This window comes from Acidovorax sp. Root275, assembly GCF_001428965.1.
GTDB classification, from domain to species: Bacteria; Pseudomonadota; Gammaproteobacteria; order Burkholderiales; family Burkholderiaceae_C; genus Acidovorax; species Acidovorax radicis.
The window spans coordinates 542,139-599,809 of record NZ_LMJH01000008.1 but is presented as its reverse complement, the minus strand read 5'-3'; the positions used below and the strand labels follow the sequence as shown (position 1 = coordinate 599,809).

49 protein-coding genes, 1 tRNA gene and 1 pseudogene (2 of these 51 cut by a window edge) are annotated in these 57,671 nt (G+C 65.6%); 22 read left to right on the top strand and 29 right to left on the bottom strand.

Annotated features, from left to right (window positions below; genetic code table 11):
• From ASE52_RS12840 to ASE52_RS12830, 3 genes are all read right to left on the bottom strand, one after another.
• Nucleotides 1–2,502: the 5' portion of an EAL domain-containing protein gene (locus tag ASE52_RS12840; RefSeq protein ID WP_057226576.1), read on the bottom strand. 198 nt of this gene lie to the left of the window's left edge; the window shows 2,502 of its 2,700 coding nt (coding positions 1–2,502); its start codon is at nt 2,500–2,502; its stop codon lies beyond the left edge, outside the window.
• Nucleotides 2,499–3,488 carry a TRAP transporter substrate-binding protein gene (locus ASE52_RS12835; RefSeq protein WP_140426245.1) on the bottom strand — a complete coding sequence of 330 codons (990 nt, stop codon included), beginning with the start codon at nt 3,486–3,488 and terminating at the stop codon, nt 2,499–2,501. Before ASE52_RS12835 ends, ASE52_RS12840 begins: the two co-directional genes overlap by 4 nt.
• A 394-nt stretch (nt 3,489–3,882) precedes the next feature.
• Nucleotides 3,883–4,713, bottom strand: a complete 831-nt coding sequence (locus ASE52_RS12830) for an SDR family oxidoreductase (RefSeq protein ID WP_057226573.1) — start codon at nt 4,711–4,713, stop codon at nt 3,883–3,885.
• Nucleotides 4,714–4,780: 67 nt separating this feature from the next.
• On the opposite strand from ASE52_RS12830, the gene ASE52_RS12825 reads away from it, so the two are divergent.
• Together ASE52_RS12825 and ASE52_RS12820 are read left to right on the top strand one after the other, a co-directional pair.
• Nucleotides 4,781–5,395: an SH3 domain-containing protein gene (locus ASE52_RS12825; RefSeq protein WP_010463423.1), complete on the top strand. Its 615-nt coding sequence runs from the start codon at nt 4,781–4,783 to the stop codon at nt 5,393–5,395.
• A gap of 10 nt (nt 5,396–5,405) precedes the next feature.
• Nucleotides 5,406–6,392, top strand: a complete 987-nt coding sequence (locus tag ASE52_RS12820; protein WP_225584773.1) for a M48 family metallopeptidase — start codon at nt 5,406–5,408, stop codon at nt 6,390–6,392.
• Between the two features lie 43 nt (nt 6,393–6,435).
• On the opposite strand, the gene ASE52_RS12815 is transcribed toward ASE52_RS12820, so the two are convergent.
• The 9 genes from ASE52_RS12815 to ASE52_RS12775 all read right to left on the bottom strand — a co-directional run bounded on the left by ASE52_RS12815 (nt 6,436) and on the right by ASE52_RS12775 (nt 17,078).
• Entirely contained in the window at nt 6,436–7,368 is a 933-nt protein-coding gene (locus tag ASE52_RS12815; protein ID WP_057226570.1) for a DMT family transporter, read from the bottom strand.
• A 172-nt stretch (nt 7,369–7,540) separates the two neighbouring features.
• Nucleotides 7,541–9,163 carry a gamma-glutamyltransferase family protein gene (locus tag ASE52_RS12810; RefSeq protein WP_010463417.1) on the bottom strand — a complete coding sequence of 541 codons (1,623 nt, stop codon included), beginning with the start codon at nt 9,161–9,163 and terminating at the stop codon, nt 7,541–7,543.
• A gap of 160 nt (nt 9,164–9,323) precedes the next feature.
• Nucleotides 9,324–10,622, bottom strand: coding sequence for a DUF3422 domain-containing protein (locus ASE52_RS12805; RefSeq protein WP_057226568.1), 1,299 nt, complete (start codon nt 10,620–10,622; stop codon nt 9,324–9,326).
• 120 nt (nt 10,623–10,742) lie between these two features.
• Nucleotides 10,743–12,254 (bottom strand): tripartite tricarboxylate transporter permease, encoded by a 1,512-nt coding sequence (locus ASE52_RS12800; protein WP_010463412.1) that lies wholly within the window; start codon nt 12,252–12,254, stop codon nt 10,743–10,745.
• 15 nt (nt 12,255–12,269) lie between these two features.
• A complete protein-coding gene (locus ASE52_RS12795) occupies nt 12,270–12,758 on the bottom strand; it encodes a tripartite tricarboxylate transporter TctB family protein (protein WP_010463410.1) in 489 nt (162 codons plus the stop codon).
• Nucleotides 12,759–12,896: 138 nt separating this feature from the next.
• Nucleotides 12,897–14,690, bottom strand: a complete 1,794-nt coding sequence (locus ASE52_RS12790) for a GspE/PulE family protein (RefSeq protein WP_010463408.1) — start codon at nt 14,688–14,690, stop codon at nt 12,897–12,899.
• Nucleotides 14,691–14,736: 46 nt separating this feature from the next.
• Nucleotides 14,737–15,501 carry a hypothetical protein gene (locus tag ASE52_RS12785; protein WP_057226566.1) on the bottom strand — a complete coding sequence of 255 codons (765 nt, stop codon included), beginning with the start codon at nt 15,499–15,501 and terminating at the stop codon, nt 14,737–14,739.
• Between the two features lie 9 nt (nt 15,502–15,510).
• Complete coding sequence (locus ASE52_RS12780) at nt 15,511–16,092, bottom strand: DNA-deoxyinosine glycosylase (protein WP_010463404.1); 582 nt, start codon at nt 16,090–16,092, stop codon at nt 15,511–15,513.
• Nucleotides 16,093–16,250: 158 nt separating this feature from the next.
• Nucleotides 16,251–17,078: a TatD family hydrolase gene (locus ASE52_RS12775; RefSeq protein WP_057226564.1), complete on the bottom strand. Its 828-nt coding sequence runs from the start codon at nt 17,076–17,078 to the stop codon at nt 16,251–16,253.
• A 122-nt stretch (nt 17,079–17,200) separates the two neighbouring features.
• Between ASE52_RS12775 and ASE52_RS12770 the strand changes: the two genes are divergently transcribed.
• The 5 genes from ASE52_RS12770 to ASE52_RS12750 all read left to right on the top strand — a co-directional run bounded on the left by ASE52_RS12770 (nt 17,201) and on the right by ASE52_RS12750 (nt 21,725).
• Nucleotides 17,201–18,142 carry a trypsin-like peptidase domain-containing protein gene (locus ASE52_RS12770; protein ID WP_057226563.1) on the top strand — a complete coding sequence of 314 codons (942 nt, stop codon included), beginning with the start codon at nt 17,201–17,203 and terminating at the stop codon, nt 18,140–18,142.
• Between the two features lie 184 nt (nt 18,143–18,326).
• Nucleotides 18,327–19,322: a MoxR family ATPase gene (locus ASE52_RS12765; RefSeq protein WP_057226561.1), complete on the top strand. Its 996-nt coding sequence runs from the start codon at nt 18,327–18,329 to the stop codon at nt 19,320–19,322.
• A gap of 9 nt (nt 19,323–19,331) precedes the next feature.
• Entirely contained in the window at nt 19,332–20,354 is a 1,023-nt protein-coding gene (locus ASE52_RS12760; RefSeq protein WP_082606857.1) for a DUF58 domain-containing protein, read from the top strand.
• A 32-nt stretch (nt 20,355–20,386) separates the two neighbouring features.
• The gene (locus ASE52_RS12755; protein ID WP_057226559.1) at nt 20,387–21,430 is read left to right on the top strand and encodes a VWA domain-containing protein; all 1,044 of its coding nucleotides are present in this window, start codon (nt 20,387–20,389) and stop codon (nt 21,428–21,430) included.
• Between the two features lie 46 nt (nt 21,431–21,476).
• Nucleotides 21,477–21,725, top strand: a complete 249-nt coding sequence (locus tag ASE52_RS12750; protein ID WP_010463393.1) for a hypothetical protein — start codon at nt 21,477–21,479, stop codon at nt 21,723–21,725.
• Nucleotides 21,726–21,774: 49 nt separating this feature from the next.
• On the opposite strand, the gene lolD is transcribed toward ASE52_RS12750, so the two are convergent.
• Both lolD and ASE52_RS12740 read right to left on the bottom strand, forming a co-directional pair.
• On the bottom strand, nt 21,775–22,464 hold the full coding sequence (lolD, locus tag ASE52_RS12745; protein ID WP_057226556.1) for a lipoprotein-releasing ABC transporter ATP-binding protein LolD: 690 nt from the start codon (nt 22,462–22,464) through the stop codon (nt 21,775–21,777).
• Nucleotides 22,457–23,710 (bottom strand): lipoprotein-releasing ABC transporter permease subunit, encoded by a 1,254-nt coding sequence (locus tag ASE52_RS12740; protein ID WP_057226554.1) that lies wholly within the window; start codon nt 23,708–23,710, stop codon nt 22,457–22,459. The genes lolD and ASE52_RS12740 overlap by 8 nt, the downstream gene beginning before the upstream one ends.
• A gap of 80 nt (nt 23,711–23,790) precedes the next feature.
• Here ASE52_RS12740 and ASE52_RS12735 point away from each other — a divergent pair, with 80 nt between their 5' ends.
• Complete coding sequence (locus ASE52_RS12735; RefSeq protein ID WP_057226552.1) at nt 23,791–24,747, top strand: hypothetical protein; 957 nt, start codon at nt 23,791–23,793, stop codon at nt 24,745–24,747.
• A complete protein-coding gene (recJ, locus tag ASE52_RS12730) occupies nt 24,744–26,468 on the top strand; it encodes a single-stranded-DNA-specific exonuclease RecJ (protein WP_057226550.1) in 1,725 nt (574 codons plus the stop codon). Before ASE52_RS12735 ends, recJ begins: the two co-directional genes overlap by 4 nt.
• A gap of 182 nt (nt 26,469–26,650) precedes the next feature.
• On the opposite strand, the gene ASE52_RS12725 is transcribed toward recJ, so the two are convergent.
• Together ASE52_RS12725 and ASE52_RS12720 are read right to left on the bottom strand one after the other, a co-directional pair.
• Entirely contained in the window at nt 26,651–26,875 is a 225-nt protein-coding gene (locus tag ASE52_RS12725; RefSeq protein ID WP_057226547.1) for a 4-oxalocrotonate tautomerase family protein, read from the bottom strand.
• Nucleotides 26,876–27,039: 164 nt separating this feature from the next.
• Nucleotides 27,040–28,869 carry a methyl-accepting chemotaxis protein gene (locus ASE52_RS12720; protein ID WP_057226545.1) on the bottom strand — a complete coding sequence of 610 codons (1,830 nt, stop codon included), beginning with the start codon at nt 28,867–28,869 and terminating at the stop codon, nt 27,040–27,042.
• Between the two features lie 286 nt (nt 28,870–29,155).
• Here ASE52_RS12720 and ASE52_RS12715 point away from each other — a divergent pair, with 286 nt between their 5' ends.
• Together ASE52_RS12715 and ASE52_RS12710 are read left to right on the top strand one after the other, a co-directional pair.
• Entirely contained in the window at nt 29,156–30,025 is an 870-nt protein-coding gene (locus ASE52_RS12715) for a 3',5'-nucleoside bisphosphate phosphatase (protein ID WP_010463379.1), read from the top strand.
• A gap of 13 nt (nt 30,026–30,038) precedes the next feature.
• On the top strand, nt 30,039–30,674 hold the full coding sequence (locus tag ASE52_RS12710; RefSeq protein WP_010463376.1) for an L-threonylcarbamoyladenylate synthase: 636 nt from the start codon (nt 30,039–30,041) through the stop codon (nt 30,672–30,674).
• Between the two features lie 182 nt (nt 30,675–30,856).
• Here ASE52_RS12710 and ASE52_RS12705 read toward each other — a convergent pair whose 3' ends face one another.
• A complete protein-coding gene (locus ASE52_RS12705; RefSeq protein ID WP_010463374.1) occupies nt 30,857–32,059 on the bottom strand; it encodes a methyl-accepting chemotaxis protein in 1,203 nt (400 codons plus the stop codon).
• Between the two features lie 517 nt (nt 32,060–32,576).
• On the opposite strand from ASE52_RS12705, the gene ASE52_RS12700 reads away from it, so the two are divergent.
• From ASE52_RS12700 to ASE52_RS12670, 7 genes are all read left to right on the top strand, one after another.
• Nucleotides 32,577–33,245, top strand: a complete 669-nt coding sequence (locus ASE52_RS12700) for a site-2 protease family protein (protein ID WP_010463370.1) — start codon at nt 32,577–32,579, stop codon at nt 33,243–33,245.
• A gap of 46 nt (nt 33,246–33,291) precedes the next feature.
• Complete coding sequence (locus ASE52_RS12695) at nt 33,292–34,599, top strand: tryptophan--tRNA ligase (RefSeq protein WP_057226543.1); 1,308 nt, start codon at nt 33,292–33,294, stop codon at nt 34,597–34,599.
• A gap of 242 nt (nt 34,600–34,841) precedes the next feature.
• A complete protein-coding gene (locus ASE52_RS12690; protein ID WP_010463366.1) occupies nt 34,842–35,108 on the top strand; it encodes a hypothetical protein in 267 nt (88 codons plus the stop codon).
• Between the two features lie 47 nt (nt 35,109–35,155).
• Entirely contained in the window at nt 35,156–36,181 is a 1,026-nt protein-coding gene (locus ASE52_RS12685; RefSeq protein WP_057226541.1) for a formylglycine-generating enzyme family protein, read from the top strand.
• A 95-nt stretch (nt 36,182–36,276) separates the two neighbouring features.
• Nucleotides 36,277–36,975 carry a response regulator transcription factor gene (locus tag ASE52_RS12680; RefSeq protein WP_010463363.1) on the top strand — a complete coding sequence of 233 codons (699 nt, stop codon included), beginning with the start codon at nt 36,277–36,279 and terminating at the stop codon, nt 36,973–36,975.
• Nucleotides 36,976–37,055: 80 nt separating this feature from the next.
• Complete coding sequence (locus ASE52_RS12675; RefSeq protein ID WP_057226540.1) at nt 37,056–38,858, top strand: FecR domain-containing protein; 1,803 nt, start codon at nt 37,056–37,058, stop codon at nt 38,856–38,858.
• A 42-nt stretch (nt 38,859–38,900) separates the two neighbouring features.
• On the top strand, nt 38,901–41,252 hold the full coding sequence (locus tag ASE52_RS12670; RefSeq protein ID WP_057226538.1) for a CHASE2 domain-containing protein: 2,352 nt from the start codon (nt 38,901–38,903) through the stop codon (nt 41,250–41,252).
• 186 nt (nt 41,253–41,438) lie between these two features.
• On the opposite strand, the gene ASE52_RS12665 is transcribed toward ASE52_RS12670, so the two are convergent.
• The 3 genes from ASE52_RS12665 to ASE52_RS12655 all read right to left on the bottom strand — a co-directional run bounded on the left by ASE52_RS12665 (nt 41,439) and on the right by ASE52_RS12655 (nt 43,172).
• Nucleotides 41,439–41,762 (bottom strand): hypothetical protein, encoded by a 324-nt coding sequence (locus tag ASE52_RS12665; RefSeq protein WP_010463358.1) that lies wholly within the window; start codon nt 41,760–41,762, stop codon nt 41,439–41,441.
• Nucleotides 41,763–41,851: 89 nt separating this feature from the next.
• On the bottom strand, nt 41,852–42,499 hold the full coding sequence (locus ASE52_RS12660) for a GH25 family lysozyme (RefSeq protein WP_010463356.1): 648 nt from the start codon (nt 42,497–42,499) through the stop codon (nt 41,852–41,854).
• A gap of 4 nt (nt 42,500–42,503) precedes the next feature.
• Nucleotides 42,504–43,172, bottom strand: coding sequence for a hypothetical protein (locus ASE52_RS12655; protein WP_057227220.1), 669 nt, complete (start codon nt 43,170–43,172; stop codon nt 42,504–42,506).
• Nucleotides 43,173–43,720: 548 nt separating this feature from the next.
• Between ASE52_RS12655 and ASE52_RS12650 the strand changes: the two genes are divergently transcribed.
• Together ASE52_RS12650 and ASE52_RS12645 are read left to right on the top strand one after the other, a co-directional pair.
• Nucleotides 43,721–44,716, top strand: a complete 996-nt coding sequence (locus ASE52_RS12650; RefSeq protein ID WP_057226536.1) for an FHA domain-containing protein — start codon at nt 43,721–43,723, stop codon at nt 44,714–44,716.
• Between the two features lie 17 nt (nt 44,717–44,733).
• On the top strand, nt 44,734–46,245 hold the full coding sequence (locus tag ASE52_RS12645) for a protein kinase (protein ID WP_057226534.1): 1,512 nt from the start codon (nt 44,734–44,736) through the stop codon (nt 46,243–46,245).
• Nucleotides 46,246–46,266: 21 nt separating this feature from the next.
• On the opposite strand, the gene ASE52_RS12640 is transcribed toward ASE52_RS12645, so the two are convergent.
• The 8 genes and pseudogenes from ASE52_RS12640 to ASE52_RS12610 all read right to left on the bottom strand — a co-directional run bounded on the left by ASE52_RS12640 (nt 46,267) and on the right by ASE52_RS12610 (nt 55,880).
• Nucleotides 46,267–48,564: a glycosyltransferase family A protein gene (locus tag ASE52_RS12640; RefSeq protein WP_057226532.1), complete on the bottom strand. Its 2,298-nt coding sequence runs from the start codon at nt 48,562–48,564 to the stop codon at nt 46,267–46,269.
• Nucleotides 48,565–48,798: a hypothetical protein gene (locus ASE52_RS26310; RefSeq protein ID WP_241777017.1), complete on the bottom strand. Its 234-nt coding sequence runs from the start codon at nt 48,796–48,798 to the stop codon at nt 48,565–48,567. It abuts the gene before it with no gap.
• Between the two features lie 80 nt (nt 48,799–48,878).
• A pseudogene (locus ASE52_RS26305) lies at nt 48,879–49,424 on the bottom strand (FkbM family methyltransferase); the annotation flags it as partial.
• The gene (locus tag ASE52_RS12630) at nt 49,411–50,826 is read right to left on the bottom strand and encodes a hypothetical protein (protein WP_057226529.1); all 1,416 of its coding nucleotides are present in this window, start codon (nt 50,824–50,826) and stop codon (nt 49,411–49,413) included. The gene ASE52_RS12630 and the pseudogene ASE52_RS26305, both read right to left, overlap by 14 nt.
• 41 nt (nt 50,827–50,867) lie before the next feature.
• Nucleotides 50,868–51,509, bottom strand: coding sequence for a tail fiber protein (locus ASE52_RS12625; protein WP_057226527.1), 642 nt, complete (start codon nt 51,507–51,509; stop codon nt 50,868–50,870).
• Nucleotides 51,506–54,445, bottom strand: a complete 2,940-nt coding sequence (locus ASE52_RS12620) for a hypothetical protein (protein WP_241777012.1) — start codon at nt 54,443–54,445, stop codon at nt 51,506–51,508. The genes ASE52_RS12625 and ASE52_RS12620 overlap by 4 nt, the downstream gene beginning before the upstream one ends.
• A gap of 86 nt (nt 54,446–54,531) precedes the next feature.
• The gene (locus ASE52_RS12615; RefSeq protein ID WP_010463337.1) at nt 54,532–55,149 is read right to left on the bottom strand and encodes a hypothetical protein; all 618 of its coding nucleotides are present in this window, start codon (nt 55,147–55,149) and stop codon (nt 54,532–54,534) included.
• A 110-nt stretch (nt 55,150–55,259) separates the two neighbouring features.
• Nucleotides 55,260–55,880: a hypothetical protein gene (locus ASE52_RS12610; protein ID WP_010463336.1), complete on the bottom strand. Its 621-nt coding sequence runs from the start codon at nt 55,878–55,880 to the stop codon at nt 55,260–55,262.
• A 235-nt stretch (nt 55,881–56,115) separates the two neighbouring features.
• Between ASE52_RS12610 and ASE52_RS12605 the strand changes: the two genes are divergently transcribed.
• Nucleotides 56,116–56,205 (top strand) — tRNA-Ser (locus ASE52_RS12605).
• 104 nt (nt 56,206–56,309) lie between these two features.
• Here the strand turns inward: ASE52_RS12605 and ASE52_RS12600 are convergent.
• Nucleotides 56,310–57,515 (bottom strand): alpha-hydroxy acid oxidase, encoded by a 1,206-nt coding sequence (locus ASE52_RS12600; RefSeq protein WP_057227218.1) that lies wholly within the window; start codon nt 57,513–57,515, stop codon nt 56,310–56,312.
• Nucleotides 57,516–57,627: 112 nt separating this feature from the next.
• On the opposite strand from ASE52_RS12600, the gene ASE52_RS12595 reads away from it, so the two are divergent.
• Nucleotides 57,628–57,671: the start of a LysR family transcriptional regulator gene (locus ASE52_RS12595; protein WP_057226523.1), read on the top strand. 859 nt of this gene lie beyond the right edge of the window; the window shows 44 of its 903 coding nt (coding positions 1–44); the start codon lies at nt 57,628–57,630; its stop codon lies beyond the right edge, outside the window.

Here is a 57,671-nt window from a genome sequence, read left to right as displayed (position 1 = left end):
GTTGCGGGCCATGCCGATGATGGTCTGCACGATCACGTCATCGGTGTGCCGCACGCCCAGGTTGCGCACGAAGGACTGGTCGATCTTGAGCTGATCGAGCGGCAACCGCGTGAGGTAGGCCAGCGACGAATAGCCCGTGCCGAAGTCGTCGACTGAAAAGCGCACGCCCTTGGTCTTGAGGAGGCCCATCTTGGCAATGGTGTCGTCCACGTTGTCCAGCACCAGCGACTCGGTCAGCTCCAGCTTGAGCAGGTGGGGCCGCGCCCCGGTTTCGCGCAGCACCTCGACGATGCGGGCCACGAAGTCGCGCTGGCGGAACTGCCGGGCGCTCACATTGACCGACAGCTGCACATGCCGGTAGCGGGCATCGTTTTCCCACGCAGCCAGCTGCTCGCACGCGGTGCGCAGCACCCAGTGGCCCATGGGCACGATGAGCTCGCTCTCCTCCGCCACGCCGATGAAGGCGCCCGGCGCGACGAGGCCGCGCTCGGGGTGGATCCAGCGGATCAACGCCTCGGCGCCCACGATGCGCCCGTCCTGGTGGAACTGGGGCTGGTAGTGCAGCACAAACTGCCGCGCGGTCAGGGCGGCCTGCAGATCCCCCTCCAGCTGTGCACGCACGCTGATGGCGATCTGCATCTGCGGGTCGAAAAAACACAGTGCATTGCGCCCCTGCGACTTGACCTGGTACATCGCGATGTCGGCCTGCTTGAGCAGATCAACCGAGGGCTGCAGCGCCCCTCCCATCAGCGTGGCGCCAATGCTGGGCGTGCTGTGGTGGATGTGTGCACCCAGTGTGTACGGCATGTTCAGCGTGCGCAGGATCTTCTCGCCCACGCGGCGCGCGTTGGCGGCCGCTTCTTCACTGTGCAGCGACAGCTCGTGCAGCATGACCACGAACTCATCGCCCCCCAGGCGCGCCACGGTGTCTTCGCGGCGCACACAGGTCTTCAGGCGCTCGGCCACCTGGCGCAGCAGCATGTCGCCCACTTCGTGGCCCAGGGTGTCGTTCAATGTCTTGAAATGGTCGAGATCCAGAAACAGCAAGGCCCCGTACTGCCCGCTGCGCACGCTGGCGGCAATGACCTGCTGCATGCGGTCCATCAGCAGCCGGCGGTTGGGCAGGTTGGTCAGCGGGTCGTAGAAGGCCAGGCTTTCGATCTCGGCACTGGCCCGGCGCAGCGCCGTGACGTCGTGGTAGGTGATGACCAGCCCGCCCTCGGGCGTGGGCCGTTCGGTGATCTGGATCGTGCGGCCGTTGGGCAGCACCTGTTCGTGGGGCTCCAGGTGCTGGCTTTGCTTGAGCAGCCGCATCTCCACCCAGCGCATGCGTTCTTCCTCGCTGGCGCGCGGGAGGTGGTGCCGGGAGGTCTCCTCCATCACACGCCGAAACGGCACCATCGGCGCCATCACGGTGCGCAACCAAGGGAAAATTTCCTCGAACCGGCTGTTCCACTGCACCACGCATTGCTCGCCGTCGAGCAGCACAAAACCGCTCACCATGGATTCCAGCGCCTGGTCCAGCGTGGCCTTGGATTGCGCAATGGCCAGGCGCGCCTGGGACATGCGGTGCAGGTAGCGCAGCGCCAGGTTGCCCGCCGCCACGATCATGGCCACAAACAACAGCCCCGTGAGGGCGATGGCGTCGCGCTGATCGCGCCAGCCCGCCAGCGCATCGCGCAACGGAATGCTCCCAGAAATTCGCAGGTCCTGGTACAGGATGGGCCGGTAGACCACCAGCGCGGGTTCGCCGCTCAAGCGGGCCGGGGCCTTCCACTCCTGCCCCATGGCAGCCACTTCATGCAGTGGCGGGGACAACATCGGCGTGATGGCCTCTTCGCGGTTGGGCGCGCTCAGCAGCAGCAGTCCTCCCGCGCGTTCCAGCGTCACCTGCAGGCCTGTGATGTCCACCCCCTGGACGAGCACCGAGCTGAGGGCTCCCACCGGCAGTTCGGCAATGGCGACCACACGGGCGCTGTCGGCCATGCGCAGGTGGCGGGCGAAGTACAGCACGCGCTCTGCGGTGGCAAAGCTCACCACCGGCGGGCTGATCATCAGCGTGGACACAGGCTGCTCCAACACCGCCGACAAAAACCCCGGGGGCAGCTGCAGCGACAGCGCGCTGCCAGCGGCATCCGAGGAGGCAATGGTCTTGCCCTTCGCATCCAGCAGCGCCACGTAGCGCACCATCAGGTTCTGCCGGGCCGAGCTGCGCAACCGCTGGCTGGCCACGTCGGGGTCGATCCAGTCGCTCATGGAGCCTGACAGGCCGAGCAGTTCATCCATGCTGGCCAGCAGCACGTCCACGGACAGCAGGGATCGGTTGAGCGCCGCCTCGGCGCCCGCCACAAAACGGGTGGCCTGGGCTTCGTAGTCGTCCAGCGCCACCTTGCGGGCGTTCCACACCAGCGCGGCGGACACCATCACCACCGCTGCCATGAACACCGCAGCTCCGGCCCAGACAAAGGCCCTGATGCGCCGCGGGGTCGTGGTCTCCCTCATTTCGCCGGGGCCGCCACCAGGCCGCGAACGGGGCCGATCGTCTGGTTCCACACCTGGGCACAACGGGCCCCGCAGCGTTGCACCCAGCGTGGCAGCACGGTGGAGGCCAGGATCTCCTGGCGGCTGCGCTCGTCCTGGGCCGACACCGGTACCACCACCATGCTGCCCTTGCGGCCACCCACACAGGCCGGGACGCCACGGTTGCAAGCCATGCCATCGGAGGTCTCGCGCTCGGACTCCTCCCAGATGGCGGCCTCCAGCCGGGGCAACTCGCGCCGCAGCAGCGCCCGCAGATCGGGCGGCAGCGCTTCCCAAGCGGCCTGGTTGGCGCCAAACACCGCCAGCCCCCATGTCACGGGAAGTGCATGCACATGCGAAGTCATCGTCGGCAGGCCCAGCGTGTTGCCCGACATGGTGCCGGTGATGGCGCATTCGGTATTGCCCGCCGTGAGGCTGGGCACGATCTGTGCGAAGCCCGTCAGCACCGGGATGCCGCCAAGCGCCCCGACAAAATCGGCCTGGGTGGAAGACGACACCCGGGTGCGGCGCCCGGCCAGGTCAGCCAGCCCGCGCAAGGGCTTCTTGCAAAACACCACCTGCGCCGGATACACATACACGGCCAGGGCCTCCACACCGTGCTGGTCGCGCAGGCTCTTCTCCAGATAAGGACGAAACGCCGCCAGCGTGGACTTGAGCGTGGCGATGTCGGGGTTGAGCCCTGCCAGATCGGGCGCCGTGTACTCGGGGTATTGGGCCGTGAATGAACTCATGAGCGTCGTGCCAAAAGGCACCACGCCCAGCTGCAGCAGGCGCAGCATTTCAGTGCCAGGCACACCGGCGCGGTCAAAGGGGACAATTTCAGCGTCGAACCGGCCGCCGCTCATGCGCGACAGCTCCTTGCTCCAGAACGGCTCTTCCTGGCGGATGTACTGGTTGATGCTGGCCAGGCCACCCACGATGCGCAGCTTGTAAGGCACCGGGGCCACCGCAGGAGTTGCTGCTGTTTGGCCCACCGCCTGTGGCAGGCAGCCCAGGAAGGCCAACGCAGCGCAAAGCGGCGCAACACGGTGGCGAAGGCGGGAAATCACAGCGGGTGTCTGCGGCATGGCAAATTCTGGCGCTCCAACCCGGGAACCGCAGATGGCCCCCACAGCGCACTATCGGCACCCGGAATATGGCCAGACACCCAGCGGCACTCGTGGAGTTCACAAAGATCTGGAAGGCCGCCCGGGGGATGGATGCACAGTGTCATGTTCCGGTACTTTCGGGTTGGAGTGCTGGGGCACCATTCTTTACCAAGTTTTCCCCCTCGGCGGCGAAAGCTGTCGGCAAAACGCCACGCGGCGTGGCAACGCGCGTGGCTGGCAAGCCCAGCCCGAGTCAGAAGGTGCCAGGATACGCGCCGCCGTCCGCCAACACGTTCTGCCCGGTCATGTAGCCCGCTTGCTGGCTGCACAAAAAGGCGCAGATGGCACCGAACTCCTGTGCCGTGCCATACCGCCCGGCCGGGATCTGCGCCTGCTGGGCGGTGCGCACATCGTCCACGCTCTTGCCCGCCTTGCCTGCGGCGGCAGTCACGGTGGCGGCCAGCCGGTCGGTGTCGAACTTGCCGGGCAGCAGGTTGTTGATGGTGACGCCCCGCGCGGCGATCTTGCTGCGCGATACCCCCGCCACAAAGCCCGTGAGCCCGCTGCGCGCGCCATTGGACAGGCCCAGGATATCGATGGGTGCCTTCACTGCGCTGGAGGTAATGTTGACGATGCGGCCAAAGCCCCGAGCAGCCATGCCGTCCACCGTGGCCTTGATCAGTTCAATGGGGGTGAGCATGTTGGCATCCACGGCCTTGATCCATGCGTCGCGGTCCCAGTCGCGGAAGTCGCCCGTGGGCGGGCCGCCGGCATTCGTCACCACAATGTCGAAGTCGCGGCCCGGACCACCGGCCACGGTGAACACGGCAGCGCGCCCCTCGGCCGTGGTGATGTCGGCGGCAACCGCCAGCACCTTTGGTTTTGAGCCATTCAGGCCACCAGCGCTTGATGGTATTGAATTTTCAGCTATTAATTTAATAGCTGCCTGATCGAGCGCCTCTGCATTGCGGGCGTTGATCACCACGTTGACGCCCTCGCGCACCAAGGCCAGCGCACAGCCGTAGCCCAATCCCTTGCTCGCGCCGCACACGAGCGCCCATTTGCCTGCGATACCCAAATCCATAACAATCTCCGGTTCTGGTGCTGCGACCCGCAGCATTCACAAATCATCATAAGTGGAGAGCTGCAACATGAACTGGCTGCACCGCGGAGCCCTGGCCACCTGGCTGGCATTGGCCGCATTAGCACCCCTGGCGGGTGGCGCACACGCGCAGGAGGCTGCCGTGGTCAAGCGCGCCACCCAGTTGCGCGACGCTCCCGCCGACAGCGGCGCCAGCGTGGCCCCACTGGAGGCCAATACAGTGGTCACACGCAGCAACGAGCGCAAGGGCCCCTGGACCAAGGTGAGCACACAGCAAGGCGCCACCGGCTGGGTCCACATGTTTGACCTGGGCCCACAATCGGGCTCGGCCACGCCCACCAACAATGCCACCACCAGCGGCCTGCGGGGCCTGGGCGGACTGTTTGGCGGCAACAGCGGCACCACCACCACCGCCACCTCCACGGTGGGTATTCGTGGCCTGGGTGCCGAAGACATCGCCAACGCACAGCCCAACCCCGCCGCCGTCGGCCGGGCAGAGGGCCTGCGGGTCAATGCTGACCAGGCACGCCAGTTCGCCAGCTCGGCGTCGCTGAACGCCCGCGATGTACCCGCACTGGCCCAGCCGTCCCTGCCGACCTCCAGCGGCAGCAAGTCGGGCAGCGGCTCCGGCAATCCGTCCGACCCCAACTACAGCCCCAATTGAGGAGATGCACATGACCCGAACTCCCCCATGGAAGCGCTGTGCCCGAACAGCCGCCCTGTGCGCGGCACTGGCAGCAGCCCCGCTGGCCGCCTACAGCCAGAACGTGATGAACCTGCTGAACTCGCTGGGCGGCGGCATCGGCTCTGCCGTCACAGGCGGCAAACCCGCTTCGGCAGGACAGGGTGACGATCTGATCAGCCTGCTGACCCAGTCGATGGAGAACATCGACGAAACCAAGGAAATCGAGATCGGCCGCCAGTTGGCCGCCCTGCTGCTGGGGGCCAAGCCCGCCCACCCGGACATGGCGCTGCAGCGCTACGTGAACCGCCTGGGCCGCTGGGTCAGCCTGCAGTCATCGCGCCCCGGCCTGCCCTGGACCTTCGTGGTGCTCGATGACAGCGGCTACAACGCCTTCGCAGCGCCGGGCGGCTATGTGTTCGTGACCAAGGGGCTCATCGACCGCTGCGCCGACGAGTCCGAGCTGGCGGGCATTCTGGCGCACGAGATCACGCACGTGACCTCCAAACACCACCTGCAGGCCATCCGGCAAAGCGCCATGGCGGGGGTCGGCACGCAGCTGCTGGCCTCGCAGATCCGCACCAGCAACGTGGCCGGCCAGCTCGTCAAGGACCAGCTTCTGTCGCTGTTCCGCACGGTCTACACCAAGGGGCTGAGCCAGTCCGACGAATTCGAGGCGGACCGCACCGGTGTGTCGCTGGCGGCCAAGGCGGGTTTTGACCCCTACGGCCTGGTCTCGGTGCTGCAGCAACTGCGCACCGTGACACCGGACAACCCGATGTTCACGCTGACGATGTCCACACACCCCGCCGCACAGGCCCGCCTGGACTACCTGGAGCAATCCATGGGCCGCCAGCTCGACGGGCTGGGCGGATCGCGCGCATCGATTGCGCAGCGCCTGGGTGGTGGCAACGCACCTGCCAATGCTCCTGCACCGGCCCCCTCTGCCCGGCCTGCGGCGGCAAAGAAGGCGGGATAAGGCACCCCAAGGGAGAGCGGCGCACCCGCTCTGCGCAGCAAGGTCAAGGCGCTTGGCGGCGGGCCAGCTGGGTGAACACAAAGATCCCCGTGATCACCAGGGCCGTGCCCGCAGCCACCCACACCGTGAACGGCTCGCCCAGAATCCAGACCCCCATGAGGATGGTGGACAGCGGCCCCACCATGCCGGTCTGCGCGGTCATGCCAGCGCCCACGCGCTCGATCGCCATCATCACCATGAGCACGGGCGCGGCCGTGCACAGCGTGGCGTTGAGGATGGACAGCCAGATCACCTCAGGCGCCACCAGGGCAGCACTGAAGGGCCGCAGCACCACAAACTGCAGCAGGCAAAGCAGGCACGCCACGGTGGTGGCCAAACCCACCAGCCGCAGCGAACCCAGGCGCCGCACCAGTTCACCGCTGTAGACCAGGTAGATGGCGTAGCTCACCGCACTCAGGAACACCAGCAGGGTGCCCCATGCAGCATCGGCGCCTTGCAGGTTGGCCTCATGGCCGAACACCAGGACCACGCCGCAGTAGCTGATCAGCATGCCCACCGCTTGCCCCCAGTGAATGCCGCGCCGGTACAGCACCCAGCCGAGCATCACCACCAGCGTGGGGTTGAGGTACAGGATCAGGCGCTCCAGGCTGGCGCTGATGTAGGCCAGCCCTGCAAAATCCAGAAAACTCGCCAGGTAGTAGCCCGTAAGCCCCAGGCCCAGCACGCCCAGCCAGTCCTTGCGGGTCAGGGGGGGCTTGCCCCGGCTGGCCCACCAAGCCATCACGGCAAAGATGGGCAGCGCAAACAGCATGCGGTACATGATGAGCGTGACCGCATCAACACCATGGCGGTACGCCAGCTTGACGATGATGGCCTTGCCGCTGAAGGCGATCGAGCCCAACAGGGCCAGGGCAAGACCGGTTGCTACATTTTTTTTAGTAGCTTCTTGCGCTTTTACTGATTGGGCTAGAGGCACTTTTAATGTATTTTCCCGTTGTTCATTGCGGCGCGCACTACCCACATTGATGGCAACTGGCGCAGCCCAAGCCAATGCCACCGTGGAGCTGGCTTCGCCAGGCCACAGGTGGCGTCCCCCTCCCGCGCAGCGGGAGAAGGGGAAGGCGCGAAGCGGCTCAGGGGGTGTTCCATCAATACCCCGCCACCTGGCCGTCGCGGCGCGGATCGCTGGCGGCCACATAGCCCTGCACCTTGGGGTCGCCCATGCGCCAGATGAACTGGCCGGCGCCGAAGTCCTGGTAGGAGTCCTGGATCACCTCCATGCGGTGCCCCAGGCCCAGCAGACCCTGCACCGTGGCCGCAGGCATGGCAGCTTCGACATTGATCGACAGCCCTTCATTGAAGCGCCAGCGCGGTGCGTCGCACGCCGCCTGCGGGTTCTGGCCGTAGTCCAGCATGCGCACCAGGGTCTGCATGTGGCCCTGCGGCTGCATGTTGGCGCCCATCACGCCGTAGCTCATCACGGGCTGGCCGTTCTGCGTGAGGAAAGCCGGGATGATGGTGTGAAACGGCCGCTTGCCGGGTGCCACCAGGTTCGCGGGGTTGGCGCCTTTGGGGTCGGTGCTGAATGCCTGGCCCCGGTTCTGCAGGCTGATGCCAAAGGTGGGCTCCACACACCCCGAGCCGAAGCCCATGTAGTTGCTCTGGATAAAGCTCACCATCATGCCGTTTTCGTCGGCCGCCGTCAGATAGATCGTGCCGCCCTTGACCGGATTGCCTGCCCCAAAATCCTGCGCCTGGTTCATGTCGATGAGTTTGGCACGGGACGCCAGGTACGCGTCATCGAGCATTTGCGCGGGTGTCACCTCCATGGACGATGGCTCGGCCACATAGCGGTACACATCGGCAAACGCGAGTTTCATGGCCTCGATCTGCAGATGCTGGGACGCTGCGCCATCCACCGCCAGCGCGGCCAGATCGAACTGGTCCAGGATGCCCAGCGCAATCAACGCCGCGATGCCCTGGCCGTTGGGCGGGATCTCGTGCAGGGTATAGCCCCGGTAGTTGCGGGCAATGGGGGTGACCCACTCAGGGCGGTGCGCTGCCAGATCCGCCAGCGTCAGGCTGCCGCCCTGGGCCTTGGAGAAGGCCACCAGTGCCTGGGCAATTTCGCCCGTGTAGAACGCCTGCCCTTGCGTAGCCCCGATGGCGCGCAGTGCACGGGCTGCGGCTGCGAACTGGAACAGCTCGCCCACCTGCGGCGCACGCCCACGCGGCATGAAGCTCTGCGCAAACCCCGGCTGCGACTGCAGTTCCGGCACTGCAGCCGCCCATTTCTGCTGCACCACCACCGGCACCAGATAGCCACGCTCGGCAATCTCGGCGGCGGGCTCCATCAGATCGGCAAAAGGCAGCTTTCCAAAGCGCTCGGACAGGGCGACCCAGGCACTGACAGCCCCCGGCACCGTGACGGCATCCATGCCGCGTTTGGGGGGTGTGACCTGGCCCTCACCGTAACGGCTGTGAAAGTATTCCGGCGTCCACGCAGCTGGCGCACGGCCGGAAGCATTGAGCCCCTGCAAGGCCTGCCCGTCCCACAGGATGCAGAACGCATCGCTGCCCAGCCCGTTGCTCACGGGCTCGCAGATCGTCATGGCCGCAGCGGCGGCTACGGCGGCATCGACGGCATTGCCGCCCTGCTGCAGCATGCGCAAGCCCGCCTGGGCCGCCAGCGGATGGGAGGTGGAAACGACATTGCGCGCAAACACCGGCAGGCGGGTGCTGGCATAGGAGGGGGTGTAGCTGAAGTGCATCGGGCCATTATGGGCCGCGCCCCATGTGCGTGCAGGAGACACACGGCATGGGCATGCACGCCCGTCGGGCTTGGACCCAGCCCCTGCCAACCCGCCCTGGCGCGATGCCCTGCGAGGTGGTGGAAAGGGTCTTTAGCGGCCCTTTTTGTGGCCTTCTCTTCTAGCCGTGCTTCCGGAAGACCCGGTGGTGCAATCGCCTCAGCGACCACCACACGGCCACCGCCACCACCGGAATCGCGATGGCCGCAGTGGTCTCGGGCGATAGGGGCCAACCGAGCTTCTGTGCGCCTTTTGCCAGGTAGCTCACCAGGCCCACGATGTAGTACGTGATGGCCGCGACCGACAGCCCTTCCACCGTGGACTGCATCTGCAGCTGCAAATCCTGCCGGTGGTTCATGGTGGTCAGCAGTGCCTGACTGCTTTGCTGCTGCTCAATCTCGACCCGGGTGCGCAGCAGGTTGCTCATGCGCGAGACACGTTGCGAGAGCGCATCCTGGCGCCGCGCCGCCCATTCGCAGGTGCTGCGTGCGGGCGTGAGGCGCCGATCCATGAACTCCCGGATTGTCTGCATGCCGGCCAGGCGCGACTCGGCAATGTCCTGGATGCGGCGGTCCAGCAGCTCGAAGTAGGCACTGCTGGCCGAGAAGCGCGAATGGGTGGCCGCATACTGGCTCTCCACCTGCCCGGCCAGGCGGGTCAGGCGGTCCAGCAGTGCAGGCTCGGCATCGCGGTTGGCGGTGCGGATGGCGTCAGCCAGCTCTGCCAGTTCGCGTTCGGCAAAGGCCAGCACACTGGCCGCCTCGCGCGCGGCGGGCAAACCCAGCAACGCTGCCATGCGGTAGGTCTCGATTTCGAGCAGACGCTGCACCAGGCGACCCAGGCGGCGCTGCGTCATGCCGCCCGCCAGCAGCACCATGCGCGAGAACCCATCGGCGTGGATCGCAAAGTCGGTGTAGACCTCGCCATGCCCATCGGCCACCGTGGAGGCCACCAGTGTGTCCTCATGCAGCACATGCTTGACCAGCGAACCCGAGCCAAAGGTGTGCGTGGGCAGCACCCAAAGGTTCAGGCTGCACAGGCAATGTCCGGGCAACGCCGCCAGCCACTCGCGGGGCACGGCGTCCGCGGCGCTTGCAGGCTCCCGCTCGCCAAAGGCATCCGCCGCCATGGGCACCATGAAGGTCCAGGACACAAACTCGGTATGCAGCTCCCACCGCATGCGGTAGGCCCCGAGGTCCATGCGCAGGTGGGTGGTGCTCGCATCGGGCAACGCCAAGTGGTGATCACGCAAAAGGGCCGCCACATGGGCCCGGCTCGCTTCGCGCCCTGCGGCATCGGCCAGCATCACGATGTGTGCAATGGCCAGGGGAGCCGTCATGGCCTCGGGCGGACGGGCGTGGATTTCGTTGTGCAACATCGCCCGGTGGGGATGCTGCGGCAAATGGAATGGAGTGGACATGCGGGCCTCTTGCCCGCCATTGTGTACTGGCACCCAAGGTGTTCCGCCGATCAGGATCTCCAAAAAACAACGGCACCCGAAGGTGCCGCTGTTCTGGAGTCGGATGGAAAAGAGGCGCCGTCAGTCTTCGACGAACGCTTCCTCGCGCTTGCTCTTCACCGAAGGCAGCAGCACGATGACGAGCAGCAGTGCAGCGGCCGCCAGCAGGCCCGCCGACAGCGGACGCGTCACAAACACGCTCCAGTCACCACGCGACAGCAGCAGCGCGCGGCGCAGGTTCTCTTCCATCATCGGGCCCAGGATGAAACCGAGCAGCAAAGGTGCAGGTTCCGTACCCAGCTTGTAGAAGATGTAGCCGATCAGGCCGAACGCACCCACCATCCAGATGTCGAACGTATTGTTGTTGGTGGAATACACTCCCACCGCACAAAAGAGCACGATGGAAGGGTACAGCCAGCGGTAAGGCACGGTGAGCAGCTTGATCCAGATGCCGATCAACGGCAGGTTCAGGATGATCAGCATGGCGTTGCCGATCCACATCGAGGCGATCAGGCCCCAGAACAGCTCGGGGTTGCTCGTCATCACCTGGGGGCCAGGCTGGATGTTGTGGATGGTCATCGCACCCACCATCAGCGCCATCACGGCGTTGGGGGGAATGCCCAGCGTCAGCAGCGGGATGAAGGACGTCTGCGAACCTGCATTGTTGGCCGACTCGGGAGCCGCCACACCACGGATGTTGCCTTGGCCGAAGGGCACTTCACCGGGCTTGAGCTTGGTCTTCTTCTCGACCGTGTAGGCCGCAAACGCTGCCAGCAGCGCGCCGCCACCAGGCAAGATGCCCAGCGCCGCACCCAGTGCCGTGCCACGCAGCACCGCCGGGATCATGCGCTTGAAGTCTTCCTTGGTCGGGAACAGGCCCTCCACCTTGGCAGTGAACACTTCGCGCTCATCATCGGGACGCGAGAGGTTGGCAATGATTTCGCCGTAACCGAACACGCCCATGGCGATGGTCACAAAGCCGATACCGTCGGTCAGTTCAGGGATGTCGAAGCTGAAGCGGGCCACACCCGAATTCACGTCGGTCCCCACCAGGCCCATCAGCAGCCCCAGCACGATCATGGCCACGGCCTTGAGCAGCGAACCCGAGGCCAGCACCACGGCACCGATCAGGCCCAGCACCATCAGCGAGAAGTATTCGGCAGGGCCGAACTTGAAGGCCACTTCGGTCAGCGGAGGTGCGAAGGCCGCCAGGATCAGCGTACCCACACAACCGGCGAAGAACGAACCGAGGCCCGCCGCCGCCAGCGCCGGCCCCGCTCGGCCTTTTCGCGCCATCTGGTAGCCGTCGATCACGGTCACCACCGAGGACGATTCGCCCGGCAGGTTGACCAGAATGGCGGTGGTGGAGCCGCCGTATTGCGCGCCGTAATAGATGCCGGCCAGCATGATCAGCGCAGCCACGGGAGGCAGCGCGTAGGTGGCAGGCAGCAGCATGGCGATGGTCGCCACGGGGCCAATGCCAGGAAGCACGCCAATCAGCGTCCCCAGCAGGCAGCCGACAAAACAGTAAATCAGGTTCTGGAAGGTGAACGCGACACCAAAACCCAGCGATAGGTTGTTAATAAGATCCATGGTCGGTGCTCCTGCTTAACCCGTGATGAAACTCGGCCACACAGGGAACTGCAGCTTGAGCGCCCAGACGAATGCCACGTAGCTGCCAATGGCAAGCACCGTGGCCAGCACGAATACGGCCTTTGCATTGAACTCGTTTCCAGCCAGGCTGGAAATGAAGGTCAGTGCATAGATGCCTACGATGAGGCCCATCGCCGGAATGCCCAGGCTGGGCAGGCCGCCGAGCAGGATGCCGAACGCGAAGTTGGCGGCCAGGATGAAGAACAGCGGCTTCCAGGCCCACTTTCCAATCTTGTCGCCATCCTGGGTCTCGACCGTGGTGGCCTTGAAGGTGATCGCGCTGCCGATGATGGCCAGCAAGATACCCAGCAAGAGGGGAAAGTAGCCCGGGCCCATGCGGGCACCGTTGCCGACGTTGTACGTGGTGGCACCCCACGCAAACGCTACACCAACCCCCATGAACATGAGGCCGGCAAAGAAGTCTTTTTGACTTTTGATTTTCACGAATTGTCTCCTTGGCGGAATCTCGACTGCGCGATTGTGCGGGCAACCAGGGGCCGTGCGGATGTGGATTCCACCTACATCCGGTAACGCTTGCCCCGGTTCCCGGCTGGAGCAGATCCAAGGAGACGACCGCCGTCCCTATTCCAGGGGGGGTGTGGCGGAAATCACCTCATCCAGGGTGGTCAGCCCCTCTGCCACCCGCAGCGCGCCCGCCAGGCGCAGGGGCCGCATGCCATCCTGCACGGCCTGCCGGCGCAGCTGGTCGATCGAGGGCGCCTGGTTGATTTTCTCCTTGAGTGCCTCGGTGACGGTCAGCAGCTCATACAGGCCCATGCGCCCACGGTAGCCCCCCATGCGGCAATCCACGCAACCTACGGGCTTGTACGGGTGGTAGCCGCCACTGAGTTTCCAGGGCTTGACCACGGCCATCAGCGTCTCGCGCTCCGCCGTGTCGTCCTTTTGTTTGCATTGCTTGCACAGCGTACGCACCAGCCGCTGGGCCAGCACCCCAAGCAGCGTGGCATTGAGCAGATAAGGCGGGACTCCCAGCTCCATCATGCGGGTGATGGCGGACGGTGCGTCGTTGGTGTGAAGCGTGGAGAACACCAGATGCCCGGTCAGTGCAGCCTGGATGGCCATCTCGGCCGTCTCCAGATCGCGGATTTCGCCCACCATGATGATGTCGGGGTCCTGGCGCATGAGGGCACGCAGGCCTTCAGCGAAATTGAAATCGAGCTGGGGCTGCACCTGGGTCTGGTTGAAGCTGGGCTCGATCATTTCGATCGGGTCTTCCACCGTGCTCACGTTGACCTCTTCGGTCGCCACCCGCTTCAAGGTGGAATACAGCGTGGTGGTCTTGCCCGAGCCGGTGGGCCCCGTCACCAAAATGATGCCGTGCGGGCGCTTGACCAAACCTTCCCAGCGCTCTGCATCGTGCTGGGCAAAGCCCAGGGCGTCGAGATCCTTGACGGCGTTGTCCGGGTCGAAGATCCGCATGACCATCTTCTCGCCAAACGCCGTGGGCAAGGTGGAGAGGCGCATTTCCACTTCGTCCCCGCGCTGGTTGCGCGTCTTGATGCGGCCATCCTGCGGACGGCGCTTTTCCACCACGTCGATGCGACCCAGGAGCTTGATGCGCGAGACCATGGCGTTGTGCACACCCATGGGCATCTGGTAGACCGGGTGCAACACCCCGTCAATGCGAAAGCGGATCACGCCCTGGTCGCGCCGTGGCTCCAGGTGGATGTCGCTGGCACGCTGGTCGAAGGCGTACTGCCAGAGCCAGTCCACCACCTTGACCACGCCCTGGTCGTTGGCGTCGAGCTGCTTGTTGCTCTTGCCCAGTTCCACCAGTTGCTCGAAGCTGCTGCCCCCGGAATTGCCACCCGCCTTCTGTGCGGCGCGCACCGACTTGGCCAGGGCAAAAAACTCGGCGGTAAACCGGTGAATGTCCAGGGGGCTTGCCACCACCCGGCGGACCGTGCGACGGGACTGTCGCTCCACCTCGGCCACCCAATCGTCGATGAACGGCTCGGCCGTCGCCACCACCACCTCCTTCGTGGTCACCTGCACGGGCAGCACCTTGTGGCGCTCTGCATAGGTGGCGCTCATGGTTTCGGCTACGCGCCCCACGTCCACCTTGAGTGGATCAATGCGCAAATAAGGCAGGCCCGCCCGCTTGGCCAGGTATTCAGACAATGCCTCGATGTCCAGCGGCTTGCCATCGCTGGCACGCTCCATCGCCACGTTGGCCAGGCGCACCAGCGCGTGCTGGGAGCTCTCGGCCTGTGAACAGCGGGCGATGGTGCGTTGCGCCTCTTCGGGGGCGATGACCTCGTCATCGCTGAGCCACTGCACCATGCGCCGCCAGTCCACCGGGCCGACGTAGGGCCGGGTTGTCTTGTTGTCCGGGGAAACCAAGGATGTTTTCATCAAGAACCTTTCCAGATTGGGGCCATGCAGTGCGGCGGATGGCCTCTCAGGCCACCACGGGCTTGAACGCCCGCAGCCACTTGGTCGTGGGCAGATCCCAGCGCGCCTGGATGGCTTCGGCGCGTTCTGCCAATTCCGCGCGCTTGGGGCGCGTGGGTGTTTTCTGGGCAAGCACCACCGTGTTGCCCTCCCGGGTGGGTTTGAAGGCCCAGAGTGCCTTGTCCCCAAAGGCCGCCGCCATGCTCTGCAGGCTGCGGTCAAAACTCGATGCTCGGCCGAACAGGTTGACCGTCATGCAGCCCGTTTCGGTCAGCAGGCCCCGGCAGTCGGCGTAAAAATCCGGGCTGTCCAGCACGGGGGCTGCTGCCTCGTGGTCGTACAGATCCACGGCCAGCGCGTCCACGGTGCCCTGCCACATGGGGTTCTGGATCTCTTTCGCCGCATCGGCCAGCACCACGCGCAGCTTGGGGCCGTCGGGCGGCAGTTTGAACCACTGCCGACACACTGCCAGCACCTGGGGGTTGAGTTCGATGGCTGTCGTGCAGATGCGCAGCTTCTTGTGGCAGAACTTGGTGATGGCCCCTGCCCCCAGCCCCAGCTGCATGGCGTGGCCCTTGGACACCAGCGCCGGGTCGGCAAACAGAAGCCACGCCATCATGCGCTGTACATACTCCAGCTCCAGCACAAAAGGCTCGGCTATGCGCATGGAGCCCTGGATCCAGGGTGTACCCAGGTGCAGATGGCGGACTTCGCTGTCGTCCGAGACGCTGACTTCAGGCAGTTCTTGCAGTTTTTCTTTTTTGCGGGTCATTCACAACAGTCAAAGCAGGCGGTGGGCCGACATCAGCGCCGCCCAGGCGGCCAATTTGCGTTCAAAACTCCAGGAGGCGTTGGCCGGACTGGTCGAGGGCAGGCGGTGCGAAGCGATGGAGCGGGGGTGGAGAAAGCTGTTCAGCACCGCCGGGGCGTGCTTGAAGCTCTCGCCACCATTGTGGGCGACGGCGGCAAGCTGCGGACACGCCACCTGCAATCGCGCAAAGTCGTTGACCCGCGCATTGCGGATGCTGGTGTCCAGGCTGCCTTCCCGCTCGCAGCTTTCATACACATCCCACAGGCCGAGCCCCCGTGCCAGCAGCCAGTCGCAGCGTGCGGCATACCCGCCATCTCCCGCAGGCGGCAAGGGGTGCTGGGGCCACAGCGCTTGCAAGATCTTCCAGAAATGGTTCTGTGGGTGCGCGTAATACTGGCGCAGCCGCAAGGAGGCCGCCCCCGGAAAACTTCCGAGGACCAGCACCACCGTGCCCGCGGACACCACCGGCGGCAGCCCCTCCAGGCGCACCGGTGGGGCTGGCGCCGGGGCATCAGGGATAGGTGGGGGCTGCGTCAGCGCGGCGTCGGGCATCCGCCGATTCTGAACCGAAACCCATCAGCAACCCCGTGAGAGCCTCAAAAAAAACGATAGCTGTAAACCCTTTACCACAAAGCGCTGGCCTCCTAAAAACCTACCAATTGATGGATCAGAACCTGTTCACGATATCGCGGGAGATCGTGAACAGGTTCTCAAAACGAGACCAGCGCTTGCAACCGGGGCAGTGCCCCCAGCGCATTGGCGCAGGTGATGCCCGCCAAAACCTCCCGCGGCTGGCCACGCACCTCTGCCAATGCGCTGGCAATGCGCGGGAGCTCGCCGGGTGCATTGCGCCCTTGGGCCAGGCCTTCAGCGCGCTGGGCGGCGGTGGCATACAACCAATGGGGAGGAATGTCAGGAGCATCGGTCTCCACCACCAGGGCCTCTGCGGGCAGTTCCGCCGCCAGGCGGCGCAGCTGCAGCGCCCGGTCGTAGGTCATCGCACCGCCAAACCCCAGCTTGAAACCCAGGGCGATGAACGCCTGCGCCTGTTGCAGGCTGCCATTGAAGGCATGGGCGATGCCGCCTTGGACCGGCAGCTCTCGCAGGCCCTTGAGCAGCCGGTCGGATGAGCGGCGCACATGCAGGATCACCGGCAGATCGAACCGCCGTGCGAGCTGCAGTTGCACGCGGTAGAACCGCTCTTGCCGGGCAGCGTCCAGGCCGGGCACAAAAAAATCCAGGCCAATCTCTCCGATAGCCACCAGGCGCGGGTCTGCCCGGTGCTGCTCCAGCTCCTGCGCCAGCAGCTCCAGATCCGCGTCGTGCGCGCGCCCTGTGTAGAGGGGGTGAATGCCCAGCGCATAGCTGTCGCCGTGCCGGTGGGCCAACGCCCGCACCGTGGCCCAGTTGCTGCGCTCCACCGCCGGAATCACACAGTGGGCCACGCCCTGGGCCTGCGCCTCGGCGCGCACGGCATCGCGGTCAGGGTCAAACTCCGGCGCATCCAGGTGGCAATGTGTATCGATCCAGACAGTCATAGGGCGATGATGCCCCATCAGGCCCTCAGTCCTGAAACCTTGCCAGTGCACTCTGCGGCGATCCGTGCTAACGTGAAAACCGTGCGCCGTCTCGCGGCGTCTTCCGTAGAAAAGGTGACAGGATGCCCCGGCCCGCCCTCTACAGCAGCTCCCGCCACACCCACCGCTCCCCGCCGGAGCCGGTTGAACAGGCGCCTGCGCCCACCGCACAACCAGCGGCCGGCATGGACGCCACCCTGCCCAACCCGCCCACCACCCAAGCGGCCAGTGCAAACCTTTCGCGGCGCCATCTGCACGCCCTGTGGGCACTGATCGCTCTGCTGGCCACGCTGCTGCTCTACAGCCTGTGGCTGCACCAGCGCCCCGCTGCCCACCGGATCACCCAGGAAGACATTGACGCCGCCGTGCTGCGCACGCTGGAGACCACCACCCCGCCCTCCGCCGCCGCCCGTGCGGTGGAAGCGATTTCGCCCTCCATCGTGCGCGTGGTGGGCTACAGCCGCAGCAAGAACGGCAAGGAAGAGGTGGAACGTGGCATCGGCACGGGCGTGGTGATTGTGGATAAAGGCGTCATCCTGACCAACCTGCACGTGGTGGCGGGCGCGGACCGCATTGCCATCACCTTCCACGACGGCCTGGAAACCACCGCCAGCATCACGGGTGCCCAGCCCGAGAACGACCTGGCCGTGCTGCAGGCCCACAAGGTGCCCGACGATCTGTTCGCAGCCCCGCTGCGCTCCACCCAGGACCTGCGCCCCGGCGACCACGTGGTGGCCGTGGGCTTCCCGTTTGGCATCGGACCGTCGGCCTCAGCGGGCGTGATCTCGGGCCTCAAGCGCGAATTCACCTCGCCCGAAGGCAAGCGCCAGCTCAGCAATCTCATCCAGTTCGATGCTGCAGCCAACCCAGGCAACTCTGGTGGGCCGCTGGTCACGCTCGATGGCGAGGTGGTAGGCATCGTCACCGCCATCCTGAACCCCACTTCAGCCCGCACCTTCATCGGTATCGGCTTTGCGGTGCCCATCGAGAACGCGGCGTCGGCCGTGGGCATGCCGCCGTTTTAGTATGAAACACCCTCTGAGTCGCTTCGCGCCTTCCCCCTCAAGAGGGACGAAACCCTCACACGGAGCGGAGGCGACATCTGCACATCGCGGCGGCCCTTGCTCGGTGTCCCCCGCCTTGGCCGCGCCCGCCGCGTGAGCTTGGAACAGTTTGCACGTCGTTGATCACTGACAAGGAAGGAAACCCATGGAATCCACAACGAACACCGCGACACTGATGGAACAGGTGCTCTACGAAGTCAAACGCGTGGTGGTGGGCCAGGACCGTTTTCTGGAACGCGTCATGGTCGCCATGCTCGCCCAGGGCCACCTGCTGGTCGAAGGCGTGCCCGGCCTGGCCAAGACGCTCACGGTGAAGACGTTGGCCTGCACCATTCAGGGCAGCTTCAAGCGCATCCAGTTCACGCCCGACCTGGTGCCCGCCGATCTGGTGGGCACGCGCATGTACAACCAGAAGACCGGCGAGTTCAGCACCACGCTGGGCCCCGTCTTCACCCACCTGCTGCTGGCCGACGAAATCAACCGCGCGCCCGCCAAGGTGCAAAGCGCCCTGCTGGAGGTGATGCAGGAACGCCAGGTGACGATTGCGGGCGAGACCCACAAGGTGCCCGAGCCCTTCCTGGTGATGGCCACGCAAAACCCCATCGAGACCGAAGGCACCTACGCACTGCCCGAAGCCCAGGTGGACCGCTTCATGATGAAGGTGCTGCTGGGCTACCCATCCGAGGAAGAAGAATTCGTGATCGCCCAGCGTGCACTCGACCTGCCCGTGCAGGTGCTGCCCGTGGCCACCACGGCGCAGCTGGCGGCGCTGCAGGCCGAGTGCCGCACCGTGTATGTGGACCCGTCGATGCTGCAATATGCCGTGAAACTGGTGGCCGCCACCCGCGAGCCCACGCGGCATGGCCTCAAGGACCTGGCGGGCTACATCAGCTGCGGCGCCAGCCCGCGCGCCACCATTGCCCTGGCCGAGGGCGCCCAGGCCCTGGCCATGCTGCGCGGGCGCAACTATGTGCTGCCCGAGGACATGACCGACCTGGCGGCCGACGTGCTGCGCCACCGCATCGCCCTGTCGTACGAGGCGCTGTCCGAAGGGCTGGATGCCGATGCCCTCGTCAAGCGCATCATGGCCAAGATACCGGCGCCCGCGCGCCCTTTGCACCACGAGCAAAAAGCCGCTTGAGCCCCCGCCATGAACAGCAAGCCGCCTGAAACCTCCGCCACGGTCCACACCCTGCCCACACTGCCCGGGCAGGCGGACCGGCTGCTGCGCGAGCTGGAGTGGAAGGTGATCCGCCGCCTGGACGGCCTGCTGCAGGGCGACTACCGCACGCTGATGCGCGGCAGCGGCCTGGACCTGGCCGACCTGCGCGAATACCAGCCGCATGACGACGTGCGCCACATCGACTGGAACGTGACCGCGCGCCTGAACACGCCCCATGTGCGCGTGTTCACCGAAGACCGCGAGATGACCGCGTGGTTTCTGCTCGACCTGAGCCCGTCCATCAATTTCGGCCCGCAGGGCAACGCCAAGCGCGACATCCTGACCGGCTTTGTCGCCGTGTTGTCGCGGCTGCTGACACGCCACGGCAACCGCGTGGGCGCCATGCTCTACGGCGCAGGCAATGCACCCGCCCGCGCCGTGGATGCGGTGTTACCACCTCGCAACAGCCGCGCCCATGTGCTGCATCTGGTGCACCGGCTGTTGACGCCGCCCGCCCCTACCACCGGCACATCAAAACCCGGCGGAGGCGCCACAGAACTGCATCGTTTGTTGCAAACAGGCTTGGCCAACCTGCGCCGCCGCTCCACCGTCTTCGTGGTGTCCGACTTCATCAGTGCACCCGGTTGGGAAAAGCCCCTGGCCCAACTCGCGCAGCGGCACGACGTGGTCGCAGTGCGCCTGCTCGACCCGCTGGAGCTGGAACTGCCCGATGTGGGCCTCATCACGCTGCGCGATGCCGAAAGCGGCGAACAACTGCAGGTGGACACCCACGACGCGGGCTTTCGCCGCCGCTTTGCCCACCTGGCGGCCGAGCGCGAGGCGGCGCTGCGCGAAGGGCTGACCCGCGCGGGCGCCGACACGCTGGAGCTGTGCACCGACGACGACCTGGTCGACGCCCTGCTGCGTTTCATGGACCTGCGCCAGCGCCGGGTGCGCACGTCCCGAGCCTCTACCTCCCGTGCGGCAGACCCGGCACAGCACGCCGCCTGAACGAACCGCACCCCCGCCCGAAGGAACACACCATGGTTTTTCTCTGGCCCACCCTGCTCTGGCTGTTGCTGGTCGTGCCGCTGCTGGTGCTGCTGTACTGGTGGCTGCTGCACCGGCGCAAGAAAACAGCGCTGAGCTATTCGAGCCTGTCGCTGGTGCGCGAGGCCATGGGCCCAGGCCAGAACCTGCGCCGCCACCTCCCTCCCGCGCTGTTCCTGCTGGCCCTGGTGGCGCTGCTGCTGGCCGCCGCGCGCCCGCTCGCCGTCATCACGCTGCCCTCGCAGGACCAGACCATCATGCTGGCCATGGATGTCTCGGGCAGCATGCGCGCCGCCGACGTGGAGCCCGACCGCATCACCGCTGCGCAAAACGCCGCCAAAGCCTTTATCGCCGAGCTGCCGCGCCATGTGCGCGTGGGCATCGTGGCCTTTGCCGGCAGCGCCCAGCTGGCCCAGTTGCCCACCCAGAGTCGCGAAGACCTGGTGAAAGCCATCGACAGCTTCCAGTTGCAGCGCGGCACGGCCACGGGCAACGGCATCATGCTGTCGCTGGCCACGCTGTTCCCCGACGCGGGCATCGACATCTCGGCCCTGGGCGGGCGCCAGGCCATGCGCCCCAAGCCCATTGACGAAATCGGCAAGCAGGACCCGGCCAAGGCGTTCACGCCCGTGGCACCCGGCTCCTACACCTCGGCCGCCATCATCATGCTGACCGACGGCCAGCGCACCACCGGCGTGGACCCGCTGGAGGCCGCCAAGTGGGCAGCCGACCGGGGGGTGCGGGTGTACACCGTGGGCGTGGGTACGGTCGCGGGGGAGACCATCGGCTTTGAAGGCTGGTCCATGCGGGTGCGGCTGGACGAAGAAACCCTGAAGGCCGTGGCCACGCGCACCAACGCCGAATACTTCCACGCGGCCACCGCAGCGGATTTGAAGAAGGTGTACGAAACGCTCAGCTCACGGCTGACGGTGGAAAAGAAGGAGACCGAGATCTCCGCCCTGCTCGCCTTGGCGGGCGCAGCGCTGGCCCTGCTGGCTGCGGCGCTGTCGGTGTGGTGGTATGGGAGGGTGATGTAACCAGCAAGCATGTTCGTCAACACGACGTTCCAACCAGGAGACATCCATGCGTTCTTTGATCCGGGCTTGCGCCCTTGTGCTCGTCGCCACGGCCGCCGGCACCGCCATGGCCCATAACTGCCCCAATGAAATGAAAGCCATCGACGCCAAGCTGGCCACCAACCCGAGCCTGACGGCAGACAACGCCGCCAAGGTCAAACAGCTGCGCGCCGACGGCGAAGCGCACCACAAGGCGGGCAAACACGACGATTCGATGAAATCCCTGGCCGAAGCCAAGAAGATTCTCGGTATCTAAGCCGCGCCCCGGCCCGCAACGCTGGGCTCAGCCGTGGGGCCGAGCTTGCCTAACTTAACCGCCCCAGCACCAGCCGCACCACGCGGTCGCAGCGCGCGGCCAGCGACTCATCGTGCGTGACCATCACAAACGCCGTGCCCTGGTCACGCGCCAGTTGCAGCATCAGGTCAAACACCCCATCCGCCGTGCTGCGGTCGAGGTTGCCCGTGGGCTCGTCGGCCAGCACACAGGCGGGCCGCGTGACCAGCGCCCGCGCAATCGCCACGCGCTGGCGCTCGCCGCCCGACAGCTCGGCCGGCCGGTGCATCAGGCGCTCTTTCAAACCGACGGAGGTAAGCACCCGCTCCGCCTCGGCATGGCATTGCGCCAGCGGCAGGCGGCGAATGCGCAGCGGCATCGCCACGTTGTCGAGTGCGCTGAACTCGGGCAGCAGGTGGTGGAACTGGTAGATAAAACCCAGGTGCTGGTTGCGCAGCTGGCCCTGGCGCTCTGCCGACAGCGAGGACATCTCTTCGCCCTTGAGGCGCACGGTGCCTGCCGTGGGCGCATCCAGCCCACCGAGCAGGTGCAGCAGCGTGCTCTTGCCCGAGCCCGACGCGCCGACGATGGCCAGCGTTTGCCCGGCATGGATCTGAAGGTCCACGCCTTTGAGCACCGTCACGTCGAGGCGGCCTTCGGTGAATCGCTTGGTGAGGCCCTTGGCCTCCAGTACCACCACTCCAACTTTCTGATCACTCATAACGCAGCGCCTCGGCAGGGTTCACACGGCTGGCGCGCCAGCTGGGGTACAGGGTGGCGACAAAGGCCAGCACGAGCGAGATGATGCCAATGGGCAGGATGTCGCTGCTTTGCGGCTCGCTGGGCATCTTGCTGATGAGGTAGATGTCCTTGGGCAGGAAGCTCGCGTTCAGCGCTTTCTCGATGGCGGGCACGATCACGTCGATGTTGAGCGCAATGCCAAGGCCCAGCAACAGGCCCACGGCTGTGCCGATCACGCCCACCATGGCGCCCTGCACCACAAAGATGCCCATGATGCTTTTGGGGCTGGCGCCCAGCGTGCGCAGGATGGCGATGTCGGCGCGCTTGTCGGTCACCGTCATCACCAGCGTGGACACCAGGTTGAACGCAGCCACCGCCACGATGAGCGTGAGGATGATGAACATCATGCGTTTTTCCAACTGCACCGCAGCGAACCAGGTGCGGTTTTGTTGGGTCCAGTCGCGGATCAGCAGTTGGCCGCTCAAGGACTGCGCCAATTGCTGGGCCACCTCGCGCGCCTGGTGCAGGTCCTTGAGCTTCAGGCGCACGCCGGTGGGGCCTTCGAGGCGGAAGATGCGCTGCGCGTCCTCGTGGTGCAGCAGCACCAGGGCCGAGTCGTATTCGTAGTGGCCCGAGTCGAAGGTGCCTGCCACCGTCATCTGCTTGAGCCGAGGCACCACCCCGGCGGGAGTGACCTGGCCTGCGGGCGCGATCAGGGTGACCACATCGCCAGCGCGCACGCCTAAAGCGCGGGCCAGCTCACCGCCCAGCACCACGCGAAACTCGCCGGGCACCAGCAGGTTGAGCGTTTTTTCGTTGGTGGCGGCCAGGTCCGTCACGGCGCCTTCCAGCGCCGGGTCGATGCCGCGCACCAGCGCGCCCTTCATGTCCTCGCCGCGCGCCAGCAGCGCCTGCGCCGCCACGAACGGCGCCGCGCCCACCACGTTGGGGTTCTGCTTGGCCTCGGCCAGCGTGCGCGCTGGGTCGGGCAGCGCCGCGCCCTGGGGCGCAAAAATCTCGATGTGCGAGACCACGCTGAGCATGCGGTCGCGCACTTCCTTCTGAAAGCCGTTCATCACCGACAACACGATGATGAGCGCCGCCACCCCGAGTGCGATGCCCAGCATGGACACGCCCGAGATGAACGAGATGAAGCCGTTGCGCCGCGTGGCGCGGCCCGCGCGCGTGTAGCGCCAGCCCAGGGCCAGTTCGTAAGGGATTTGCATGAATAAGGAAAGAAGGCACTGCAGGGTGCGGAATGCACGCCACAGGCCGGCCAGATTGTGGCATCCCGGACAATAGGCCCATGTCGGACACCACCCATTTGCTCATTCCCTACGCCGCCAGCGCCTCCCCGGGATGCCAGCAAGCCCTGCAGGAACTCGCCCTGCCCCACCTGGACCGGCTTTTGGCCCGGCTCCGCCCCTACCCCGGCCACAGTGACAGTGGCGAGGAAACCAGCTTTTCCGCCCCCCACGAACGTGCCCTGGCGCGCGCTCTGGGCCTGCCAGCACAAGACGGCCGCATCCCCTGGGCCGCGTGGCACCGCCACCAGCAAGGCCTCTCCACCAACGGAGACGCCTGGGCTTTTGTCACCCCCTGCCAGTGGCAGGTCAGCACCGACCATGTCACGCTGCGCAACCCCGAGCACCTCTCGCTGGACGAGGCCGCATCGCGCGCGCTGCTGGCTATCGTGTCGCCCTGGTTTGCCGAAGACGGCATCACCCTGCACTACGACCAGCCCACGCGCTGGCTGGCCAGCGGCCCGCTGTTTGCCCAGCTTGCCACCGCCTCGCTGGAGCGCGTGCTGCAGCGCGACGTGCGCGCCTGGATGCCGGATGTGAAACAAGCCCGCACACTGCACCGCCTGCACAGCGAGATGCAGATGCTGCTGTACACCCACGCCTTCAATGACGAACGCTCGGCGCGCGGGCTGCCGGTGATCAATTCGTTCTGGGTGCATGGCACGGGTCTATTGCCTTCGCCTGCGCCCTCCGCCACCACTGCGCCGACGGTGCCGGCGACGTTGCGCGACGCGGCGTTGAACGAGGACTGGCGCACCTGGGCCGCCGCCTGGACTGCGCTGGACGCCGGCCCGGTGGCCGACCTGCTGCGCCAAGCCGAAGGCGGCGCGCCCGTGCTGCTGACACTGTGCGGCGAGCGCAATGCGCTGGCCTTCCACAGCGCGCCCCGCACGCTGGCCCAGCGTTTTCAAAGCCTTTTCAGGCCCCAGCGCTTTACAGAAATGTGCGATAAGCTATGAAAATAGTAGCAAGAGATATTCCCCCCCGCGCCGCCTGGGCGCTGGAACAGGCCGGTGTGCACCCGCTGCTGGCCCGCCTGTACGCCGCACGCGGCGTGCGCGCCAAGGACGAGCTGGATGACGGCCTGGCGCGCCTGCTGCCGCCCAGCGGTGAAAAAGGCCTCAAAGGCATCGACAGCGCCGCCCGCCTGCTGGCCGACGCGATGGCGCAAAACAAACGCCTCGTCATCGTGGCCGACTACGACTGCGACGGCGCCACCGCCTGCGCCGTGGGCGTGCGCGGACTGCGGTTGCTGGGCGCGCAGCACGTGGACTACCTCGTGCCCGACCGCGTGACCGACGGCTACGGCCTCACCGCACCCATCGCCCGCCGCGTGGCCGAGCGCGGCGCCGATGTGCTCATCACCGTGGACAACGGCATTGCCAGCGTGGACGGCGTGGCCGAGGCCAAGGCGCTGGGCCTGACCGTGGTGGTCACCGACCACCACCTGCCCGGCCCCGAGCTGCCTGTGGCCGACGCCATCGTCAACCCCAACCAGCCCGGCTGCACGTTCGAGAGCAAGTCCATGGCTGGCGTGGGCGTGATGTTTTATGTGCTGCTGGCGCTGCGGGCCGAGCTGCGGGCGCGCGGTGTTTTTGACGCGACCACCCAACCCAAGCTCGACCCGCTGCTCACGCTCGTGGCGCTCGGCACCGTGGCCGACGTGGTCAAGCTCGATGCCAACAACCGCCGCCTGGTCGCCCAGGGCCTGAAACGCATCCGAGCGGGCCAGATGCCCGCCGGGGTGGCTGCGCTGTTCACCGCCGCCGGCCGCAAGGCACCGGTAGCCACCACGTTCGACTTTGGCTTCGCTTTAGGCCCCCGCATCAACGCCGCAGGCCGCCTGGCCGACATGACGCTGGGCATCGAATGCCTGCTGACCGACGACGCGGGCCGCGCCGCCGAGCTGGCGGGCCTGCTCGACGGCATCAACCGCGAGCGCCGCGAGATCGAAGGCGGCATGCGCGACCAGGCCATGCTGATGGCGGAGAGCCTGTTCCAGGAAGACGAGGAGCCGCCCCCGGCCATCAGCGTGTTCGACCCCGACTTTCACGAAGGCGTGGTGGGCATCGTGGCCAGCCGCATCAAGGACAAGCTGCACCGCCCCACCTTTGTCTTTGCGGCCAGCAGCGCGCCGGGCAAAGAGCACGAGCTCAAGGGCTCCGGCCGATCCATCCCCGGCTTTCATCTGCGAGATGCGCTGGACCTGGTGGCCAAGCGCCACCCGGGCGTGTTGCTGAAGTTTGGCGGCCATGCCATGGCGGCGGGCTGCACGGTGGCCGAAGAAGCGTTCGAGGTGTTTGAGCGCGCTCTGGCCCAGGTGGCGCAGGAGTGGCTGGACGCCGCCACGCTCACCCGCCGCATCGAGACCGACGGCCCATTGGCCCCGGAATACTGCCGCGCCGACATGGTGGACACCCTGCACCACGAGGTCTGGGGCCAGGGCTTTGCGCCCCCCACCTTCAGCGAAGAAGTGCAGATCGTGAGCCAGCGCCTGGTGGGCGAATCCAAGAACCACCTGTCGATCAAGCTCATGCACCAGGGCAACCCGGTGGACGCCATCTGGTTCGGCCACACCGAGCAGCTACCCGCACGCGTGCTGCTGGCCTTCCGGCTCGATGTGAACGAGTGGAAGGGCGAGCGCAAGGTACAGTTTCTGGTCGAGGGGGCTCAGATCTAGGAGTCTGTCGGACTTGGAGCGTCGAAGCGAAAATTGGCCCCAGCGAGGACAGTTTTTGCCGGATTTGCAGTCCCATAGCCGAGCTATGGGGCAAAAAGACGGTGGAAAATGGACCGCTGAGGTCAATTTGCAGCCGACGATTTCCAAGTCCGACAGACTCCTAGGGCAAGGCCCCACCCCACTCAGGCCTGCGCAGGGCCCTTGTTGCGCTGGCGGATCACCGTGACCGGCTCGCCGCCCTGACCCCAGTTCTCCGGGTCCACCTCGTCGATGATGACAGTGACAGTTTCAGGGCGCTTGTCCAGCACCTGCTGCATAAGCTGGGTGACGCCCGCAATCAAGGCGGCTTTCTGGGCTGCCGTGGTGGGCAGGTCGCGGCGCGCAAGGCGGATGTTGACCAGGGGCATGGGCAGGTCCTTTCGTCATACACAAAAAACAAAACAAAAGGCAGCCGGGGCTGCCTTGGGGGCGTGGTGCAAAAAATTTTGAGGCTTTTTGGCCTCTAGCGCCGAATGGGAAAGCGCTATTAGCTATTATTTTTATAGCAAACCTTCGCCACGCTCGGCGAACTTCAGAAGCTTTCCCAGTCGTCATCCCCGCCTTTGGCCACAGCCCGGGGTGCCGGTGCGGCGGGCGTGGCCGATGGTGCCGGCGCAGCGGCGGGCCGGCGGGCTGGGGAGGGGGCCGAAGACGCCAGCCGGGCCGCTACAGGGGCCTTGGGGGCCTGGGGAGCCTTGAGGGGCTGTGGCGCCTTGGCGGTTGCAGGTTTGTTGCCCAGGGCTGTCCTGGCCGCTGGCGCGGGCCGTGCTGCCGCCGTCGGCGCCGGGCGGGACGCTGCCGGCGCGCGAACTGCCAGCGCACCCACGTTGAACACCGCCACCACTTCGGCCAGCCGCTGGGCCTGGTCGCGCATCGAGGCTGCTGCGGCGGTGGACTCTTCCACCAGTGCCGCATTCTGCTGCGTCATCTGGTCGAGGTGCGTCACGGCCTGGTTGACCTGGGCAATCCCGTCGCGCTGCTCGGAGGAGGATGCCGTGATTTCGCCGATGAGGTCGCTCACGCGCTGCACGCTGGCCACGATCTCGCCCATGGTCTGGCCCGCCTGCGCGACCTGGGCAGAGCCCGACTCGACGTTTTCGACCGAGGCACTGATCAGGTTCTTGATCTCCTTGGCGGCCTCGGCGCTGCGCCCGGCCAGGCTGCGCACCTCGCTGGCCACCACGGCAAAGCCCCGGCCCTGTTCGCCTGCTCGGGCGGCTTCCACGGCGGCGTTCAGCGCCAGGATGTTGGTCTGAAAGGCGATGCCATCGATCACGCCGATGATGTCGCTGATCTTGCGCGAGCTGTCGGTGATCTGCTGCATGCTGGTGACCACCTGGCCCACCACTTCGCCGCCGCGTGCCGCCGCCTGGGCCGCCGTGCCCGCGAGCTGGTTGGCCTGGCGCGCCGTGTCGGCCGACTGGCTCACCGTGGCCGTAAGTTCTTCCATGCTGGCGGCCGTTTCCTCCAGGTTCGAGGCGGTCTGCTCGGTGCGGGCCGACAGGTCATGGTTGCCGTTGGCGATCTGGATCGAAGCCGACGAGACTGAATCCACACCCACCCGCACCTCGCTCACCACACCGCGCAAGCGGGTGGACATGGCCGACAGGGATCTCAGCATGTGGCCGAACTCGTCCTTGCGGGTGGATTGCAGCTCGCGCGTGAGGTCGCCAGCGGCGATGGCGTCGATGGTTTCCACCGCCTCGTCCAGTGGAACGGTGATGGAACGCACCAGCTTCCAGGCCAGCAGCAGCACCACCACAATCAGCACGGCCGACACCACCAGGCCCTGGATGGCATAGGCAACGCGCCGTTGCGTGGTCTCGGCCCGGATCTCGTCGCGGCGCTTTTGCAGCACGGCGACAAACTCGTCCTGTGCCTTGAGGTAGCGCCCGACCATGGGGGTGAGTTCGTTGTCCGCAAACTGCTGGGTGGCCACACCATCGCCCGCGCCCTTGAGCTCCCAGGTCTTGGCAGTGGCGGCCAGCACCAGCTTGCGTTCGGCCAGCACCTTGTCGAGCGCCGCTTTTTCATCGGGCGCCGTGGCACCGGCCACGATCCCCTCTTGAATCTTGTTGATGCCGCCAATGATCTCCTTGACCTTGGCATCGTACTGCTGGGCCAGCACCGCGTCGGTGGTGACGGCACCGCCCATCACCATGTTCACGGCGGTCTCGGTGGCACCCCGCCAGCGTATGGCGGCAGAAATGCGCTCTTCGATCTCGATGACCCGGTCCATCGCGCTCGACATGGAGCTGTTGGCCCGGTACTGCTGGAACCCGGAGATCAGGAGCATGGCCAGCATCAGCAGGATGAACGCACCCCACAGCTTGCGCGCTACGCGGATATTGTCGATTTGCATGGTTCGTCTTTCCTCGTAAACCTGGAAATGGGAGTTTGCGGCCATCACGCCGCCCGCAACACCCGATTGCATCAACAGCAGACCATAGCCTACGTCAGCCCGGACCCCGCCTCGGCCCATTGCCACCCTGTTCTCCCCGGGAAAAACCCGCACCCTGGGCGCCAAAGGTGACAGGTCAGCCCACCCCGGGGCAGCGGCACCATGCCAGGTCTGCGAGAACCCGCCCACGACAGCCCAGGGGTCGCGCAGTGGCGCGCATTTTCGGTACAAGCCCTAAAATGGCACGGTGACACCCATACTGAACGCCGACCTGCATTGCCATTCCGTGGTATCCGACGGAACCCTGACCCCGGAAGACCTGGCCGCCCGGGCGAGGGCCAACGGGGTCGAGTTGTGGGCGCTCACCGACCATGACGAAATCAGCGGCCAGCACCGTGCCGCTGCCGCCGCCCACGCACAGGGCATGGCCTATCTCACAGGCACCGAAATCTCGGTCACGTTTGCCGACACCACCGTCCACATCGTGGGCCTGGGGTTCGACCCCGACAACACCCAGCTGGCCCAGGGCCTGGCCGCCACGCGCGGCGGGCGCGGCGAACGCGCCAAAGACATGGCCGAACAGCTGGCCCAGGTGGGCATTCCCGGTGCCTACGAGGGCGCGCTGCAGTTCGTGGGCAACCCGGCACTGATCTCGCGCACCCATTTCGCGCGCTTCCTGGTGGAGACCGGAGTCTGCAGGGACACGTCCGAGGTGTTTCGCAAGTACCTCATCGAGGGAAAACCGGGCTACGTGCCACACCGCTGGGCGTCCCTGGGCGATGCCGTGCGCTGGATCACCGAGGCAGGTGGCATGGCCATCATTGCCCATCCGGCGCGCTACAAGTTCAGTGCCAACGAAGAATTTGCGCTGTTTTCCGAGTTCAAGGCGCACGGCGGGCGGGGGGTGGAGGTCGTCACCGGCAGCCACAGCGCGGCCGAATATGTCACCTATGCCGCAATGGCGCAGGAATTTGGCCTGGCTGCGTCACGCGGCAGCGACTTCCACAGCCCGGACGAGTCCCACACCGACCTGGGGACCTTGCCGCTGCTGCCCGGCCAGCTTACCCCGGTCTGGGAACTGCTCGCTGAACGCATTCGGCACCCCGCTGCCGTTTGAGACGCACTATTTCATGGCCCAGTATTTCGAAGTTCACCCCGACAACCCCCAGCCGCGCCTGCTCAAGCAGGGCGCCATGCTGCTGCAAAAGGGCGGCATCCTGGCCGTGCCCACCGATTCCAGCTATGCGCTGGTCTGCCACCTGGACGACAAGGATGCTGTCGATCGCATGCGCCGCATCCGCCAGGTGGATGACAAGCACCACCTCACCCTGTTGTGCCGTGACCTGTCGGAGCTGGCCAACTATGCCCGCGTGGACAACCGCCAGTACCGCCTGCTCAAGCTCGGTACGCCTGGCCCCTACACCTTCATCCTCGAAGCGACCAAGGAAGTGCCACGCCGCGTGAGCCACCCTTCGCGCAAGACCATCGGCCTGCGCGTGCCCGACCGCAAGGGCCTGCAACTGCTGCTGGAGCTGCACGGCGCCCCCCTGCTGGCCACCACGCTGATCCCGGCCGGCGAGACCGAGCCCCTGAACGACCCGCAGGAAATCCGCGAACGCTACGAAAAGCTGGTGGATGCCGTCGTGGATGCGGGCGCCTGCCCGCTGGAACCCACCACCGTGGTGGACCTGACCCCCATGGGCACCGGCGGCGACCCCGAAGTGGTGCGCGAAGGCCGAGGCAGCTTGAAGGCTTTGGGGTTGTAAAGCTGAAATCCCGTGACCCGCCCTGCGCCCGCGCAGAGCGGTCTTGAGGGTCAGCAAAAGCGCCTTTCAGGCTACCGTGCCCACAACTGGCGCTGCCAAAGACCAGCGCCACCGTGGAACTGGCTCCACCAGGCCACCGGTGGCGTCCCCCTGAGGGGGAAGCGGCGCAGCCGCTCAGGGGGCTACAACTTGAACGCACCCACGGCCTGCTCCAGGTCGCGCGCCTGGGCCGTGAGCGACGTCGCGGTGGAAACCGCGTTCTGCACCAGCGCAGCCGTCTCCTGGGTGGTGCCATCCATGTGCGACACCGCCACGTTCACGTGGCTGATGGCATCGCTCTGTTCGCGCAGGGCGATGGAGATTTCACCCAGCAGCGCACTGACCTGGCCCACGGCCGTCACGATCTCTTCCATGGTCTTGCCAGCCTTGCCCACCTGGCCAGCGCCGTTTTCCACCTGCTCGACCGACGCGCTGATCAGCGCCTTGATCTCGCGCGCTGCCACGGCGCTGCGCTGGGCCAGGTTGCGCACCTCACTGGCCACCACGGCAAAGCCCCGGCCCTGCTCGCCTGCCCGCGCGGCTTCCACGGCGGCGTTCAGCGCCAGGATGTTGGTCTGGAAGGCGATGCCTTCGATGACTTGAATGATGTCCACGATCTTGCGGGAGCTGCCACTGATGGCTTGCATGGTCTGCACCACCTCGCCCACCACCAAGCCACCGTGCTCGGCGATGGCGGAAGCCTTGACGGCCAGGCCGCTGGCGGAATGCGCACGCTCTGCGTTCTGGCGCACGGTGGCCGTCAGCTGCTCCATGCTGGCGGCAGTTTCGGTGAGTGAAGACACCTGGTCCTCGGCGCGGCGCGAAAGGTCGGTATTGCCATGGTCGATGTCCACGGCCGAGGCGCTGATCGCGTCCGCATCCTGCTTGATGCGAGAGACCAGGTCGGTCAACGTGTCTTCCATCGTGCCCAGCGCCCCCAGCAGCCGGCCGAAATCGCCCTGCAGCTCGGTGCTGAACTCCTGGCTCAGGTCGCCCGAGGCCACGGTCTCCGCAATCAGGATGGCCTGGTTGAGCGGGCTCACGATGCTGCCGCGCAGGCCCATGAACCCCAGCAGCGAGAGCGCGATCACGGCCACACCGCCACCCACGATCCACCAGCGGGCGCTTTGCAGGTGCTCCTGCGCTGCCTGCGAAGCACGCTGCTGGCCTTCGCCCGCCGTTGCAGCGGCACCTGTGCCTGCAGTGGACGACAGGGCACCCCGGTAGACATCCTCCGCCCGCGATATCCGAGAAAGCCCCATGCCCATGAGCACCGCCACGATGAGCGCAATGCCGCCAAACACCAGCAACAGGCGGGTTCCGATTTTGAATTGTTCAAATGGCACGGGATGGGTCTCCAGAAGCGTGACGTGACAAGAAGAGGCGCGGGTGGGGCAACGGGAGCGCAGCCGCAGTGCTGCAATTCGTAACCGTATGCGACATGCTATCAATGATTGGAAATGCGGACTAGCGGTTCGGACCCGGGGGCGAGCGCCATGGCACCCGTGCAAGACGCATCCCCTTCACCCCTTCAATACCCATGAGGTGTCAGCGCATCAACCATACCGCTCTCAGCTATCTTTATGAGAGCATTTCGGATGCCGCATCCCGCGTTCGGTGCAGGCTGTGTTTGCCGTTGTGCTTGCCGGTGTACAGGGCATCATCGGCCTGTTGGAGCAGTTGCTGCGCATCGCATGCACCAGGCGGCCACCGATGGCCTCAGAATCGCTGCGCGTGTGTGCCAAGAAATCCATCGGGATGGCGAAATGTCTTCTGCTTGCCGAGGGGGAGTAGCGACATTCCGTGAAGGCGAGGGCAGCGCCGTGGAAGGCCGCCATGCGCTCCGTCTGAGACAATCGACCGGTGGACATCTCCAATCTCATCCAAACCGTTCTGATCTACGCCCTGCCGGTGTTGTTTGCCATTACCGTGCACGAGGCAGCCCATGGCTACGCCGCGCGCCACTTTGGTGACAACACCGCGTACATGATGGGCCGGATCACCCTCAACCCGATCAAGCACATCGACCCGGTCGGCACCATCCTGATGCCGCTGCTGCTGTACTTTGCGACCTCGGGCGCCTTCCTGTTTGGCTATGCCAAGCCCGTGCCGGTCAACTTCGGCAACCTGCGCAACCCCAAGAAACACATGGTGTGGGTGGCGCTGGCGGGGCCGGCGTCCAATTTCATCCAGGCCATTTTGTGGGCCGTGGTGCTGGTCTCGCTGGTGGGCTTTGGGGTGGACGAGCGCTTTTTCATCGAGATGGCGCGCGCAGGCGTGCTGGTCAACCTCGTGATGTGGGCTTTCAACCTGTTTCCGCTGCCTCCGCTCGACGGCGGGCGCATCCTGGTGGGACTGCTGCCCTGGAAACAGGCGCACATGGTGTCCCGCATCGAGCCCTGGGGCTTCTTCATCGTGATGGGTTTGGTGATCGCCGGGGTGGTGGGCACACTGTGGCTGCGTCCCCTCATGGCCCTGGGCTACGGCGCCATCAATTTGCTGCTCACTCCGCTGACTGCCCTCCTGCGCTGACTCTCCTTCTCTCTCTTTCTCTCATTTCCCTGCAGACACCGTTCCCATGAGCACCACGCGCTTTCTCACCGGCATCACCACCACGGGCACGCCCCACCTGGGCAACTTCGTGGGCTCCATCCGCCCCTCGGTGGCGGCCAGCCTCACACCCGATGTGCAAAGCTTTTACTTCCTGGCCGACTACCACGCGCTGATCAAGTGCGAGGACCCGGCACGCATTCAGCGCTCCACGCTGGAGATCGCGGCGAGCTGGCTGGCCGCAGGGCTGAACCCCGAGAAGGTCACTTTCTACCGCCAGTCCGACATCCCCGAAATCCCCGAGCTGACCTGGCTGCTGACCTGCGTGACCGGCAAGGGCGTGCTCAACCGCGCCCACGCCTACAAGGCCAGCGTGGACAAGAACACCGCGGCCGGGCGCGAGCAGGACGACGGCGTGACGGCCGGCCTGTTCATGTACCCGGTGCTGATGGGCGCAGACATATTGATGTTCAAGGCCCACAAGGTGCCCGTGGGCCGCGACCAGATCCAGCACATCGAGATGGCACGCGACATGGCTGCGAGCTTCAACCACCTGTATGGCGAGCACTTCGTGCTGCCCGAAGCCGCCATCGACGACCACGTGGCCACCCTGCCGGGGCTGGACGGCCGCAAGATGAGCAAGAGCTACGACAACACCATCCCGCTGTTCAGCTCGCGCGATCAGCTCAAGAAGCTGATCGGCGGCATCCTGACCGACTCGCGCGCGCCCGGCGAGCCCAAGGACACCGAGGGATCGGCGCTGTTCCAGATCTACCAGGCGTTTGCCACGCCTGAAGAGACCGAGGCGCTGCGCAAGGCCTATGCCGACGGCATTGCCTGGGGTGATGCGAAGAACACGCTGTTCGAACGTGTGGACCAGGTGATCGCCCCCATGCGCGCGCAGTACGAAGAACTCATCCACAACCCCGCGCGCATCGAGCAGACGCTGCTGGCCGGCGCCGAACGCGCCCGTGCGCTGGCCACGCCGTTCATCCGCGAGCTGCGCGCCGCCGTGGGCCTGCGCAGCCTGGCCCAGACCACTGCGGCAGCCAAGCCCGCCAAGGCCGCGAAAACCGCACTGCCCTCGTTCAAGCAGTACCGCGAAGCCGACGGCAAGTTCTACTTCAAGCTCGTGGATGCCGATGGCCGCCTGCTGCTGCAGAGCACTGGCTTCGATGCCCCCAAGGAAGCGGGCCAGGCGATTGCGCGGCTGCAAAAAGAGCCCGGCGCGCAGCAGGCACTGGCGCCGCACCTGTCCCCGGTGGATGGCGTGGCCGACGCCGACGTGGCGGCCGCGTTGCAGGCACTGGCCGAAGCAGCGGCCGCCGCTGCGTAGACCACCGCCGCGCGCGGCACGAGATCACGGTCCGCGAACGGCGGGATACTCATTTTTTAATAGCATTCAGCGCTTGATAGACAAGCGCCAGACGCCAAAAGAACTCGCAATCTGACGCCCGTGCATCCGTGCGGGGCCCTCCCAGGGTGCGCCAGAACAAAGAGTGTGGCGTCCGCGCACTGCGCCTACGCGGCAAAGCCGGCCATGTGCGTAAACTGGCCGCTCTGTTCTTGGAGATCCCCATGAAACTGCCAGTTGCCATCCTCTCCGTGCTTGCCGTGTTGGCGGGCTGCAACGCCACCGCCCCTCACCACCACCCCTCGGGGCCCATGGCATCGGGCCGCGACCGCACTTTCAGCGTACCCGTCTACGGGAACGACACGTCTCCCGCCTATGCGGCAGCCACACGCGAATGCCAGCCGCTGGCGCTGTTTCCCAAACTACTGCGCAACGATGGCTCGCGCCTGATTTTTGAATGCGTGAGCGAAGCCCCCGACCGCCAACCCTGACCCACGGCGTGGCCTGGTCTCAGCGGCGCCCCCCCGGGGCGCATGGCATGGCCCTGGCGGCGGTGCTTGCCTGCGCCTGTGCCCATGCCGGGCCTGAAAAAAACGCCGCGCCCGCCAGCTGGACCAACAGCCTGGGCATGGTCTTCCAGCAGGTTCCGGCCGGCAGCTTCACGATGGGTGGCGTGGAGCCGCCAGACGTCCTGGCACGCGACTATCCCGCGCTGGAGCCCAGGCGCTTCACCGATCTGGCCGATGAAGGCCCGGCGCACACGGTGCGCATCCGCCAGGCGTTCTACCTGGGCCGGCACGAGGTCACCGTGGGGCAGTTCCAGCGCTTTATCGAGGCCTCGGGCTACCAGCCCGAATCGGAAGCCGATGGCACAGGCGGCTATGGCTACAACGCCCAGTACGACCCCGCCACCACGCGGCGCGGCGATGCTTTTGAGGGCCGAGACCCCCGCTATTCGTGGTGCAACCCGGGTTTTGCACAAGGGCCAGACCATCCGGTGGTCAACATCACCTGGAACGACGCCCAGGCCCTGGCCCGATGGCTGAGCCGTACCGAAGGCCACCACTACCGCCTGCCCACCGAGGCTGAATGGGAATACGCCTGCCGCGCAGGCACCCGCACCCGCTACCCCCATGGCGATGACCCGCAGGGCCTGCTGCAAAGCGCCAACACCTTCGACCAGGAGGCCGCACCCCTGTGGCCCCGCTGGCAGCAGCACGCCTTGGCCGGCAGCGACGGCCATGCGTTCACCGCACCCGTGGGCAGCTATGCACCCAATGCCTTTGGCCTGCACGACATGCTGGGCAATGCCTGGGAATGGGTGTCGGACTGGCACGGGGACACCTACTATGCGCACTCCCCGCGCAGCGACCCGAAGGGCCCTGCAGACGGCACCGTGCGCGTGCGCCGTGGAGGCTCCTGGCACACCTGGTCGTTCTATGCGCGTTGCGGCTACCGCAACTGGAACAGCCCGGAGACACGCTACACCCTGGTTGGCATGCGGCTGGTGCGGGAAATCGCGCCCACGCCCCGCCCCCCGTCCCGGGGCGCCCCCAAGCGTTAACAAATGTCAACCAGCTGCGGGGGCGTCGGAGCGTTCCAGCGCGGTCGACGGTTATCGCAAATAATCCGCGATTGCATTTTCGACAGGGAAACACCATGCGCATAGCCGCTTTGGACGACGATGCGCTCCAGCTGGATCTGATCAAACAGGCCACGGAGGCAATGGGCCACGTCTGCCACACACACCTCAATGGAGCCGACTTGCTGCGCGAGATGCGCCGCGAGACCTTTGACCTGCTGATCGTGGACTGGCACCTGCCAGACACCACAGGGCCCGAAGTGGTGCGCTGGGTGCGCAAGAACGTGGGCACCCAATTGCCCATCCTGTTCGTCACACACCGCCAGGAGGAGCGCGACATTGTCGAAGGCCTGGGCAGTGGCGCGGACGACTTCATGGTCAAGCCGGTGCGCATTGGCGAGCTCAATGCCCGCGTCTCGGCCCTGCTGCGCCGTGCCTACCCGGCCAACGTGGGCGGCGTGGTGGAGTTCGGGCGCTACCGCTTCCTGTCCGAAACCCGGTCCATCGAAATTGACGGCGTGCCCGTGGAGCTGAAGAACCGCGAGTACGATCTCGCCCTGTTTCTGTTTCAGAACATGGGCCGGCTGCTGTCGCGCGACCACCTCAAGGACATTGTCTGGGGCCAGGTGGCGGATGTCATGTCGCGCTCGCTGGACACCCACATCTCGCGCTTGCGCACCCTGCTGGACCTGCGGCCCGCCAACGGTTTCATTGTCTCGGCGGTCTACGGTGTGGGTTACCGTTTTGAAGCTGTCGAGGCCCAGCGAAGGGCCTGACCCCCCACTACCAGCTGCGGCATCCTCAGGGGATTCCGTGGCCAGCCCGCCTGCACTGATCGGCACGAAGGAGATTTCACTTGGCAACCAAAACCGGCCGCCCCCGCTGGGCCCTGCGCGCCAGCGCGGCACTCACCCTGGGTTTTCTCGGTAGCCTGGCGAGCACCTGCGCCCAGGCCCGCCCCGCCGCTGCCACCACGCCACAAGGCGATGAAATTGCCCACACCGTGCAGGAGGGGGACACCCTCGAAGGCCTGGCCAAGGCCTATCTGGCAGCACCCCGGCAATGGCCGCTGCTGCAGGCCCGCAACAAGGTGGCCGACCCCCGGCGCCTGGTGCCGGGCTCGGTGGTGTGGATTCCGGTGCGCCTGCAGCCCGCCGAATCGGCCACGGTGGAGTTCGTGCACGGCACGGTCACCGCACAAACCCGCGCTGGCGACACCCCGGCGCCCGTCGCCCAGGGCGGCAAGCTTGAAGAGGGTACCGCGCTGCAGGTGGGGCCAGACGCCTTCGTCGCCGTCAAGCTGGCCGATGGCACCGTGGTGCGGGTGCAGGCGCAGTCCGAGCTGCTGCTGCGGCAACTGCGTCGCAGGGGGCGCGCGGGCAGCCTGCAATCGGTGCTGGAGATGCGCAGCGGTGCGGTGGAATCCAGCGTTCCACCCAATGCCGAGGCTTTTCGCCGCTTCGAGCTGCGCACCCCCCTCGCCGTGACCAGTGTGCGCGGCACCCGCTTCGGCGTGGCGATGGGAGAATCGGGCCAGACCACCGCGTCGGTGCTCAGTGGTTCGGTGGCCGTTCAGTCCCGCCAGCCGGAAACTACGGGCCAATCCTCCCATTCCTCCGCAGCGGCCGCCGCGATGCTGGCCCCGGGACAAGGGCTGGCCGTGGCGGCCGATGGCAGCGTGGGCGCGCCGCGCCCGCTGCTGGCGGCACCCGACACATCAGGCGTCCCTGCCATGCTCAGCGATGCGGGCATCCTGGCCATTAACGTACCACCGCTGCCGGGCGCTGCGCGCTACCAGGCCCAGGTGGCGCAGGATGCGGACTTCACCCAGGTGCTGCGCCACGGCAGTTTTGCCAATGGCCAGCTGCGCTGGAAAGCCGTGGAAGATGGACGCTACTACCTGTCGGTACGCGCCCTCGATGACGCAGGCATCCCCGGCGTACCCGCCCTGCTGCCTTTTGTGGTCAAGACGCGCCCCGTGGCCCCGCTGTACCAGCAACCCGCGCCCGGCGCGGTGGTGGCCAGCGGCGCGGGCGAACTGCGGTGCACCCAGGTGCCTGGTGTGGCCTGGTACCGCCTGCAGGTGGCCCGCGATGCGCAGTTCACCCAGCCTGTGCTGGACGAACAACGCCTCACCGAATGCCGCCTGCCTCTGAGCACCCTGCCCGTGGGCAACTATTTCTGGCGTGCGGCCAGCCTGCTGCAACTGCCTCATGGCCCAGCGAATCCAGGGAGGCCGGCCGACCCGGGTGGCACGGCAGGCCAGGTCGACCAAGGGCCGTTTGCCCCGCCCCAGCCCTTCACGGTGGCAGACCGCCCCGCCACACTGTCTCCCCAGTCGTTGCAGGCGCAGGATGGCGACGCCACGGTGCGGGTGCACTGGCCCGCGCAGCGCGGCCAGCGGTTCCGCCTGCAACTGGCACCAGCCAACGATCTGGCATTTGACAAGGTGGTGCTCGACACCCAGCTCGACGCCCCTGCATGGGCCGCCGGCAACCTGCCTGCGGGCGACTACCTGGTGCGCATCCAGGTACTGGACCACACAGGCCTGCAAAGCGACTTCTCGCCACCGCGCCAGATCCGGGTCGGCTCGGGCATCAACACGGGTTCGGGACTGCCGGTCTCCACCTCGAGCGGCCAGCCCGTGGGACGCCCTTGAGGCGCGCACACAGCGTTGCCTGGGCACGGAGGTTCTAAGCCCATGATCACCGCCGGACGCACCCGGGGCCAGCAGCGGCGCCTGGAATGGAGCCTGCTGGCCGCCGCCCTGCTGGGGCTGGTGGCCTGGCTCAGCACCGCCGACAGCCTGAGCCGGGTCAACCACCTCGTGCAGGACGCAGGCCTGCGCTTGCTCTCACGCCCCGCGCACCCCGACATCGTCATCGTTGCCATCGACGACCCCAGCATCGCAGCCATTGGCCGCTGGCCCTGGCGCCGCGCGCTGCACGCGGAGCTGATCACGCGCGTGTCGGCGCAGCAGCCCCGCGCCATCGGCATGGACGTGCTGTTCAACGAAGAAGACCTGGACTACCCCGAGGACGACGTGCTGCTGGCCGACGCCATGCGGCGCAGCGGGCGGGTGGTACTGCCGGTGCTGCGGCGCGGCCACGGCCCGGCTGCCCACATGGCCGACCTGCCCTGGCCCGCATTTGCAGACGCCGCAGCCGGCCTGGGCCATGTCCACGTGGTTCCCGACAACGACGGTGTGGTGCGCAGCCTGTACCTGCAGGAAGGACCCGCCGCTGCACCCTGGCAGCACTTCAGCATGGCACTGCAGTGCGTGGCCACGTCCGCACCGCTCACCCCCGCCACGTTGCCGCAGTGCAACGCCGCGCGCTCTGCGGCGGTTGCCGACGGCGCAGCCACACAGCCTCCAGGCAGTGGCCCCTGGGAACGCGCTGACCGCACGCTGATTGCGTATGCCGGTGGTCCCGGCCACTTCACCACCTATTCCTACATCGACGTGCTGCGCGGCCAGGTGCCTGCACAGGCGTTTCGCGGCAAATACGTGCTCGTGGGTGCTGCGGCCTCGGGCCTGGGCGACATGTTTGCCACGCCCATGAGCCAGCAATCGCGACTGATGCCTGGCGTGGAGGTGGTGGCCCAGGTGCTGGACGGCCGCCTGTCGGGTGTGCGGATCCAGCCTGCCGCCACGGTTCTCAACACCCTGTTCAACCTGGCCCCCGTGGTGTGTGCACTGCTGGCCCTGCTGTTGCTGGGGCCCTTCGTGGCCCTGCTCACCAGCGCGGCGCTGGGCGTGGCCACCCTGCTGCTCAGCGTGGCCCTTCCTTCGTGGATAGGCCTGCAGTTCGCGCCCGCTGCAGCGCTGACCGGGCTGGTGCTGGCCTATCCGCTGTGGAGCTGGCGACGCCTGAGCGCAGCCGCGCACTTTCTGCGGCTGGAGATGGAGCGTCTGCAGCGCGACGGCCTGTCGATGCGGCTGCAGCACCGCCCCGGCGATTCCGGCGACTTCCTGGAAAAGCGCATCAATGCCGTGGAACGCGCATCGCGCCAGCTGCGCGACCTGCACCACTTCGTGAGCGAAAGCCTGCAGCAGCTGCCCTCCCCCACCATCGTCTGCGACCCGCAGGGGCACATCCTGCTCACCAACATGGCGGCACGCCGCCACGTGGGCGGAGACCCCCTGGTGCCGCTGCAGGGCCAGTCGGTGGTCGAACTGCTGCATGACCTGGTGCACACCGGCACCGGCCAGCCCCTCATCACCCTGGACAAGCTGCGCGGCCACCACATGCCCGAACAAAGCGAGGGGCGCGATGCCCAAGGCCGCAGCCTGCTGGTGCAGTGCAAGCCCTTCACCGACCTGGCCAAGGCTGGTTGGCTGCTGACCCTGGTAGACCTGACGGACATGCGGCGCGCCCAGCAGCAGCGTGACCAGGCGATGAACTTCATCTCACACGACATCCGGGCGCCCAACGCCTCCATCCTCACGCTGCTGGAGATGCAGCGCGCCTACCCCGGCCGCATGCCGGACGATGAGCTGATGCTGCGCATAGAGCGTTATGCGCGCACGTCCCTGGGCATGGCCGAGAACTTCGTCAAGCTCGCCAGCGCCGAGTCGCAGGAATACCGCATGGCGCCCCTGGACCTGGTGGCCGTGCTGGCCGAAACCGTGGACGACATCTGGGCCCTGGCCCGCGACCGGGGTGTGGAGGTAACCATTGCCACGGCGCCAGAAACCGCCCCCACCGTGGGCGACCGCGCCCTGTTGTGCCGCGCGCTGGCCAACGTGCTGAACAACGCCGTCAAGTTCAGCCCCGAAGAAGGCATCGTGCAGTGCTCCATCGTGCAGCGAGGGGAGCACTGGATCGTGTCGGTGCGCGATGAAGGCCCCGGCATCGCACCGGAACTGCAGGGCCAGCTGTTCGCGCCGTTCCAGCGGCTGCATGACCGCAGCCACCCCGCCATCGGCGGCGTGGGCCTGGGGCTGGCCCTGGTGCACACCGTGATCCACCGGCACGGCGGAACGCTGGAGGTGGACAGCGATGTGGGACGGGGGGCGGAGTTCAGGCTGGTATTGCCGCTGGGCACTTGACTGCCGCAGGCAAGACTATCGCAGGGCTGGCAGATTGCTATAAATTCAATAGCCATCAATCCAACACTAAAAAGCGCTAGCGGCTATTTTTAATTCAGTTTTCATCCGTCCATCGGCCACACACTGCGGGGGCACGAAAGGACCACGGCCCCTCCATGCTCCACGCCGGCCCCCCGGTGCACGGGCCTAGTGTTCGCTCTCGTAGGCCTTGATGACAGCGACCGATGTCTCTCCCAGCTGGAACCATAATCTGTCGCTTTTCCCAACACCGTGCGTGCCGCTGGGGTAGATCTCGATGACATCCTTACTGCCCTTCCACTTCTGCGCGGTCACGCCGTTTTCACTGAGCAAGCGCAGCCACAGCGTCATCGGGTCCTCAGAGAGCTCGGTCGTCAAGCAAAGCGTGGCAATCAATTGCAGGACTTCGATGGCCTTGTCTTCAACCTGCAGATTTCTCTCGATCTCCCTCGTGATCTTTTTGGTGTCGGTGGCGTCGGTATAGCATGTCATGGCGAATCTCCTCAAGGTGTGGTGGTGGGAAAGTGAAACGATGGGAAGCGTTCCGTCCGTCCAGACGGTGGTGGGGGGTGGCCTGGGCACTAGCCCAGAGCGGCGAGCTGCGCCACGGAGCCGGCGAACCAGTTCTGGTCCACGGCACCCGCCACGCCAGCCACCGGGCTGCCGCCATTGACGGAGCCATCGCTGTACTGCCAGAACGTCCAGGACGACAAGGGTGCCCAAGGTGGTGGCACATGGGGGTCGGCGGAATATGCGGCCAGCCACAGCGGGCGGGAGGCCAGCACCTGGCAGCCGGGGAGCGCCTGAAGCGCCTGCCAGAAGCCCGTGTCGGTATAGACCATGGTCTGGCGCCCGAACAGCGCATCGGCCTCGGACAGGAATGCCAGGGTCCATTGCAGGACTGCGGCGGGGCTTTGCCCATCCAGGGTTTCCAGATCCAGCACCGGTGGCAGATCCGCGGGCCCGAGCGTGCCATCGGCGCTGACCGTGTTGTAGAAAAACTGTGCCTGGGCGACGGCATCGCTGCCGGCATGGCCGAAGTGGTAGGCGCCCCGGCGCAATCCTGCGGCCGCGCTGCCCGTCCAGTTGGCGCGGAAAAGCGGGTCCACATAGGCAATGCCTTCGGTGGCCTTGATGAAGCAGAAGGCCACGTCGCTGCCAGCCACACTCGGCCAGTTGACATTGCCCTGGTAGTGGCTGACGTCGATACCACGGGTTTGCGCAGCCATGGCGTCACACCACGTTGTTGAGCATGGTGACCTGTGTCTGCAACAGGCCGTCGATGCGGATCGTCGTGGTCAGCGGCTGGCCTTCATCCCACATCACGCCGCAGTTGTATTGCAGGGTGTTGGGGTTCAGGACGCTGCCATTGACTTTTTGCTGGTAGGTCGTGTCCCCACCGCCCGTTCCCTGGATGCCGATGCCCCAATGGCACCAGCCGTACCAGCTCGGTGACTTCATGACCATGGTGTAGACCGCAGAGCCGGTGTCGGGCAACACCGTGTGCCCATTGAGTTCTGCCGTGAGCTTCATCAGTGCAAAACGGCAGGCGTCCTGCGCCGCCACATTGCCACCCAGTGCATTGGCGAAATTGGCGGTCAGTGTGGTGTGGTACGGCACCGTTTGCGGAAAGATCACGTCGGTGACCGCAAAGAACGCTGCGTTCAGGCCGGTGGGCACACGCTCGGCATTGAACACGAAAGCGCCGTTGTCCGAGGTATAGATGGTGGTGGCTGCGTACGGGTCATCGGCATTCACGTATTCGCCATTCAACGCCCAACCCCAGCACGCGGCGTTCACAAATGGCGCCTGCTGCGAGGTCGGCACCGTGGCGCCGTTGCGAGGATGCAGCCCGCCAGCGGGCGCCAGCAGATTGCGTTGAGTGTCAGACAGGTAAGGCATGGTTTTCTCCGTCAATGGATCGGTGCGAATGGCAAACGCCATCTCGCCGGACAAATTGTGGGAGCCACCTTCTGGCTTGGCGATTACAGGCCATTACAGGCCGCAGGCACCGATGCCCGCCGGTCTGCACGCCGCTCTGCGCACCGTTGCGGCGGCAGGCTTTCAGCGCCATCGTGCCACCGCGGTCAACAAGAAAAGTGCCCAGCCCTGCATGCAGCGCGGTCGAAAGGCAGGTGCGTGGCAGGGCTGCTTGTGATGCCTTGCCAAGGGGCCTCGTGCACTTCGATCCCGTGCAATTGCAAACAGAACGTTAACTACCAGATTTGGTAGTTGCGCGGGGAGGACTGCGCCAACACACTCTTTGGGCTGCATCGGGAATTCTTGGCGAACGCCCGGATAGGAAACCGGCGTCAGCTGCACAGCGGCATCCCGCAAGGCAATCGCAGCAGCGGCATGCCACGGCCTGCGTGGCATCACATTCAGCCATGCGTGGGGCCAAAGGAAACCGCGCCGCAAGGTGTGACGAAGAAGAAATGAGGGACTGACTGATGGCAATCCTGAAAAACCGCGCAACACAGCGCAAGATCCATTTGCGGACACTCCACGTGTTTGGGCGAGGCCGTTCTTCGGACACCTTGCTGGAAAACCCGGACGCCTCGCAGCTGCATGCCTCCATCCGCTGGACGGGCACCGCATGGGAACTGCACGACCACAGCCGCAACGGAACCCTGCTCGATGGCGCGCTGCTGTCCCACAACGGAGCCTTTGCACTCCGCATGGGAAGCACCATCGGTTTCGGGCGTGACGCTGGCTCTGCCTGGGTCGTGGAAGACCTTGCAGCCCCCTCCAATCTGCTCTGGCCCTTGGGCCACGACAGCACCCCCGTGCCGCTGGAGCGGTCCAACCTGCTGCCCCAGGGCGAGCACGCCGAGGTGTCCATCCACTGCGCCGAGCAAGGCCGGTGGATATGCACCACCCCCCAGGGCAGCTGGGTGCTGGAAGACGGCGACGAGATCCGATTTTCCAACCAGACCTGGTGCTTCATCGCGGCGCAGGAGGTCACCTCGACCATGGAGGCCATGGTCGGTTCGGTTCCGTGTATCCGGCCGCGCACGAGCCTGCATTTCAACGTCAGCCTGGATGAAGAGCATGTTCGCCTGCAGGTGCAGGAGGCAGACCGTCAGTTCGACCTGGGCGAGCGCACCCACCACTACGCCCTGCTGACCCTGGCGCGCTTGCGATGGGCCGATGCGCAGCGCCATCGGGACAGCCAGGCCCATGGCTGGGTCGAGCTGGAGCGTCTGGCGAAGATGCTGGGAGTGGAGCCCGGGCACCTCAACATTCAGATATTCCGCATGCGCAAACAACTTGCACTGGCCATGCCCGGCGACTCCCATGTCCCCGAGCTGATCGAGCGGCGCCGGGGCTCCTTGCGCTTTGGCTGCCTGTGCTTTCGCATCACGCGGGGCACGCAGCTGGAAGCCGATTTCGACCCCTTGGCACTGCTCAGCCAGATCCACGCTGAAGAGTCGCTTGTGGCCTGAGCCTGCGCCCCATTGCAATGACACGAGTGCCCACGCACGGTTTTCCCGTGGGTGTGCCGGGCTATCAATCGCTGGGTTTGCTGGGCCAGGGCGCATCGGGCCAGGTCTTCAAGGCCAGGCAGCGCAGCACCGGCCAGTTCGTGGCCATCAAGATTCCGAGCACCCCGGCCGCGCGCGACCCCGCCAACCGGCGGCGTGTGCACCAACGGCTGCACCAGGAAACCCGGGTGCTGGCCCTGCTGCAACACATCCACGTGGTCCGGCTCATCGACAAAGGCCTGGCCCAGGAGGGCGTGCCGTTTGCCGTGCTGGAATACGTGGCTGGCGAAACGCTGCGCGAGTTTCTGCAGCGCCAGGGCAAGCTGTCATTGCCGGACACGGCGGGGCTGATGGCGCAGTTGCTCGATGCCCTGGCTTTCCTCCATGCCCACCACATCGTGCACCGGGACCTGAAGCCAGAGAACGTGATGGTGGTTTCCAGCGGCACCAACTTGCACGCCAAGGTGCTGGACTTCGGGCTTGCCAGCCACCACGGGGAACCCCAGTTCACGGCTGGGGCCGAAGGCACGCCCGCCTACTGCGCGCCAGAACAGCTGCGCGGCGAAGCGTGCGGGCCCGCCACCGACATCTATGCCTGGGCCTTGATGTTCGTGGAGTGCCTGAGCGCCCGGCCGAGCATCCAGGGTGCCAGCCTGACGGAGGTGCTGCAACGCCAGATGAGCATGGAAACCGTCCCGTTGCCCGAGGAACTGCAAGGCAGTCCGCTGGGCACGCTGCTACAGCAGGCTTTGCAAAAAGATGTGCGCCGGCGCACCGCCGATGCCGTGCAACTGCACGGTGACCTCGCCCGGTGCCTGGCACAGGCAGGCCAGCCCCGCAGTCCCAGCCACCCGGCGGGGCCCATCCCCGCAGCCCACGCTGCATCCGGCCGGGCGCAACACGCCACCATGGATTCGCTGGAACATCCCAGGCTACAACCCCCCGGTGCTCCCTCGCGCGCCATCCTGTGCCTGACCTTGCGCCTGTACCCCGCCCGCGACGCATCCCTGGCCCTGTCCGACCTGCAGGAGATCCGCGAACAGCAATTGCGCTGGTGCGCCAATGCCGTGCAGTCGGGCCAGGGTCATGGCGCGGGGACGCTGGGAGACTGCATGCTGTTCCACTTCGAGCAGGGCCCCAGCAGCGCACAGAACCTGCAGCAGGCCGCAGCCCTGGCACAGGACCTGTGCATCCGTGTGCAACGAAGAAGCCGCATTCTGGAGGTACGGCATGGGGTGCGCCTGGAAATATCGGGCGGCATGCACACGGCCACCCTGCAGCCCCACGGGGAGCCCCTGGACAGCCACCACGCGGCCAACGTGACGCTGCACCTGAACAGCCTGGCGGGCCCCGGGACGGTTCTGCTGAGCCACCGCGCGCACCACGAGCTGGCCGGCAGCGTGAAAATGGAAGCCTACGCCAGCACCGGCAAGGCCCATCCACCAGAACCCGAGCCGGTATACCGGCTGGCACCTGCTACCCACCCGTAAGCCTCCCGCAGAGTCAGCGGGTCAGCGAATGAGCCTCTCAACGTGCTCCACCGGGTAGCTGTGCCAGCGCCGGTTCCAGGTGTCTTTGGGACTGGTGTTGCGGTCGTGGACACGGGCCACGTACAGATGCTGATCCGGGTTGGTGGCAATCCGCTTGTCCCGCACCGACCAGACAAAAGCGTTGTCTTCCCCCACATCGATATCCGCGAACGGGACACTGCGCCAGAACTCCCTCAGGTAGCACAGCGTGCCGCCACACACCCAGGGCGTGCGCCCATCGTACACATACTGCCAAGCCCGGCGCGCGTCCGGCGCATAGAAGAACACCTTGTCCAGGCCACAGATGTCGGCCCCCTGGCCCCGCAAGGCCTTGACCTGCGAACTGAGCCAGGTGGGCGCCATCCAGTCGTCGTCGTCCCAGTGCGCTATCACCTCGCCACGCGCCAGTTCGCAGGCAATGTTGCGCTTGGCGCCGATGGTGGACTTGCGGTCCAGGCGCAGGTAGCGGATTCCGCCGTGCGATGGGATCAGATCGGCCACGCTGTCGCGCCCGTCGTCCAGCACGATCAGTTCACGGGGTTCATAGTCCTGCGCCAGAAAGTTCCGGATGGCTTGTGGCACAAACTCACGCCGGTCCGCGGTGGGCATGATGCACGACACCATCGGCATCGCGGGCGCCTGCGGGCCACCTGTCTCAGCCGTGCCACCAGGGGTGGCAGGAAAGTAAAAGCTGCGGTCGTCGTCCAGCAGGCAGTCCGGTACAGGCACCAGGGCCCAGGCGGCCTGCTGCAAGTAGTGGCCTTCCTTGAACTTCCAGGTGTTGCCATCGTGGCGTACATAGATGCACAGTGAACGCCCCGAAATGCGGCACAGCCGCGCTCCGCCCCGCAGGGTCTTCAGCAGGAAATCCGCATCCTCCCGCAGCGATGTATCGGGGTACCGCCCCTGGCGCTCCCACAGGCTGCGCCGGAAGACCAAGGTGCCACCGCTCACGTTTTCGACAAACATCCGACGAAACAGCGCCCGGTTGCTCGCCCAGAACTCGGCCAGCGGCCGGGCCATGAACAACATGTCGTTGAGCCCGGTGACATCCGCCAGGTTGTGCAGAATGGGCGCGGCCTGGCGGCTCAGGCGCTGCGCGCCATACCAGTCGTCATCGTCCCAATGCGCGATCAGCTCGCCCCGCGCCACACGCACCGCTTCATTGCGCTTGGCACCAATGCTGGTACGGGCCGGCATGCGGATGCAGCGGACGCGTGGGTCGTCGATGCCGGCGGGGAGATCAGACTCTTGCTCGTAGACGATGATGAGTTCCAGCGCGGGATAGTCCTGCCGCTGGAAGTACCGGATCGACTGTGCAACAAAGGCTGCACGCCCCCGCGTGGGCATGACGCAGCTCAGCAAGGGCGGCGCCGAGGGCGCGGGGCCTTCGGGCACCTGCAGAGCAGGTGCCACATTGCCGGGCAGTGGCACAAAGATGCGCATCTGCTCCGGCACGGCAAAGTAGCGGCAACCATCCCCTGCGCAGTGGCCGTGATAGGGCGGTGCCTGCGAATGGATCTCGCTGCGCCAGGCACAGAACCGGTCCTGGTACAGCCGCTTGTTGGCCTCCAGCAGTCCATCGTGGACAGGTGCCAGCACCGCGCAGCGGGGCGCTCGGTGGACGAAGGCGCCCTGCACCCAGACCCCCAGGAAGCCGGCGCGGGCGGCGCGCACGTTGTAGTCCATCTCCCAGCAGGGGCCCCGGGTGTATGCCGCGTCCGCCGCGCCAATGGCGGCCACCACCTCGTTCTTCACCACGTAGCAGAAGTCTGCCAGGCTGTGCAGGGGCGCCAGGGGCACGCAGGCATTGCCGTAGCGAGCCAGCAAGGCGTCCGCCTGGTCCCACAGCGCTTCCTGGGTAGCGCCGCAGCCTGGTGCCACGGCCTGCTCGTTCCATCCCCGGTTGGTGGAGGGGCCCGCCAACCCATGGCTGGCATCGCTGTCCAGCGCGGCCAAGATCAGCTCCAGCCAGCCAGGGCAGACCCGCGCGCCGTTTTCCAGAAACACATAGATGTCGGCAGGCTCGCTCACCAGCTGGTTGAAACAGGCGGCAGCCCCCGGCTGCGCCGGGCTGGACCGCTGAACAAGGGACTCGGGGGCAAGCCGCACCTGCTGCACGGCCGGGGCCTGGGATGCAAGGACACTGTCCGGCAGTATCCGCAGCCCGAAGGGCAGCGGCGTGTTCTCGAAAACACTGCACAGCGTGGCGGCCAGACCTTCGCCAGCCCCCGTCACATGCACCCCAATCAGGATCTGGCGATTTTGTGCAGCAGTCATTCACCACTCCTCACGGGTTGCCACCAAACCTGCTCCCAGCAGCGCCTCCAGCTTGCGCCAGGGGCTGCCAGGGGCGTCGTCGCCCCAGTCATGCACTGCGTCCGCCAGTTCTTCGAGCGCAACGGCCTTGGTGTCGGCAGCCGCATAAAAGCGCGGGTAACACAGCAGCAGCTCTTCGATGCAGGCCCGCACCAAGGACTCGCGCCGGGCGATTTCCGGAGGATGGAAGGACACACAAAAAGGGTGGGTGGCCCCCACCGCCACAAACGGCGCCAGAGGCCGGGAATCACAGCGTATTCGCCACCCTCTATGTCCATCTTGATGAAGTTGCAGTTCTTCCCGGCATACATGTCCAGAAAGCGCTCCATGTCCACACCCCGCGCCTTGTGGCAAGGCTGGCCACGCACATCCGGCGCGGCCAACATGCCCGACATGCTGTCCCCGAACTCACTGTGCCCTGCGTAGTAAAGACCACCGGCGTAGAGATGCAGCGGGCCAGATTCGGGGCCAATGCCGAAGGGGTGCAGGTGGATTTTTTCGCACAGCCCAGGGTTGGCTCGCACGTTGCGGTCCAGCTCTGCGAAGGCCACCGGGTCGGGCTCCACGGCATGCACGCAGCGCGACAGTGCTGCGCCATAAAGCACCGTAGGGCCGATCCAGGCACCCAGGTCAATGTAGGAGCGGTCGGGCTGCAGGAAGCGCCGGAAGACCTCGAAGGTTTGCGGCTCCCACGCGCCAGCCTCCACACGGCGCCAAAAGGCACACCGGGCCGCACTGGCAAGCACCTGGAAGGCCCGCGGGCCCACCGACACGCTCAGTGCATGCAGTGCGCTCTCGGCGCCAGGGTCACAGGTTGTCATCGCCCAGCCCATCCGTGTCCGTGGACTGCCAGATGGTGAACGGCGCGGGGCCACCATACGTGGCACTGAACTCAAAGGCATTGCCTTCAAAGATGAAACCCGGCACGTTGATCTTGCACCACACGGCACCAGCGTAGGGGCTGCTGCCCGCCGCCAAGGTCATCTGGATGCGCACATCCTGCTTCCACGAGTCCTGCGTCTGCAGCGAAAGCGGCAGGAAATAGTTGTTCCCGTAGAAGTTGGCCTTCTTGCTGCGTATTTCGCACACCAGCGTCACGAAGTTGCCACTGCTGTTGTAGACCAGCTGGAAGATGAAGCGGTAGTCGGGGCTGGCGGGCCAATCAAGGCATACGGTATTACCCGCCACCACCTGCTGTGCGGGCAAGGCCTGTGCCGGATAGATATTGACCACGCCCGGCCCCCTGGCGTAGAGGGCGCTGACAGCCACATCCTCCACGGGCGAAGTGCTTTGCAGTGCGACAGCGGCGTCGCCGACCGGTGCGCTGCTCAGCAAGGGCACGTTGGCCACCGGTGGCACCTGCTGCACCAGGGTGGAGTGGCTTGCCGCGCCCGAGCCATCGCAATTGAAGACATAGCCGCCTGCCTGCGTGATGACGCTGGGGGCCTGTATGCCCATGCCACACGATGGCACCACCTGCAGCTGAATCAGCTTCTGGCCCGGCAATTGTGGCGACCTCTGTAGCCGGCGCACCGTGCCGCCGTGGTCCAGGCAGACCTCCAGCCCCCAGGTGATGCCTGCCAGCTCGAACACGCCTGCACCGTCATAGTTGACCTCTTGCTGCTCACGCCCCAGTCCACCCCCGGTCGATGCAGGCCAATGTTCCACGTCGCCGAGCAACAGGCCGCCCGGATTCGCGGCAGTGGCGATGAAATCAACCCCCGACATCAACTCCTTCATCACCATCCGCGTCCCCGCATCGCCCTGTGCCGCCATGCCCCCCTGCTGCACCAGCGCAAAGTTGTAGATCTCGGTGCTGGCGAGCGGATCGATGTCGTAGGGAGGCGTCTGCTGGGTGGCGGACGACGCGCCCAAAATGGTGCCGAACACGAACACCCAGTCAACCCACTGGTCATCGGCCGCCAGGCGCTGCAACGAGGTGATGGCGCGTTGGACATCGTCCATCTGGTAGGCACCCGAGGCACCTCGAAAGAAGAACTCGGGGGCCAGGAAGACCTTCAGTGTTTCCCCCTCGGGTACCGGTGGAGACGTCTGCGGCAGTGCATCCCGGGCCGTCTGCATGGCGCGCAACATCACATCGCAGCGCGCCTCAATGTCGAGCCTTGGATCGCTCAGCCCCAGATAGGTCTTGGATCCATCGGGGTTCACTTGGGGCGCCGTGTCGAGCACGTAGCCGATGAATTGGACGTTGGTGTATGCCATGCAATTTCTCCTTGGAAAGGGTTCTGGGGACACGTGCGCGGTCATCTCAAAAGCGGGACCAGTCCATAGGTGAACTTGATGAGGTAGTTGACGTACACATTGAGGGGCCGCGTTTCGTTCAAGCTCACTTGCACCGGCGGAGCTTGGCCCGCGCCAGTGACCGGCCCGCCCTTGGTCGGCGTGCTGGTGACGCTGGGCGCGCCCGCCGCCGTTCCACTGGGTGATGGTGCCGAGGGTGCCGGTGCACTGTTGTAGGTGTGCTCATGCGTCTGCACGGCAAACGGCTGAACGGAACCCACCCCATCGCTCGCCCCCTGGCCACCCGGCGGCTTGCTGCGCTGGCCAATGTCCGGGTCGTTGCGGGTGCCCGTGCCAATGCCGCGAAGAAAGTAGCCACGGTAGTCGGGGATGTTGAAGTTGTCGTCGGCACCGCCATACACGTAGCCCAGCACGGCAAACAGTTCGGGGTAGTCCACGCAGGCCAATGACCGGCCATCGCAAACCATCCATCCCCACGCCTCCAGGGGGTTGGAGGTGTAAGCGGTCGGACTCACCGTAGCGGGAGGGCTCGCGCTGTCGGGCAGCCCCAGGGTGCCCGCAAACGCCGTCACAGAACCCACGGGCAGGTCGCCAAAGCCGGTTCGACCAAAGAAGGGGCTGGCAACCCCTGGTATCACCATCATGGCGCAGCCTCCCCGACAGCGGGCATGTCAGCGCCCTGTTCGACGCCCGACGCATCGAGCACCTGCATGGCTGTAGGTACCACCACCTGCCAGCACGGCCCCGGGCGGAGCGCAGGGTTCTGTTGCCTGGGTCCTGCATGCTTGAGGTCGTTGGCCAACGCTATGTCGCTCGCATTGACGGGGGCAAGGCGATCCGGGGCGACCCACAGCATGCCGGCCGAGTAAAAATAGAGAAAGGCCATGACATGCGCCGGCTGCACGGGCAACAGGACACGTGCCTGGCCAGCCTGTAAGAAGTTGGCGAACAAGGCATCGTCGTCGGCCGCAAGACTCCCCAGCTCAGGCACCCGGCCCGCAGCAGTCATGCCGGGGCTGGCATAAAAGCTGTAGGCCATCTCGTTCCACTCCAGCACTTCATCAAAGAACTGCAGATAGCGGGGTTCGTTGACTTCAAACCGCGACGGCGGAGACCCCCACGCGGCATCTGCGGACATGCCGGTCAGGGTTTGCAGGCGCTCCAGCAACAGGCGCAGACAGGCGTTCTTCAGCTCTCGCTGCTCAAGCTGCCGATGGGCCAGTGGTGAAAAGGCGGGCGCGGGAGACGCCCCCCCGCCCTGGGCCCGGCCCTGGTAGGCTGCCATCCGCTCCTGATAGCCACGCACGATGCTGGCGTAGGTGCGGATGCGCCACTGGTCCATGCACCGACTGGAAGGCGTGCAACTGATCTCTACATTGACCTGCAACGGGTGATCGCCAGGCGGCGAGAAACCGGGTTGATAGTCTGTCACGGACACCGGCACGGTCTCGTCCTCTCCGCGCATCACCACGGCGCTGGACACAGTGCCAGGGGTCACGGTTTGCTGCCCCACCAGCACAACAGGTGCTGGCAACCCAGGGGACGAGCCTATGCAGCTGACAAAGGCTCTGGTGGCGCAATACCCTGCGGGGACGGCAATCTGCTTTTCTTCGCCATTGCGCAAGGTGGCCGAGGCGAAGCGCTCCGCCAAGGGCGGCGGCTCCAGATCCAGCACGCCATAGTAGGCACCGAGCTGCGCATAGTTACGTGGGCCGTCCACCTTGATGTCCTCAAAGGTGGCAACCCCCAGTTGCAGCGGTGGCAATGGCTTGGCGAAGTCCTGTCCCGCCAGCGCCTGCTCCTGAGCGACAAAACCCGCAGCGGGCTGGCACACCATGAACTCCATCATCAGGCGCTGGCCATAGTTCACCACACACGCTTCGTACACCTTGTTCACCCAGCGGAACACGGCGCGCATGTTCTGGGTGCCGGCGGTGTTGTCGATCAGGCTGACCACGGCATCTTCGGTCTGGCTCATGCTGCTACTGGAGCGCGTGTGGCTGACACTGCGACTGACGCGGTTGACTGTCTTGTTCAGGATGTCGCGGGCAAAGCGGATGGTGTCGTCGAGCCCAGGATTGGCGCCTTGCTGCACGGCCTTGGTCCAAGAGCCATCCAGGGTGGCCTGGGTGGGAGGGCCATAGCTACTGGTGAACTTGTTGTACTGGTGGGTCTCGGTCGCTTCGGCCACGGTCTTGCGCGATTCCTCCTGCAGATTGCTGCGTTCGTCCGCTGCATCGTTTTGCAGAACCTGCATCTCGGCCAGGGTCTGCTTTTGCTCATCCTTTTGCCGGTGGGTGCGTTTGTGCGTGACCTCCCGGCGTTCACCGCGCATCACGTTTTCTATGCGCGCGATCTCTCCGCTTTGGTAGCGCAGCAAACGCTGGCGCACCATCTGCAAGTCGCCAATGGCATAGGGCTCAATCCAGCCGTCTCGCGCCACGGGCGGCGAGTGGTCTGCAGCGCCGACCGACGGTAAAGGAAACACCTGCCCCGGCAGCACCACCGTGGCCTCACGCAGCGACGCAATCTGGGCGGAACTGATGGCAGCCGGCTGCAGGAGCACAGGCGTTGCCGAAGCAGCACCCACTGTGGCTATGCCCTGGGTGCCGGGCTGCAAAGCCACCGCGATCAGATTCGCCAGCTGCAGGGTGCGGGTCAACCCATCGAGCAAGCCCGTGTCATACCCCAGGGTGATGATCAAGGCAAAGTAACTCTGCCAAACCCTGTCCAGCGCCTGTGCATAGGTTCCAGACTCCAAGTAGGTCCAGGTCAGGGCGTACCGCTGCAGCAACTGCGCGACCTCCGCATGGGCAGCCGCCAGCCACTCCCGTGGCTTGTCATCCGAGGCGGGGAGTTGCGCTAGCAAAGATGCAAACTGGCTCATGGGTCCCGGGAGGCAATCCATGTTGCCGATGAACAGCCCCTGATAGGGAGAGTCTCCGTCAATAAATTGCAGCGCCAGGGACTGCACGGCTTCGCGGCCTTGGCTGCGTGCCGCTACCAGGTCCTCGAAAAAGCTGCTGCAAGGAGGGCTTGCACCGGTGTACTGGACAAAGCCATACAAAAGATCCGCGGCCGAGATCTTGGGCCAGCGGCGTACGTACACGTAAGGAAACAGCTCCTCCGGATGGCTGTGGAGGACAGGCAGCGGCTCGACGGGATCGACTGGTGGGGCCGGTGGCGCAGGCACCACCGGCGTGGGAGCAGGTGGCCGTGGGCCAGATGGCGGAATGGGGCCCCGCATCGGGCACGCCGCCATGATGCCTTCGAAGTGGTGGTCATCCGCCTGCCCCCGCATGCCGTAGTGGATGTCGGCAAAGATGGCCGTATTGGGGGCGCCGTCGATGTGCACCGGCGTTTTTTGCTGCAGGTAGCCTGACACATAGCACCCCGAGGAGAATTTGAACTCGAAGGGCTGGGCGGGCCATTGTCTGGTGACGGTGACCCGCTGGCTCTCCGACTCACCTGAACTACAGGACACGCTGACACACGAAGGAACATCGTCGTGGGGTGCACGGTTGATGGTGATGTCGAAGACCAGGCAGCCATCCATGGCGCTCCATCTTCTTTGGACCATTTCGTTCACGGCATGCTTCCTGGATGGACTGCGCGCTGCAGAGCATCGGCGCTGGGCACTACACGGCCCCACGCCGACGCGCTGCTTCAGCACATCACAATGTTTTCGAGGTTGAACGCGAACGGCGTGGAGTTGGCGCCTGGGCCGCCACCGGTCATCACGATGTCTGCGCTGGCAATGCCCAGGAGCGACAGCTCGGTGTTGATATTGGAAATGATGGCCGAGTTCATCACCTGGCCCTGCACGATCTGCGAAGCCACACCAATCCAGATGGTGGGCTTGAACTCGAACACCGCCTTTTGCTGGGGTGCAATCGAGGTCTTGATGGCCAGGAGCTTGCCATCCTTGTAGCAGCTGGCATTGATGGCCCCTTTGGGCAAGGCGTTGAGCACTTGCACTTCCTTGGAACTGGTGCCACTGCCTGCAGACACGAGCCTGTCGCCAGAGGTCGTCAAAGCCATTTGGAACAGCTGGCCATTTTGGGCATCCAGCTGCGGCGTGTAGTTGCCGTAGCTGTCACTGGCCCCCACCTGCATGCCCATGGGAAACGTGAACGGATGGTTGTCGCCCTGGCCACAGTACTTGATGACCTGCCAGGCCACCGACAGTTCGTCGAAATTGGTGGCGACATTCTTCTGGAATATCACGACCTCCGAGTTGTTCGTGTCGTTGGAGTTATTGATGAAATTGAGTTGAACGCCCATGAGTTTCTCCTGTTGGTGAAAGTGGTGGCAACACGCCATGCGTTGCCCGTTTGCCCCCGGACCCTGCGGCCCTGAAGGCGAACTCTGTGTGTCCTGTTCTGCCTGTTCGGTCAGATCTGGACGATGTTCTCGAGATTGAATTCGTAGGGCGTGGAGCCCTCGCCAGGCCCACCGCCCGACATCACGATGTCCGCACTGGCGATGCCCAACAGCGACAGCTCGGAGTTGGCATTGCTCATGACGGCAGAGCTGATCGCCACGCCCTGCGCAACCTGGGAGGCCACGCCAATCCACAGCACCGGCTGGTACTGGAAAACCGCCTTCTGGCCCGGCGTGACGGAAGTCTTCATGCCCACCATCCGGCCATCCCTGAATACGCAGACATTGACCGCGCCCTGGCCCAGGTCGTTGAGCACATCGAGTTCATTGGAGGCACTGGCCGGCCCCGCACGCCGCAGGCGCCGGGTACCCGATGCGGTGGATTCCAGCCTGAGCATCTGGCCGTTTTCTGCGGCCATGCGGGGTGAAAAATTGCCGTACTCATCGGCAACGCCCACTTCGAAACCCGCTGGGAAAACAAAGGGGTGGTAACAGTCACGTCCGCAGAACCGGATCACCTTCCAGGCCATTGCAAGCGAAGCCATGCTGGTGAGCTGGTTCTTCTGATACATCACCACCTCCGACTTATTGCCGTCGCGGGATTGGTTCACAAATCGCAGCTTGATATCCATGGGGACTCCTACCTGATGTCCTGTCGCCGGGTTGCTTGGTACTGCGTTTTTTGAAGCAGTGATGCGACTGTAGGCAGGCCCCAAAAGCAAAGCGATTACAGGCAATTACAGGCAGGAGCCCCGCCAGACGGAGCGCACGCCAGCCACACGACAGGTGACCGCGTTTGGAGTGGGAGACGGGAAGAGGCGCTGGTGCCCCGGAAAACCTTGCTATAATCGCAGGCTTCGACACACAGGAGAGGTGGCAGAGTGGTCGAATGTACCTGACTCGAAATCAGGCGTAGTGGCAACACTACCGTGGGTTCGAATCCCACCCTCTCCGCCACTGACAAAGCCCTGATGCTATCTAATCAATAGCGCAGGGCTTTTTCTTTGGACGCCTTGGACGGATAAGGGTGCACTTCCGTGCCGTCCATTGAAATCTGCCTCTCAACCCCGCTGGCGCACGATGTGCTGGGGCCCCAGTTCGCTGCAACCCGTGGCACCGAGCATGGCAAGGTTGCGATCGACCTCGTCGCGCAGCAACGTGATTGCGTGGTGCACCCCCGCCTCCCCGGCGACGGCGGCTGCATAGTTGAACGGACGTCCCACCAGAACCAAACGCGCGCCCAGCGCAACGGCCTTGAGCACGTCGGAGCCGCGCCGAAAGCCTCCATCCACAAGCACCGGGTAGCCAGCGCCTACAGCGGCAACCACCTCTTCCAACACGCGCATCGGCGATACGGCCCCGTCGAGCTGGCGCCCTCCGTGGTTGGACAACACCACGCCATCCGCCCCGGCACGCTGTGCCTGCAACACGTCCTCCACGCTGAGCAGACCCTTCACGACCAAGGGCCCCTTCCAACGGCGGCGAATGGCCTCGATGTGGCGCCAGTTCAGATGGTCACGCGCCGAAAAGTCGCGCAGCACGGTGGAAGAGACAATGGGGGCGCCGCGCGCAGCAAAAGAGTTCTCGAAATGCGGCATGCCGTGGCGCAGCAATGTGCGCACAAAGGTGCTCGCCACCCAGCGTGGCCGCACCAGGCCGTCCCATGCCAGGCGCAGGCTGGGGCGCAAGGGTGTGGAAAAGCCCGTGCGGATGTTGTTCTCCCGGTTCGCCGAGATCGGGATGTCCACCGTGACAACGAGGGTGCGGAAACCTGCACGCCCCACACGGTCAATGAGTGCGTCGATGCGCGCCTGGTCGCCAGGCAGGTAGGCCTGGAACCAGGTGCCCGGGCTGTCACGTGCCACGTCTTCCATCGGTATCAGCGAGGTGCCACTCATCACCGAAACAATGCCCGCGCGACGGGCCGCACGCGCCAGCACAAGATCGCCCCGGTAGGTGGACAGCGCGTTGATGCCCATGGGGGCGATGCCGAAGGGACTGCTGTAGTGCTCGCCAAACAGCTCCACGGTTTGGGAACGCTGCGATACGTCGCGCAGCACCCGCGTTACGAAGGCGAAGTCCTCAAACACGGCCCGGTTGTCACGCAGCGAGGCGCCGTCCTCGGCCGCACCAGCGATGTAGCCGAAGATCGGCCGGGGCAGGCGCTGCCGTGCGGCCTCTTCGAAGTCGTGCAGCGACAACATGCGTCGCAAGACGGCAGGCGGGCGCGGTGTGGCGGCGGGTGCGGAAACAGGGTGGATGGTCATGGTGCGGGTTTCATTGCGTTCAGGAAGCAGCGCCACTGTAGATTTTCAGTTCGGTGAATGAAAGCGGAATATTTAGAATGATTTCATTCGCTTTTCACCACTAATTTCGCCCATGCCCCATCCATCATTCAAACAGCTTGAAGCCTTCTGGTGGGC

Bases quoted from the DNA above. Each gene is read 5' to 3' on its own strand.
- ASE52_RS12830 (WP_057226573.1), bottom strand. From the start codon at position 4,713: ATGGATTTGGGTATCGCAGGCAAATGGGCGCTCGTGTGCGGCGCGAGC.
- ASE52_RS12825 (WP_010463423.1), top strand. From the start codon at position 4,781: ATGAACTGGCTGCACCGCGGAGCCCTGGCCACCTGGCTGGCATTGGCC.
- ASE52_RS12820 (WP_225584773.1), top strand. From the start codon at position 5,406: ATGACCCGAACTCCCCCATGGAAGCGCTGTGCCCGAACAGCCGCCCTG.
- ASE52_RS12810 (WP_010463417.1), bottom strand. From the start codon at position 9,163: ATGCACTTCAGCTACACCCCCTCCTATGCCAGCACCCGCCTGCCGGTG.
- ASE52_RS12805 (WP_057226568.1), bottom strand. From the start codon at position 10,622: ATGTCCACTCCATTCCATTTGCCGCAGCATCCCCACCGGGCGATGTTG.
- ASE52_RS12800 (WP_010463412.1), bottom strand. From the start codon at position 12,254: ATGGATCTTATTAACAACCTATCGCTGGGTTTTGGTGTCGCGTTCACC.
- ASE52_RS12790 (WP_010463408.1), bottom strand. From the start codon at position 14,690: ATGAAAACATCCTTGGTTTCCCCGGACAACAAGACAACCCGGCCCTAC.
- ASE52_RS12785 (WP_057226566.1), bottom strand. From the start codon at position 15,501: ATGACCCGCAAAAAAGAAAAACTGCAAGAACTGCCTGAAGTCAGCGTC.
- ASE52_RS12780 (WP_010463404.1), bottom strand. From the start codon at position 16,092: ATGCCCGACGCCGCGCTGACGCAGCCCCCACCTATCCCTGATGCCCCG.
- ASE52_RS12775 (WP_057226564.1), bottom strand. From the start codon at position 17,078: ATGACTGTCTGGATCGATACACATTGCCACCTGGATGCGCCGGAGTTT.
- ASE52_RS12770 (WP_057226563.1), top strand. From the start codon at position 17,201: ATGCCCCGGCCCGCCCTCTACAGCAGCTCCCGCCACACCCACCGCTCC.
- ASE52_RS12765 (WP_057226561.1), top strand. From the start codon at position 18,327: ATGGAATCCACAACGAACACCGCGACACTGATGGAACAGGTGCTCTAC.
- ASE52_RS12760 (WP_082606857.1), top strand. From the start codon at position 19,332: ATGAACAGCAAGCCGCCTGAAACCTCCGCCACGGTCCACACCCTGCCC.
- ASE52_RS12755 (WP_057226559.1), top strand. From the start codon at position 20,387: ATGGTTTTTCTCTGGCCCACCCTGCTCTGGCTGTTGCTGGTCGTGCCG.
- ASE52_RS12750 (WP_010463393.1), top strand. From the start codon at position 21,477: ATGCGTTCTTTGATCCGGGCTTGCGCCCTTGTGCTCGTCGCCACGGCC.
- lolD (WP_057226556.1), bottom strand. From the start codon at position 22,464: ATGAGTGATCAGAAAGTTGGAGTGGTGGTACTGGAGGCCAAGGGCCTC.
- ASE52_RS12740 (WP_057226554.1), bottom strand. From the start codon at position 23,710: ATGCAAATCCCTTACGAACTGGCCCTGGGCTGGCGCTACACGCGCGCG.
- ASE52_RS12735 (WP_057226552.1), top strand. From the start codon at position 23,791: ATGTCGGACACCACCCATTTGCTCATTCCCTACGCCGCCAGCGCCTCC.
- recJ (WP_057226550.1), top strand. From the start codon at position 24,744: ATGAAAATAGTAGCAAGAGATATTCCCCCCCGCGCCGCCTGGGCGCTG.
- ASE52_RS12725 (WP_057226547.1), bottom strand. From the start codon at position 26,875: ATGCCCCTGGTCAACATCCGCCTTGCGCGCCGCGACCTGCCCACCACG.
- ASE52_RS12720 (WP_057226545.1), bottom strand. From the start codon at position 28,869: ATGCAAATCGACAATATCCGCGTAGCGCGCAAGCTGTGGGGTGCGTTC.
- ASE52_RS12710 (WP_010463376.1), top strand. From the start codon at position 30,039: ATGGCCCAGTATTTCGAAGTTCACCCCGACAACCCCCAGCCGCGCCTG.
- ASE52_RS12695 (WP_057226543.1), top strand. From the start codon at position 33,292: ATGAGCACCACGCGCTTTCTCACCGGCATCACCACCACGGGCACGCCC.
- ASE52_RS12690 (WP_010463366.1), top strand. From the start codon at position 34,842: ATGAAACTGCCAGTTGCCATCCTCTCCGTGCTTGCCGTGTTGGCGGGC.
- ASE52_RS12685 (WP_057226541.1), top strand. From the start codon at position 35,156: ATGGCCCTGGCGGCGGTGCTTGCCTGCGCCTGTGCCCATGCCGGGCCT.
- ASE52_RS12680 (WP_010463363.1), top strand. From the start codon at position 36,277: ATGCGCATAGCCGCTTTGGACGACGATGCGCTCCAGCTGGATCTGATC.
- ASE52_RS12670 (WP_057226538.1), top strand. From the start codon at position 38,901: ATGATCACCGCCGGACGCACCCGGGGCCAGCAGCGGCGCCTGGAATGG.
- ASE52_RS12665 (WP_010463358.1), bottom strand. From the start codon at position 41,762: ATGACATGCTATACCGACGCCACCGACACCAAAAAGATCACGAGGGAG.
- ASE52_RS12660 (WP_010463356.1), bottom strand. From the start codon at position 42,499: ATGGCTGCGCAAACCCGTGGTATCGACGTCAGCCACTACCAGGGCAAT.
- ASE52_RS12655 (WP_057227220.1), bottom strand. From the start codon at position 43,172: ATGCCTTACCTGTCTGACACTCAACGCAATCTGCTGGCGCCCGCTGGC.
- ASE52_RS12650 (WP_057226536.1), top strand. From the start codon at position 43,721: ATGGCAATCCTGAAAAACCGCGCAACACAGCGCAAGATCCATTTGCGG.
- ASE52_RS12645 (WP_057226534.1), top strand. From the start codon at position 44,734: ATGACACGAGTGCCCACGCACGGTTTTCCCGTGGGTGTGCCGGGCTAT.
- ASE52_RS12640 (WP_057226532.1), bottom strand. From the start codon at position 48,564: ATGACTGCTGCACAAAATCGCCAGATCCTGATTGGGGTGCATGTGACG.
- ASE52_RS12630 (WP_057226529.1), bottom strand. From the start codon at position 50,826: ATGGCATACACCAACGTCCAATTCATCGGCTACGTGCTCGACACGGCG.
- ASE52_RS12625 (WP_057226527.1), bottom strand. From the start codon at position 51,509: ATGATGGTGATACCAGGGGTTGCCAGCCCCTTCTTTGGTCGAACCGGC.
- ASE52_RS12620 (WP_241777012.1), bottom strand. From the start codon at position 54,445: ATGGTCCAAAGAAGATGGAGCGCCATGGATGGCTGCCTGGTCTTCGAC.
- ASE52_RS12615 (WP_010463337.1), bottom strand. From the start codon at position 55,149: ATGGGCGTTCAACTCAATTTCATCAATAACTCCAACGACACGAACAAC.
- ASE52_RS12610 (WP_010463336.1), bottom strand. From the start codon at position 55,880: ATGGATATCAAGCTGCGATTTGTGAACCAATCCCGCGACGGCAATAAG.
- ASE52_RS12600 (WP_057227218.1), bottom strand. From the start codon at position 57,515: ATGACCATCCACCCTGTTTCCGCACCCGCCGCCACACCGCGCCCGCCT.